Genomic DNA, 56,969 nt, shown 5'->3' on the forward strand with positions numbered 1-56,969 from the left:
GGGGCGGGCGGCCGGGCCGGTGTCGGCGGTCCCGGCCTTGGCGCGGGCGGCCGGGCCGGTGTCGGCGGACTCGTTGCTGGCGCGGGCGCTGGCTCCGGTGGCGCCAGTGCGGCGGGTGCTCGCGGCGCGGCTGGTGGCGGCATGGGCGCTGGTTCCGGTCAGCGCGGCAAAGGCAGCGAAGACCAGGAACACGAGCGGCCGAGCTGGCTCGAAGAACAAGACGACATCTGGCTCGACGACATGCCGAGGACGGCGCCGCCCGTCTTCGGCGAATAACACCAACCCGGGGGTAACGGTGTCCGAGCGATGGTTGCTGCCACCGCTGTGGTTCGACTTGTGCTGGGAAATCGGGAGATTCGACGAATACCCGTTCCCCATCGCGGTGCGCTCGCACGGCGCGACGCTCGAAGAGCGCGCTGTGCTACGCCAGCGGGCGCTGCCCGAGCTGCAAACCGTCGGCCTGCTCGCCGGTGACGGACTCGCCCCGCGCTTCGCTCGGGTGCTCGCCCAACTCGCCAAGCCAGGCCTGTGGATCGAAGGGCTCTGGATGCCCGACGACATCAACGAATCCCCGACCCGGCTGCTGGCAATAGCCACCGAGGAAGGCGCGGTGCTACTCGTCCAGGACCCGGGCGAATCCGAACTGCATGGGGGTGACCTGCGGATCTCCGTGCATCCGCGGACCTCGGTCGGCGCCGCGGCGGTCCAGGGCATGCCGCCGTCTCCGCCCGGGAAACGCCCGCGCTTGGCGGTTCCGGTCGCCGATCTCGCACCGCGCGACAACGCCGACGAAAGCTTCGAAAACGTCGACATGATGCAGTCCGCCGGTCCGAAGCGAGCCGCCCCGGCGGCCACGACGCTGCGCGCGATGACCGAGGAAAGCCATTTCCGCGACGGCCAGTTCACCGCGAACCTCCGCGACCAGTTGGGCCGCACGCACCGCTCCCAAGTGCTGAAGTGGTTCGACGCCGTCGAACCCGACGGCCGCTACGGCCTGACCCAACAACACCGCCCAGGCGTCGGCACGGAACTCGTCCTCGCCCCACTAGTGTCCTGCGCCGGAAATGCGTGAGATATATTTGTGCAGGGAGTTGAGGATCTCGTCTGCGGTCTTGGTCCAGGCGAATGATCTTGGACGCCCTCCTCCCATGTCCGCATCGCGGCCCCACTTCACATGATCTTCACGGAATCAATCATCTAGGCGCAGCAGAACTCGGCGCGGCGCTGGAAAACCGGATCGCCGAGATCCGCGCCGCCGGCTGAACACCACCCGGGTGCCCGGTGTGCAGCGAGACCGCTGGGGCGGCTGTTCTTCCTGGGGCCTCGGCTGGTCCTGATCGGCATCGCCGCAGGTCGCGGGGTGTGGTATCAGGTAGCGGTCAGGGCGCGTTGATGCCGGGATTCGCGGCGTTCGGGCCTTCCGCGGCACCGGGAGGAGGCCGTGCTCATGAGGACTCGTTTCGGGCTGGCGATCTCGTTGGTCGGCGTCGCCGTGCTGGCGGTTGCCGGACCTGCAGCCGGGGCTGCCGCGGCAGGACATTCCTGGGCCGCGGCATCCAGCGCGGCCGTGCATCCCGGGGTGCAGACCGTGACCAACTCCGCTCAGTGCACCGCCAACTTCGTGTTCCAGGGCGGGTCGAAGGTGTACATCGGGCAGGCCGCGCACTGCGCCGCGAAGGGCGATGCCACCCAGACCAACGGCTGCACCTCGGAGTCGCTGCCCATCGGCACCCACGTCCAGGTCAGCGGGGCGAGCAAGCCCGGGGTGCTCGCCTACAGCTCGTGGGTAACCATGCAGCGGATCAAGGAGAAGGACGCCAACTCCTGCGCCTACAACGACCTCGCGCTGGTCGAACTCGATCCGGCGGACGTCGGGAAGGTCAACCCGAGCATGCCGGTCTGGGGTGGCCCCAACGGCCTGAACACCTCGGGACTGCAGCAGGGCGACGTGGTCGTGACCTACGGCAATTCGAAGCTGCGGGCCGAAGCCAGCGAGCTGAACGCCAAGCAGGGCACGTCCCTGGGCGACAGCGGCGGCGGTTGGAGTCACACCATCCGCACCTCCACGCCGGGCATCCCTGGCGATTCCGGCAGTGCCGTCCTGGATGCCACGGGCCGCGCGGTGGGCGTTCTGTCCACTTTGAACATCACGACCAACATCGGGACCAACAATGCCGGCGACCTCTCCCGTGAACTTGGTTACATGCACGCCCACTCGTCGTTGCGGAACGTCTCACTGGTGACGGGCACGCAGGACTTCCGCGGCACCACGGCCATGCCATGATGCTCGACCTGCTCGCGATCCCGGCGTCCGGCGAAGACGCCAACGGCTGGCAGCGCAGCAGGACCGCGCTGCTGCGCGGGGTAACGGGCGGGCCGTGGCGTGGGGCGGCCGCCAGATCACGCTGATGGTCTCGGACGGTTGGGGCCGGGTCCTCGCGGAAACGCCGACCGGCGTCCCGGACCCGTTCACCGCGGTCGTCGCCGACGTGCCCATCGGCCCGGGTGCCACCACGCCTTGCACGCATACGGGCGACTGGTTCCCGGCTCGTTGTCTACGCCGTATACCTGGCGGGTCTACGGCGTACCCGAAAATCGCCGCCGAGGTCGTGGACATGACGGACAATTTTGCCTGGTCAGATACCTTGAGCCGGGTTGGGTGCAATAGGGCCCGAAACCGCTCACGGGCGCTGCGCTGCGCCGATCCAACGCCCTCAGGGGGTTTTGCGATCGCGATGTGGAAAAAGCCAGGTCCTTCATCTCGGGAACCCTCGGCCTCTACCCTGCGTCCTAGGCGTTGCAGGTGATCGGCGGCTGAGAGGTTGCGGACGTGTACATCGAGGAGCAAGGCGCGGGAGACGGCGACATCAAGGTCACCGTCGAGGGCGATGAGTACACCGCCGAGGCCAACTACGACTTCGATGGCGATGGCATCGACGAGACGGTCGCGGTGATGACCGACGACGGCTTCGTCGCCTACATCGACGACGACGGCGACGGCCAGGCCGACGTGATGCAGACGATCAACGCCGACGGCGTGGTGGTCGAGCAGGCCCGCTTCGACGCCGGCACCGGCCACTGGACCGGCGAGGCCCCGCAACAGCACCCCGGCGGCGCCGACCCGCATGACCAGGACCACGGCCGGTCGATGGTCATCGACACACCGCAGGGCGACATGCAGGTCGGCCCGGCCACCGAGGACACCAACCAGGACGGGATCGCCGACACCGCGGTCGTGGAGACCCAAACCGGCGGCACCATGCTGGTCACCGACGTCGACGGCGACGGATCGGCCGACCAGGTGGTGGAGATCAGCCAGACCGGCGACGTGACGATCTCGCACCACACCGGTGACGGCCAGTGGACCGTGGTCGAGCAGGGCAGGATGAGCGATGACGGGCAGTACGCCCCGAACCCCGCGATCGGCGCGACCGACGACGCGGCCTGGACCTTCGACGACACCGCCCAGCCGCACGCGGCCACCGTCGACACCGGGGCGCACGGCGAGCAGCAAGGCCATCGCGGCGGGGGCGCGGCCGGCAAGGCCGACTCCGACGACGCCTGGGTCTGACCTCTAGACCGCAAATCCTTTCCCCGCCCGATGCGCCTGCTCCAGGCCGTCGGGCGGGTTTTCTTCGCCCGCAGCACCGAACAACCGCCATTCGGACGACGCCCGCGCGTAACCCGACGTTCGCACAACCGTCCGGTTCGCCGGAAATTCTGGGACGCAGCGATCCCCAGGCGGCGAGATTTTCGTCCAGACCACCTCCAAGATCGCTTCTGAATCGATTCCCTTATCGTTCTTGTGAGAGAACGAACAACGCTGATCTCCATTCAGCGGCCATTCCGCCGTTAGCCTCGGTGCATCCCTTTTTCACTTCGCCCGGTCTTCGGGGCGGGCGAAGCTTTCCCTGCAAAGGCCGACGACCCCGTCGGCAAATCCGGGCTGTGGCGCCCAGTCAGGAGACACGACGCGATGACCGCATTGACCATCCCAGGTCTCGACCAGGCACCGACCACGCACGAGCGCCTGTTGTCGTGGGTGCGCGAAGTCGCCGAGCTGACCACCCCCGACCAGGTGGTGTGGTGCGACGGTTCGCAGCAGGAATGGCAGCGGATGACCGACCGCCTCGTCGAGGCCGGCACCTTCACCCGCCTGGCGAAGAAGCCGAACTCGTTCTACGCGGCTTCGGACCCCTCGGACGTGGCGCGTGTCGAGGAGCGGACCTACATCTGTTCCGCCGAGGAGAAGGACGCCGGGGTCACCAACAACTGGATGGACCCCAACGAGATGAAGGCGACCATGACGGAGCTCTACCGGGGCTGCATGCGTGGTCGCACGATGTACGTGATCCCGTTCTGCATGGGGCCGCTGGACGCCGAGCCGCCGAAACTGGGCGTCGAGATCACCGACTCCGAGTACGTCGTGGTGTCGATGCACATCATGACCCGGATGGGCGCGAAGGTCCTGGAGCGGCTGGGCGCCGCGGGCGACTTCGTACCCGCGCTGCACTCGGTGGGCGCGCCGCTGGAGCCGGGGCAGCAGGACGTGCCGTGGCCGTGCAACGACATCAAGTACATCACCCACTTCCCCGAGGAGCGGATGATCTGGAGCTTCGGCTCCGGCTACGGCGGCAACGCGCTGCTGGGCAAGAAGTGTTACTCGCTGCGGATCGCCTCGGCGATGGCCCGCGACGAGGGCTGGCTGGCCGAGCACATGCTGATCCTGAAGCTGATCTCGCCGGAGGAGAAGGTCTACTACGTCGCGGCCGCGTTCCCGTCGGCCTGCGGCAAGACCAACCTCGCGATGCTGCAGCCCACCATCCCGGGCTGGCGGGTCGAGACCCTCGGTGACGACATCGCGTGGATGCGATTCGGCGAGGACGGCCGGCTCTACGCGGTGAACCCGGAGGCCGGGTTCTTCGGCGTCGCGCCGGGCACCAACTGGAATACCAACCCGAACGCGATGCGCACCATCGAGCAGGGCAACTCGCTGTTCACCAACGTGGCCCTCACCGACGACGCCGACGTCTGGTGGGAGGACATGGAGGGCGAGCCGCAGCACCTCACCGACTGGAAGGGCCGCGACTGGACCCCGGACAACGGGGAGAACGCCGCGCACCCGAATTCGCGGTACTGCACGCCGATGTCGCAGTGCCCGATCCTGGCGCCGGAGTGGGACGACCCGAAGGGCGTGCCGATCTCGGCGATTCTCTTCGGCGGTCGCCGCAAGACGACCGTTCCGCTGGTGAACGAGGCGTTCGACTGGCAGCACGGCGTGTTCATGGGCGCCACGCTCTCGTCGGAGAAGACCGCCGCGGCGGCCGGCAAGGTCGGCGACGTGCGGCGCGACCCGATGGCGATGCTGCCGTTCATCGGCTACAACGTCGGCGACTACTTCCAGCACTGGGTGAACGTCGGCAAGTCCGCCGACGCCGCCAAGCTGCCGCGGATCTTCTACGTGAACTGGTTCCGCCGCGGTGAGGACAAGCGCTTCCTGTGGCCGGGCTTCGGGGAGAACTCCCGCGTGCTCAAGTGGATCGTGGACCGGCTGGAGGGCAACGCGGCCGCCGCCGACACCGCCATCGGGCGGGTGCCGACGGCCGACGAGCTGGACCTGGGCGGGCTGGACACGCCTAAGGCCGACGTCGACGAGGCGCTGAAGGTTGACGTCGAGGAGTGGAAGGCCGAACTGCCGCTCATCGAGGAGTGGTTCGACACCGTCGGCGACTCGTTGCCGAGCTCGATGCGCGATGAGCTGGTGGCCTTGAAACAGCGTCTCGGTCACTGACCGAGCGACCCCCGGACGGGTGGACTTACCGAAGCGACGTGGGAAGCTTCGCGTCCACCCGTCCGGCGCGGAGCTCCGCCAACCTGTGCGCATTCGTGCGGCGTTTCCCCAAGAGAGCTGAAGCTCTTTCGGGGAAACGCCGTTTTCATTTTCGCCCCCGGTGGATCTACGCAGCTCGAGGGAGCAGATCCAGGGATTCCAAACGATCAGCAACCCGGCGGACACTGTCTGCGTCCCAGTGATTACCGCCGAAAACGGCGCGCCGATACGAGGGGGTGTGTCATGGCTGATCTGGCCATGTTGGCGTTGTCCCTGATCGCGGTCGCTGCGGTGTTCGTTTCGCTGCGCAGGGAGGACCACGAAGTCGACGAGCAGTCGGAAGCCGGTGAGATCGACCGTATTCACCGGGACACGGTTCCGATCCGGAGGAGGCCACAACTGCGATGACTGCAAGGCGTCTCCAAAGGCCCGCGGGCGGCGAGCGGATCAGATCCACTCACCGCCCGCGAGCTTTCCGGGCAGTGCCGCGCCATCCGGGATATCAGCCGAGCGTGCCCGCCAGTCGCTCTAGCGCATCCAGCAAGGGGCGTCCAGCGCGTTGTGGTCGACAGGTGGCCCGTCGGGCGTCGGCAGCGGATTCGCCTTGAGGTCCGCGCGCAACTGATCCACAGTGGACTGGATTTGCCGCGGACCGGTTCCGAGGTGGTAGTTGGCTCCGTGCGCGGCCAGCGAGGGCAGGACGTCATCGCGCCAGCGGCGTTCGAAGGACTTCGTGGTCCGGCTGCTCGCCGACCACCTGGGCGCGGTCATGCAGCAGATCACCGCCGGATCCCTCAGTGCTTGATGGCTCCGGCGAGGCTGAAGGCGCCGCCGAGGGTTCGGGCGACGACCAGGTACAGGACGATCACTGGTGCCGTGTAGAGGATCGAGTACGCCGCCAGCTGGCCGTAGGCGATCAGGCCGCCCTGGCCGAAGAAGGTGAACACGCCCACCGATGCGGGCTGCGCGGCCGGGTCCAGCAGCAGGACGAACGGCACGAAGAAGTTGCCCCACGCCGTGATGAACGTGAAGATCGCGACCACCGCCATGCCCGGCATGATCAGCGGCAGCACGACCGAGCGCAGCGCCTGCATCGCCGACGCGCCGTCCACCCACGCCGCCTCTTCGAGGCTGATCGGAACGCCGTCCATGAAGTTCTTGGTCATCCAGATCGCGATCGGCAACGAGGTGGCGGCCAGGAACAGGGCGGTGCCGAACATCGAGTCGATCAGCTCCAGCTGCACGAACATGCTGTACACCGGCACCATCACCGCGGTCATCGGCAGCCCGGACGCGAACAACACGACGTACAGGAACGGCCGCCGGAACCGGAGCTGGTAGCGCGACAGCGGATACGCGCACAGCACCGCGGCGACCACCGCAATCAGCGCCGCGCCGCCGCTCAGCAGCAGACCGTTCCACAGTGGACGACCGCTGACCTCCCAGCTCAGCACCTGGCCGAAGTTGTCCAGGGTGAACTCGGTCGGCAGTCGTGCCGCCAGCGGCGCGTCCACGTCGAACGCGGCCGTGACCAGCCAGAGCAGCGGAGCCAGGAACACCAAGGCGATGACCGCGAGGACCAGGTTGACCACAGTGGACACCGAACGCCGCCGAGCTGAGGTCACCGAAGCCATCAGACCTCCTCCCGCAGGCTCTTCGCGTACACCACCGCGAACAGGCCGCCAATCAGCAGCAGCACCAGGGAGATCGCGGCGCCGTAACCGATCTCGTCGAACTCGAACGCCGAGTCGTACATCAGCAGCGGCAACGTCTGCGTCTCCGCGCCCGGACCACCGGCGGTCAGCACGTAGATCAGCGTGAACAGCCCAATCGTCTGCAACGTGATCAGCATCAGGTTGGTCAGCACCGAACGCCGGATGATCGGCAGCGTGACGTGCCAGAACCGGCGGAAGACCCCGGCGCCGTCGACGTCGGCGGCCTCCACCAGATCGGTGGGCACCTCGGACAGCGACGCCTGGTAGACCAGCATCGAGAACGCGGTGCCGCGCCAGACGTTACCCAGGATCACCGCCACCATCGGCGCGCTGTAGAGCCAGTCCTGCGGGTCGAGCCCCAGCCCGGCCAGCAGGTTGTTCAGCGTGCCATCGGTGTTCAGGAACGCGTAGACGGCGAACGCGGCGACGAGCTCCGGCAGCACCCACGCCGACACCACGACGATGCCGATCGCGCTGCGCAGCCAGCGCCTGCGGTGCTGGGTCAGCACGGCGATCAGCATGCCCAGGCAGTTCTGTCCGATGACCGCCGAGCCGACCGTGAAAACCACGGTCAGCCACGCCGAATGCCACAGCCCGGGTCGGTGAACAGCCGCCGGTAGTTCTCCAGCCCGACGAACTCGGGCGCGGTGGCCGCCGCACCGGTCAGGGCCGCGTTGGTGAACGAGACGTAACCGCTCCACAGAATCGGCCCGGCGACGAACAAGCCGAGCAGCAGCAGCGCGGGCGCCATCGGCACCAGCCACCGCCCGACCCGCGCCACCATCATCCTGCCCGGGTGTTCGCCGGCTGCACGATGCGCGAAACCTGTTGCGCCCACTGGTCGGCGACCTCGGCCGGCGGCTTGCCCGCCATCATGTCGAGCACCGACTGCTGGATCTGCTCGGACACCTTCGGGTACTCCGGCAGCGCGGGCCGGTAGTGCGTGGTGCCCAGCAGACCGATCCAGAACGGGTTGAGCGGGTTCGCGTCGATCACCCGCGGGTCGGCGGCGGCGTCCGCGCGGGCCGGGAGGTTGCCGCTGGCCGCCGCGTACTCCACGACGTTGTCCTTGGCCATCGCCTGCTTGATGAACTCGAACGCGTCGTCCTGCTTCCTGCTGGACGAGCTGATCGCCAGCGTCCAACCGCCGGAGAGGGTGACCGTGCCCGGTGCCTGCCCGTGCTGGGTGGGCATCGGCGTCGCCGCCATCGTCCGGTTCCAGTCCTGCCAACCGGAATCCACCCAGTTGCCGGAGGCGAAGCTGCCGTCCAACCGGATCGCGACCCTGCCCTCGCGGGTCAGGTCGTCGCGGAACACCTTGTCGTACTGCGCATCGGCGATCTGCGCCTTGCTCTGCGTCAGGTCCTCCGACAGCGCGGTGGACAGGAAGCCCAGCGCATCGACGAAGCCCTTGCTGGGCGCGATCCACTTCTGCTGCTGTTCGTCGTAGAGAGTGCCGGTACCGGTGCCGTACAACAGCATTTCGACGGTCTGCATGCTGACCGACTCGCCCTCGGCCTTGCCCAGCGCGAGGTCCAGCGCGATGGCGTCCGGACGGCGCTGCTTGGCCTGCCGGGCGGCGTCGAGGATGTCGTCCCAGGTCCGCGGCCGCCACTCGGCGGGCAGGCCGACCTCGGCGAACAGCTCGCGGTTGTACCAGAGGCCGCGGGTGTCGGTGTCCAGCGGAACGCCGTAGGTCTTGCCCTCGGCCTTCCCGGCCTGCTTGGTGGTGTCGATGTACTGGCCCCAGTCCGGCCACTGCGCGAGGCGATCGTCCAGCGGCGCCAGGTAACCGGCCGCGACGTCGGAGTTCACGTTGAAGCTGTCCTCGTAGAGCACGTCCGGTGCGGTGGACGGCGAACGCATCCGCAGCTGGAGTTTCGACAGGTACTCGCCCTCCGGCGCGACCACCGGGTCCAGCTTGACCGTCTTGCCCGGGTGCGCCTGCTCGTACTGCTGCTTGACCCGCTGCATCCACTGGTCGACCTGCAGCGTGTTGCCGTACCGGTGGTAGGCGACGCTGATCGTGTTCGGATCGTCCGCGGCGCTGCCGCCGCACGCGGCCAATGTGACCGCCAGCGTTGTGGTGATGAGCACGGACATCGCTTTTCTTCGGCGCATCGCGGTCCTCCCGCCAGCAGTGGTTGCGCCCGACCTGAGATCCGGATCACACTCTGGGCAAGATAATTCCATTCGATGGAACAAGTCAACGATCTTGCCGTCCCCGGGTGAGGAGCGCCGATGGCGAAAGCGTCCTGGCAGGGCACGAATCTTCCGCGGGTGGGCGGATTCAATCGCGCGGTGGTGCTCGACGCGATCCGCCAACAAGGTGAAGTCAGCCGCGTCGAACTCGCGCAGCGCACCGGGCTGACCGCGCAAACGATGTCCAACATCGTGCGTGCGCTGATCGACGACGGGCTGGTCACCGAGAACGGGCATGCGCCGTCCACCGGCGGCAAGCGCCGAGTGCTGCTGAAGGTGGTGCCGGACGCGTACTCGGCGGTGGGCCTGCACCTCGATCCGGAACGGATCACCGGGGTCCTGCTGGACATGGCCGGCGGGGTGCGGATGCGCAGCAGCCGCCGCGTCCCCGCCGACGCCTCGCCCGCGGCGGTCGGGGCCGCGCTGGCCCGCACCTTCCACCAGCTGGTGCGGCGTTCCGGCATCGCCGACGGCCGGGTGCTCGGCGTCGGGCTCGCGGTGCCCGGCCCGCTGGACGCGGCGAACCGCCGGGTGCTAGCGCCGCCGAACCTGGCTGGCTGGGCGGAGGTTCCGCTCGCCGACATCGTCGAGGAGCGCGCCGGGCAGCCGGTGGTGATGGACAACGACGCGACGGCGGCGGCGATCGGCGAACGGTGGGCGGGGCGGGGGGACCGCGCTGGGTCGTTCGTGTACGTCTACCTGGGTTCCGGGGTGGGCATCGGCGTGGTGCTGGACGATCAGGTGCATCGCGGGATCAGCAACAACGCCGGCGAGATCGGCCACGTGCACAGCGGCGGCGGACGCGAATGCCATTGCGGCAGAAGAGGATGCCTGGAGGCGTACTGCTCGATGCGCGCGATCGTCGCCGACTGGCGGGCTGCGAGCCGGGCGGAGCCCGACGGGGAACCGGCCGCGGCGGCGTACGAGCGGCTGTGCCGCCTCGCGGCGGAGGGCGATGCCACGGCCGGTCGGGTGCTGCGCGTGGCGGCGACCCGGTTGGGCCAGGCGTTGGCGTCGGTGGTGAGCGTGTTGGACGTCGACCGCGTGGTACTCGGCGGACCCGCGCTGCGGCATGTGGCGGAACTGGTGCGGACGCGGGTGGCGAAGGTCGTCGACGCGCAGGTGTGGGCGCCGGAGGTGCGCCCGGTGCGGGTGGAGACTGCGCTGATCGGCGAAGACGCCGGAGCGGTCGGCGCGGCCTCGCTGGTGTTGGACCACGTCTACTCGCCCCGGCTGGCCACGCTCCTCGGCTCCTGATCGGCCCCCGGGCTCAGCGGCGGACGACTAGAAATTCTTGAACATGTCGCCGTACTGGTCGTCCCAAACCGACTGCTTTTTGGTGCCCGGGTAGCAGTGGTAGCTCACGTCGTTGGAACCGCCGGTGAAGTCGCCCGACACCTGGTAGCGGACACCATCGACGCTCTGCGCCGGATTGGCGCCCTCGTAGATCGATCCGTCCGGGCGCCTGAAGCCATCGTGGCTGATTTTCTCAAGATTCTTGTACGCCGCGTCGTCCTTCTTCACGGCTTCCTGGTAGCGGTCGTTCGCAGCCTTGTACTCGGCGTAGTCCTTCTCGCCCGACCGGAGGTCGTGCCAGGCCTGATCCCGCTCCCGCTTCGCCTCGAAGCGAGCGTCGGCGGTGCCCCCGTCCTTGTATGCCTCCAACTTCTCCTGGCGTTTGAGGTCCGCGATCTCCGCGGCGTTCTTGCCGAAGTAATCCCTGTGCGCCTGATCGCCGATGTTCTCCGGGAACTTGTTGGCACCCGCGGACTTGACGTTCGTGTTGTCCATCCCGGTGATGTTCGTGGTCTGGTGCTTGTTCTGGTGGGCTTCGACGTCGACGTTGTACTTCTTGCCGTCTACCTCGTACGTCCCCACGGGCTTCTGCTTGAGCGCCCTGGTCTCCGGCTGGTCCGTGTTGCTGCCGCCCTGGTTCGAAGGGCCTTGCCCGTTGTTCCCGGTCTCCGGCGTGTTCGGTGCCCCATGCTTGCGCCCGGTCTTGTCCTTCGACCCCGCAGTGGCCTCCTGCCCCTGCTGGCCCTGCGTGTTCTTCCCGCCGCCCTTCTTAGGCTTCGGCATCAGCCCCAGCGGGTCCTTGGCGCTGTGCGGGTTGCTGACGTAGGCGACGGGGTTCGGTGCCGGGGCGAGTCCCAGCGGGTCCTGGCTGAGGTAACGACCGGTGGCCGGGTTGTAGTAGCGGTAGACGTTGTAGTTCAGACCGGTTTCGAGGTCGGCGTACTGGCCGGGGAACCGCAGCGGCGTGCTGGCTGCGGTCGGCTGCGCGGGCAGTGCCCTGCCCCACAGGCTGTTTCGGCCGTGCCAGGTGAGCATTCCGCTGGGATCGACCAGATCGGTCGTCGTCCCCACCGGGTCGGTGATGACCGAGTGGAACCGCTCCGGCGCATCCGCGCCGCGCTCGAGCTGGGCGACGGGTGCGTCATCGTCGGGATGATGCGCCCAGGTCGTCACCGTGCGGCGGCCGTTGGCATCGGTGTGCACCTGCTCGATCAGCGTCCCGCCGTCCCAGGTGAAGTCGGTCTGCTCGGCCACCGCGGACATGTCGGGAGTGAGTTGCTGCTTGGCGATCCGCCGGCCGACCGGGTCGTACCGGTACCGCCAGACGACACCCTCCGGGGTCGTCACAGCGATCAGCCGGTCGTAGGAATCCCACGCATAGCGCCAATTCCGGCCAGCGTTGTCGGCGCGGACGACCAGCCTCCCCTGCGCGTCATGCTGGAAGGCGACCGCCCCGGCGGCGATCAGGCTGTTGCCCGCATAGCGCCGTGGACCGGTCTCAGCATCGTTGAGGCCGTTCGACGCGACGACGTTGCCCGAACCGTCGTACCGGTAGCTCTCCTGCCGGTCCGGTGCGATGACTTCGACCACCCGGCCGGACGGGTCGATCTGGTAGCGAATGCTCCCGGAGAGCCCGTCGTCGGTACCGATCAGCTTGCCGTCGGGTCGGTAGCGGAACCGTCGCCGCAGCACGTGCTGGCCCGAGCGTCCCGCAACCACCTGCGAGGTGAGCCGCTGCTCGCCGTCGTACGACTGCACCAGAGTCACCGCGCCGTCGACCGAACGGTTGATCTGCTGACCGGCGGCGTCGTAGCCGAAGTTCAGCGAATGCCCGGCGAAGGACAGGCCGGTCGGCCGACCCGCGGCGTCGTAGTTCCAGGAACTGGTCACCCCGGACGGCGTCTGCCGCCGGATCACGCCATGCTGGCTGTCGTAATCGAACGTGACCGACCGGCCGTTGATGGTCTCCGCGGTGATCCGCCCCTGGTCGTCCCGCTCGAACTCGAGGACGGCGTCGTCGTTGGTCGCCCGGATCAGGTGGCCGACGGGTGAAAAGGCGTACTTGGTGACGCCCGACGGAGCCCGCCACTCGATCAGGTTGCCGAGCGCGTCGTAGACGTATTCGGTCTCCTCGCCCACACCGTTGACCGAGCGGACGAGCTGTCCCGCCAGGTCGTAGACGTAGCGCAGCACCCGGCCGTCGAAATCGTGTTCCTCGATCACCCTGCCCGCGAGGTCGTAGACGTAGCGCCAGGTCTGGCCCTGCGGATTCGTGACGGAGGTCAGCCTCCGCTCGGTGTCGTAGGTTCGCGTGGTGCGTGCCCCGGTCTGGTCGACGCTGGCCAGCTCGACCTCGAACGGGCCGTACTCGGTGGCGGTCACTCGGCCCATCTCGTCGGTCTGCGCGATCTGGTTGCCCTCGGGGTCGTAGCCCCATTGCACCCTGTTGCCCAGCGAGTCGACGCGCCAGGAACGACGGCCTTCCACGGTCCAGCCGAGCTGGATCCGCCCGCCAGCCGGCGTCGTCGTCTCCCGGGGGCGTCCGAACAGGTCCAGCAGCCGGGGGCCGGGCTCGTTGAGTTCCGGTTCGGTGGTCTCGGCACGTCCAGAACGGATGCTTTCGACGCTGAGTTGCGGTGCTACGCCCACCTTTCCGCACAACGGGTCCAACGCCTCGTCGTCGTAGGCACGGGTCCAGGCGCGTTCATCACCCTTCACCTCGATCGACTCGACGGTGCCGTCGTCGGCGAGGTTCAGCCGGACGGTGCTTCCGTCCGGGCGCGCGATCCACCTCGGCTTGCCCAGGCTGTCGTACTGGTAGTACGTGGTTCGGCCCAGCGGATCGGTCCGGTAGAGCAACCGGTCGTAGCGATCCCACGTCGACAGCGTGGTGTTGCCGAGCGCATCGGACTCCCGCACGAGCTGCTTCGCGTCGTTGAACTCGAACTCTTTGATACCGCCCAGGGAATCGGTGTACCGGGTGATCGACCCATCGTAAGCGAAGGTGGAGTCGAAGAAGCCCTTGTCGCCCACCGTCCGGACGCAGCGGCCGTGCTCGTCGTAGATGTAGCGGAACCAGAACCCGTTGCGGTCCTGCCACTCCGTCAGCCTGCCCGCGCTGTCGTACTGGAACAACAGCGCCTTGCCCGAGGAGTTGACCACCTCGCTCAGGCGTCCCCGGTCGTCATAGCCGTACCGCATCACCAGCACGTTGAGATCGTTTTCGCGGTCGACCACGCGAACGGCCGTGACCCGTTCCCGGGCGCTGTCGATCTCCACCCGGTACCCGTCGGAATGCCATGTCGATCCGCCGACCGCCGGCGTCCTCGACCGCCAGCAACGGCAGGACCCGGTCGCGCTCGCCCAGCGGACCGAAGTGAAGGATCTCCTCCTGCTGCGGCTTCTCCAGGCTGTAACCGCCGCCGTCCCGCACGCTCAACGGCCACCGCGGTCCTTCGATAGGCAGCATCTCGCAATCCGCTGGCGGCAGTGGGTAGACCAGGATCATGCCGTCCGGGGAGAAGTAGCAGACGTTCTCCGAGTCGACCTCCAACCGCTGGTCCAGCGTCGAGGTCCACGACGGACCGAACCACCGCCCCGCGCGGTACGACGAGATGTACATCCTCTTCAGCACCAGGCTCAGCGGGCCTTGGATTTCCAGGTCGATCTCGGTCATCACCACGTGACCGGTGGCCAGGTCGACCGGTTCGGAGCCGCCCGTACAGATGTCCTCCCCCGGAATCGAACGGTCCCTGGGATTGCCCGGCTTGTTGCCGGAGCCGTTCGGTTTGCTGTTCGACGGCGTCGTCGGAGAGCTGCCGCCATCGGGATCGCTCGGCTTCGTCGGCGTACCGGGCGCGCTGCTGCCCGGTCCGGCGCCGGATGGCTTGGTCTGCGCCGGACCGCCCTCGGGCGTGGGCTTCGACGTCGAACCGTCGTCGGACGACGGCTTGGTCGAGGCCGGACCGTTGTCCGGGGACGACCTCGGCCTCTGACCGTCGGCGGACGACGGCTTGGTCGGGGCCGGGCTATTCGGGCCTTCGGCCTTCCCGTCATTGGACTTGATCTTGTTCAGGGCCTTCTTGGCGTCGCCGAAGGAAGTGCCGAGCTTCTTCAGCAACGGCGACAGCGCCTTCATCGCCTTGATCAGCTTGGTGGTGATATCGGCAATCTTGGCAACGGTCTTCGCCACGGCCGCGACCACCTGCGGCACTACCCAGGCCATCGCGATGCCCAGCGTGGCGAGGACCTGCAGCGCCCAGGAGATCAGGCGGCCGACGAGTTCGGCGATGATGTCGCGGACGAGGGTTCGAACCGTCGCGACGACCTCGCCCGCGGTGCTGATCCCGCCCGAGGCCCCTTCGGCCGCTTTCTGGGCGGCCTCGATGAGCTTCGCCGTGTCCTCGCTGCGCGCCCGGTAAGCATCCGCGGCCTCGCCGGTCCAACCGGCGGTGTCGCTGTTGACCAGGTTGGCCATCTCCGTGTTGATCTCGCCCAGTTCGGTGGCGATGTTCTGCCAGGTTTCCGAGTGGGCCTTGATCTCGTCGGCGTCGCCGGTCAGGGCGTCAAGCGCGTCGGACAACGGGCCGATGTGCTCCATGAGCCAGCCGACCCCGGCGGCGAGGATCGAGCCGAAGGGGTCCATCGCCATGCTGACCGCGTCCATCGCTGTGCCCGCCACGCCAAGCACACCGGAAGCCCAGTCACCGCTTTCGATGGCCTGCTTCGTGTCGTTCACCGACTCCAGGATCGGCACACCGCTGAACGCCTGCGTCGAGTCCTGTCGCTCAGCGACCAACGGATTCGTCACTGCATCACTCCGGGGTTGGAAGAACGGGCAAGGTCAGGTGGCGTCAGTCCCGCAGCGGGTCGAAGTCGGGGCCGAAGTCGTCCTCGTCTTCGAAGCGGGGCCGCTTCGGCGGTGCCGCAGGCGGCGTCGGCCCGGCAGCCGGGGGCGCGGGCGGCGGCTTCGGGGTTTCCTCGTCGGCCGGAAGTTGCCACTTCGACGGGGTTTCCGGCTGCTCTGGCTCCTGATCCTCGGGCTGCTCGGGGAACCGCTCGCGCAGGTTGTCCAACATCATCGAGCGCGTCTGCGGGTCCTCGTCCCCGAGATGCGCGGACATCGTCTCGCCGACCCGGCTCGCGATGTCGGACTGCGCACGGTGCATCGTGGACAGGATTTGCGCGGCGAGCTCGGACGGCGCCATCGTGCGGACCTTGTCGGTGAACTCCAGGTCCGTGACGCTGCCGTCGGCGCGAACCGTCACCTTGATGCGGCCGTCCGGGCTGGCCGCGGTCAGCCGCAACTGCTCGGTCTCCGCCTGCATTTCCTGGTAGCGCCGGGCCTTGTCGGCAAAACCCTGCGCCCACTCCTGGATCCGCTGCTCGGCATCGTCGGGGTCGGCCCCGATCGCAGCGAACCCACCCCGGCTCTCGCCCGGCATCGCACAACCTCCAAAAAGCTTCTACTCCGCGATCTGCCTGCTGCCCTGGAACGGCGCCGAAGGCACCTCACCACGGCTTAACCCCATGGGTTCCGCCGCTGCCTGACGCTGCACGGGCTCAACCGGATTCGAACGACCTACGGTATGTCGCGAACGGCTCGACCTGCTCCGCCTGGCGATACGACGCCGGCTCACCCTGCTCCGCCGGGGTGTACGACGCCGCGTACGACGCCGGCTCACCCCGCTCCGCCGGGGTGTACGACGCCGGCTCACCATGCTCCATCGGGCGATAGGCCGCCGTTGCCTCCACAGGCGACGACGCGCGGCTGAACCCCGTGGTCTCACCAACCGGCTCGCGCAGCGCGACTGCCGATTCCTTCACCCGGACGGCCTCGTCGAACTGCGAGAAGTTATCCGCACCCGCCTCGTCGATTTCCTGGTACGCCTTGGACGTCTGGCGCACGTTGTCCGCCGTGACGCTGATGCCTTCCTTCGCGGCCTTCAACGCGTCCATGCCCTCCTGCTCCATCGGGTTGATGATGGGCGGTAGGAACGAGCACAGGAGTCCGTACGCTTCGTCGGACATGCTCACGGCCTCGGCAGCCGAGATCGCGGTGTCCATTCGATCGGTCAAGCCATCCAGGTGGCTGGCGTGCGCGGTCAGCTCCTCGGTGACGACCTCGAACGTCATGGCGCTTCCCCTCGGTACTTCAGTCCAGCTTGGACAGGACTTCGGCCAGTCGGCGCTCGACGCGCCGGTTGTCGGCCGGGCTGATGCTGAGCCAGGAATCCTGGCTGACCATCAGGTAACGGCCCTGGGGCGTGTCGAACCAGGTGACCAGCGTCGACGCCCGCGCCGAGCGGTGCGTGACGCCGAACTGCCCACCGGCGCAACGGGTGTTCGCCAGCTCGGCCAGCGTCGCGGCGTCCTGCGCGGACAGACCGGCCCTGGCCAGCGCTGTCTCGTCGTCGTAGTCCCCGCCGAACGGGTCGTCCTCGTCCTCTTCGAGCGCGCTGGTCAGCTGCTCCTGGCGCAGGGACAGCGACCGCAACGGTCCGGGTTCGGCGGGCGGCAGCACGCTCACGGCCGACATCGCCAACGAGGTCGGGCGGATCTCCGTCAGGTGCAGCTCGTCGGCCACCAGCTGCGCGAGCACGCCGGTGCGCCCGGCGACGGCGGCCAGGGCCTGCACCGGACCCCCGAGGTGGCCCACCACGTCGACCGAGGTGTCGTGCTCGTCGAGCAACAGCAGCAAATCCGCCAGCCGCGGGTCGAGCTGGTCGCCCGTCGCGTACCCGCGGCCGGACAGCGACCGGAACGCATCGGCGGCGAGCTCGGCGCGCTCCTCCATCGTCGCGCCGAGGCTCGGCACCTCCAGCGGGAACGGGACGCGGCCCAGCCCGAGCGCGCCGTGGACGAGGTCGAATTCGGCGGCGGATAGCACGAAGTCCGGCGCTGTTGTCGCGGTCATCGCTGGTCCTGCTGCTTCTTCCGCTTGCCCTCGCCGATCACCGGCGGCGGCAGGTCGGCGCCAGGCACCTCGACTACCGGGCCGCCCTCGACGTACTTGCTGGTGCGTTCCTTCTCCTGGTCTTCGTTCTGGCCGCGCTTGCCGCCCATCGGCCCCATCCCGGCGCCCGCCATGCCGGACTGACCGGGCATGCCTGATGCTCCGCGACCGCCGAACCCGCCGTCGGGACCGCGGCCGGTGCCCGACCCGCCGCCGGAGCCGACGCCCGACGATCCGCCCGGGCCCACACCGGAACCGCCGCCCGCACCCGGCATGCCGCCCGGTCCACCGCGAAAGCCCGAACCGCCCGAGCCGCCCGAGCCGGAACCCGTGCTGGGCAGCGCGGGCCCGCCCCCACCGCCGGGGCGGGGGATCGGCGGGATCGGCCCGCGCCACCCGCCGCGCGGATCGCCGGGTCCGGGGTTCACGCGCGGTCCGGTCGGGTAGGGGCCGTCCGGTCCCTGGAACGGCCGTGGCTGGTGCCGCCGATCGTCGCCGATCGGCGGCAGGTTGCCCGGCGGGTAGGGCCCGTTAATGCCCTGGGGGGTCGTGGTCTTGGGCTGGTAGTCCCCGGGGGGCGGAATGGCCGGCGGCCGAAACGACTGCGTCGGGCCATCAAATGATGTGGGGCCGCCCGGCGCCGGGGCCGGGAAGGACGGCGCCGGCGCATCCATCGGCCCGGTACTGCTGGGGTTCGGCGCATGGAACGGCGTCGGGTCGAGCGGCACCTTCGCGGTCAGGGGCTGGGTTGCCGAGACGTCGCCCGGCAGAGGCTCGACCGGCACCGCAGCGGTCAGGCGCTGGGTTGCCAGAACGTCGCCTGGCGCCGAGTTCGGGAGGGTCGAGTCCGGCGCTTCCGGAGCCCTGTCCACGTTCCAGGGCTTCAGCTTGGCGCGCTCGCCCAGGAGCTGCCGCGTCCGGTGCACCGGCTCGTCGTTCCCCATTGGGTTCGGCGGGGGAGTGAACTTCGGGGTGTCGCCGTCGATGTTGCGGGACTGGTCCTCCATCCAGGTCATAACCTGGACCGCCTGCTGGTGAGCGGAGTCGGATCGGTCGCGGTGGGCCTTCAAATCGACGCAGGCCTTCTTGAAGGCCTCCAAGTTGCCGGTGGTGTAGCTCACGAGCGCCACCGCGTTGAGCGTCTCGCCGCCCCCGACCGGCTCGGGCATCTCGGCCCTGGCCGTTTCCATGATCCGCCCCTGCACCGCGATCCGCTCCCCCAGCGCACCTGCCGTCGTGCCCGCGTCGTGGTTCCAGTCGGCCAGCTGCTGGATCGCCGACCGCGCCGCGTCGGCGGCCTCGCCCTGCCAGCCCGCTTCGGTGGCTCGCAGCCGCTCGCCCATGCGCGTAGCGGATTCGGCCAGATCGCGGCTCAGCCGGTTCCATTCATCGGCCAGCTGGCCGACGCGACCGGGATCGTTGCCGGCGTGCACCGCCTCGTAGAGCTCGCGGTGGCTGCGCGAGGCCCAGTTCTGCGTCTCGGTCAACGCGAAGTCGGCGTCCGGCCCAGTGGTCTCCTGAGTCATGTCCGATCTTTCCCCCTCGACTACGGATCGGTGCGCCCGGCCGAAACCCGGTCCCATCAAACGAGCTTCCGGAAGGAGTCCGACGCGTTCTCCTCGATCTCCCGGTACACGCGCATCGCGTCGACGATGGCGTCGCGGGCAGCCTCCAGGACCTCGCGGTATCTCGTGAGCACTGCGTTGAAGGAGTTCTCGTGGCCGTCGGCACGGGTCGCGAACTTCGCCGACATGGCCTCGCCGACCGGGTTCTGCCCCAACGGCGCGTGCTGGTTGAGCGAAGCGGACTTGGCCAACCAGTCGTCCACTGCGGACAACTGATCCTCCAGTGCAGCGAGGATCTCCGCACCCGCCACTGGATCCAGGCGCAAACCTTGCGCTTTCACCGCCCGGCGCAAGTGCCTGACGCCGGAGACGGACCGAGCGAGCGCAAGCTTTGCCGGTTCTTCGACGTCTTCGCTCATGAATCCCCCAGACAAGACATCACCTGGCTATGATCGCACAAACCGCCAATGCCGGACCAACGCCAGACCAACGCGCGCGTTGGCCGGTGCACTCGCCGGCGAACGACTCGATCGGGGAACAGATGTCTTCTCCGAGAACCCGACCACAACTGCAGATTCGCTTGCTGGGCCCGGTTGAATTGCTGCGGGCGGACGGGAGGACGGCGGCCATCGGTGCCGCCAAACGGCGCAATATCCTTGCCGCACTGGCAATCGAGCTCAACCGCGTCGTCTCCGTCGACCGGCTGATGGACATCGCCTGGAACGGCGATCCACCGCCCACGGCCAGAGCCTCGCTGCAAGGCCACATCGCCCAGCTGCGCAAAGACCTCGGCGACGGCGTGAAACTTGTTACCCGTTTCCCCGGCTACCTGCTGCTCGCGCCCCGCGCACTGCTCGACGTGACGCGGTTCGAGGACCTGATCACGGACGCCAGGGACGCGTCCGACGACGAGGCCGTCGACCTGCTGCGCGCCGCGCTGGCCCTGCGCCGCGGCCCGCCCCTAGCCGACGTCGAGGCAGAGGGCCTGCGCCGCGACGCCTCGGACCGGCTGGACGAGTCGGTGGTCACTGCGGTGCACGAGCTGGCCCGGCGGCTGAACCGGCTCGGTCGCGCCGCCGAGGCGATCGACCAACTCCGGGAAGCCGTCGCGATGCGGCCGCTGCGCGAGCCCCTGGTGGAGCTGCTGGCGCTGAGCCTGCATCAGGCCGGTCGACAGGCCGAGGCGCTCGACGTCTTCCGCGACACGCGGATCCGCCTCGCCGACGAGCTCGGCGTCGACCCCGGAGTCGGCCTGCAGGAGGCATTCCGCACCGTGCTCGGCGCCGACGACGAACGGCCGCAGGCTCGCGTTCCCTCGCAATTACCAAGGGAGAACCGGGGTTTCGTGGGCCGCGGCACCGAACTCGCGCAGCTGGACGCGGCGCTGGACGACGACGGCCCGATCCGGATCCTCACCGGTCCTGCGGGCGTCGGCAAGACCGCGCTCGCGCTGCGCTGGGCGCACCAGGTGGCCGCGGACTTCGAGGACGGCTGCCTGTTCGTCGACCTCCGCGGGTTCGACGATGCGGATCCGGTGGCGCCGGAGCAGGCGCTCAGCGGTTTCCTCCGCGCGCTCGGGGTGCCTGCCGCGCGGATCCCCGACGACCTCGACGAACGCGCCGCGCTATACCGCTCGGTGCTGGCGGACCGTCGGCTGCTGGTGGTCCTCGACAACGCGCGTTCGGCCGCGCAGATCCGCCCGCTGCTGCCGGGCAACTCGGGTTGCGTGGTGCTGGTGTCCAGCCGGAGCCGCTTGGACGACCTGGTGGCCACCGAAGGAGCGGTCCGGCTGTCGCTGCCGGTGCTGGACCGGGAGGCGGCGGTCGCCGTTCTGCGGCTGCTGCTCGGCGCCGAGCGGGTCGCCGCCGAACCCACCGCCGCTGCCGAGCTGGCGGAGCTGTGCGACCGGCTCCCGCTGGCGCTGCGGATCGTCGCCACCCGCGGCTCCAGCCATCCGCACTTCACGATCCGCTCGGTGGTCGACAGCTACTCCGACGAGCGCTACCGGCTGACCAGGCTTTCGCTGCCGGATTCCGGCGGGAGTATCCGCACCGCCCTGACCACCAGCTACCGACTGCTCGACGCCGCGTCGGCGCGGCTGTTCCGGCTGCTGGGCGAGCACCCTGGCGCCGAGGTCGACTACTTCGCGGCCGCCGCGCTCGCGGGCACCACGCTCCGGGACAACCAGGCCCGGCTGGAGAGCCTGGTGGCGGTCAACCTGCTGCACGTGACCGGCCCCGGCCGGTACGGGCGGCACGCCCTGGTCCGGCTGCACGCGGCGGCCCTCGCCGCGGCGGAGCCCGCAGCCGACCGAGAGGCCGCGATCACCCGGCTGCTCGACTACTACCTGCACGCCGCCGAAAGCGGCTTGCGCGCGGTCGAAGGTTCGGCGCGGCGGCCCGGGCAGCACGCCGCGCACCCGCTCGCCGAGCTGCCCGACCTGCCAACGGCGCAGGCGGCGCGGAGCTGGTTCCGGGCCGAAGAAAACAACATCCAGCACGCGCTCGCGCTGGCGACCGCGCGCGGCCGCAACGACCGGGGGTGCCGGCTCTGGCTGTACCTGGACCGCTTCCGCCGCCACCTCGGCGGGCCCGACCCCCGCGAGCTGGGTGAAGCGGTGGCGCAGGCGTTCTTCCCCGGGCACATCCGCACGAGCTCGATCGCGTAACAACAGAAGGCCCCCGCAGCTGGTGGCGGATTCCAGGGATCATTGCAACCCAAGGCTGCGGGGCCTTCTGGGTCGTGTCAGGACCGGGTGTGCTGTACGGCTTCCGCGACGGCTCGGCCGAAGGCGAGCATGCCCTTTGCGTTCGGGTGCAGCGGGGCCGCCACAGAGGTCGGGATGACGCCCTCGTAGTACTTGTCCGCCGGGGCGGCGCAGACGTCGTGGCCCACGCTGACCGGGCCGAGGTCGACGAATTCCGCGCCGTGCGCCGCCGCCCGCGAACCGAGCATGGCGCTCAGTTTGTCCACACTGGACTGAATGTAGTCCGCGTCGCGCGCCCACATCGGTTCCTTCGGGTAGCAGCCGCCCGGCCGGAGGTAGGTGCCGTAGCCGACGACCACGATCTCGGCTTTCGGGGCCCGGCGGCTGATCTGCGCGAGCGCCTCGTCGAAGCGCGGTTCGAGCGCCGCGATCCGCTCCGCCAGTTCGTCCCGGCCGCCCGCGGTGAACTCGTCCGCGCACGACGAGCCGACCGGTTCCGGCAGCAGGTTCATGCAGGAAACCGCCGCTTGCACCAGGCCGACGTCGTTGCCGCCGATGGTGACGGTCACCAGGTCGGTCCGGTCGTTGAGCGCGTCGTACTGCGGGGCCATGATGCCGTGCTGCCTGCCGGAGAAGTCCTCGATCTTCGCGCCCGAGCAGGAGACGTCGGTAAGCTTCGCGCCGATCAGCCTGGCCGCCACCCGCGGGTAGTTTTCCCTGGAGCGGAAGCAGAGCAGGTTCGGGTCGGGGTTCGGAGTGAGCGGCCCGGCGGCCGCCGAATCGCCCACGGCCACGTATTCGAACTCGTCGGCCGCGTGCGCGGTGGGCGCAAGCAGCGCCCCCGCCACGGCGAGGGCAGAACCTAGTTGGGCGAGACGACCGAGATGAGATCCCACGTGGGCCTCCTGCATGAGCTGGGCGTTGGCCAGCTTGATCTAGCACGACAAGATCCCAACGGCGCGAGAATTCACCCGATCGTCGAGCGACGCGACGTGCTCCGCCGCAATTTCAATGGAAGTCGAAGGCCCGTATTCCTTTGAGCGTTTTTCATCCTGGCCGATCCGCAGCCGCGCCACGACTGCGAGGACAGTCCGGACGCCGCGTCATGCACAAGTCCGGGATCCCGGAGCCGAGACGGCTTCTGAGGTTCCGCTACCCGCACCGCCACGAAAAACGAGTTTTGATCGATATTTCCCTAGAGTTCTCGGTGGAGGGCTCTGGTGATGCCCGCGGCGACCGTGGTCGCGAGGATCCAGCCCGAGGCGATCAGGACCACCGTGATCCACTGCGAATTGCCGTGGGCCTGCCACATCACGTCGTGGCCGAGGTTGATGATCGGCACCAGCTGGTCCACTGTGTACAGGAGGGGGCTCCACACCGGGTGGTCCTCCTCGTTGATCGGCTCCAGCTTGTGGGACTCGAACCAGGTGGTGCCCGCCGCGGTCAGCAACACCAACCAGATCAGGGCGCGCAGCGGGCGGTAGCCGTAGCTGACCGTGATCAGCTGCAGCGCGCTCCACAACCGCACCGGTAACCGGAACGCCGGGCGGGTCGCCGCCGTGATCGCCTGGTAGCGGCGCTTCTGCTTCTCGATCAGCACCTCCGCCGCGTGTTCCTCGTTGCCGTTGCCGCGAAACACCCGCGCCAGCTGGTCGTACGGCCCAGGCTGGTAGCGGCCGCCGGAGTTGGCGCGCAGCCAGTCGAGCCGCTCCCGGACCGCGGCCCGGTCGGTCGGCTCGATGGTGGTGGTGAAGTTGTCGTACGCGAAGTCCTCGACGTCGACGCCGCCGGATGCCGCCCACAGCTGCGAGTTGTCCGCGAGCAGTTCGCACTGCGCCTGCCGCAGCATGATCCGGCCCTGCGGCGCGATCTCCGGAAGCAGCGTGAGCTCCTGCACTACCAAGCCGAAGGCGTTGATCGCGTTGCGGCTCGAGCCGTCGCCGAGGCGGCAGCCGTGGAAGTTCGCCTGCCGCCCGATCTCGGCCCGCCGCAACTGCACCTCGCCTTCGGCGACGAACGGCCTGCTGCCCGCCGCGCACACCAGGTCTCGCGCGATGTTGGCCGCGCGCAAGTCCACAGAGGACTTGTAGGCCATCCGGTGGCGGTGCCACGCGGGCTTGGTCAGGTGCGCCGAGCGCAGGTCGACGTTGGCGCCGATCTGGGCGCCCTGCAGTTGGATCGAGCCGACGACGTCGGAGTCCCGGCAGTCCATGTTGCTGCCGACCACGATCCGGCTGGCCTGCAGCACATCGATGCGCGGGCCGTGCAGCTTCGCCCGGTTCAGCTGGAAGCTGCCGTGCACCCGGACGTCGATCATCCGCACCTGGCCGTGCAGGTCGACCCGCGACGCCTCCAGGTTGCCGAGGATCTCGGTGCCGTCGATGTGCACCGCGCGCAGCGGCTGCTCGACCGAGGCCTTCGCCGAGCGCGACCAGCTCAGGTCGATGTGCGCGCCGGACATCCGCAGGTCGCCGCCGACCTTCGCGCTCACCATCCGGATCGTGCCGCCGCTGCGGAAGCCCTGGTCGATCTGCACGTCACCGCGGATGTCGCCGCGGTCGACGACCAGCGTGCTGGTCGGGTCGTCGTACTGGGACTCGCCTCGGCGCGGGGGAGCGACGCCCGGCTCCAGCACCGCGTCGCGCAACCGCAGGTCGCCGGCGATGTGCGCGCTGGGCAGGAACAGGATCCCGGCGACGGTGAACGGCTGGCGGGTGAGCGGGTCGACGTCGCAGCGCAGGCTGCCGCCGATCTGGATCCCGTTCGCGTTCAGCGCGTAGTAGCCCCGGTTGCGCAGCGACCCGCCGGAGAAGTTCAGGTTGCCGCCGACCTTCGCGCCGGGGATGCGGATCTCGCCGGACGTCCGCAGCCGCAACCCGAGCAGCGCGCCGTTGACCGTCAGGCGGTCACCGTAGACGGCGCGGCCGCCGGGGTTGCGCAGCTCGCTGTCGTTGAGCAGCAGGGAACCGCCGAGCTGGGCGTCGGCGAGGTCGACGATGCCGCCGACGCTCGTGCAGTTGCGCAGCACGGTGTCGTTGCTGGTGTTGAGGTTGCGGGCGTCGATGCCGGGGAACCGGCAGTGCCAGAGCACCAGGCCGGCGATGTTGGCCTGCCGCAGGTCGGGGGCCTGCTCGAACCGGCAGCGGACGAACTCCAGCAGGTACGGCAGGTCGGTGGCGCGCAGGTCCAGGTGGCCGGTGATCACGGCGTCCTCGATCGCGATCACCTGCTGCTGGCCGCCGCTGCGCCGGGCGAAGGGCCGCCAGCCGGGCTCTTCCAAGGACTCGGCCAGGCGGCGGGCGAGGTATTCGCCGCGGATCTCCTGGTCCTGGAGGTGCCACGGGGCATGCACGTCCAGCGGCGGAGCGGCGTCCTGGGGCGCGCGATCCGCTCTGCCCTGCCGGAGCAAATCCTCGAACCGCTGCTCCGCAGTGGTGAGCGGACCGTTGTTGTCCCACGGCTTGACGACCGGCACCCTCGCCCCCGAACTTGTCCCAACGTGTCGATCACACGAAACGTAGCTGATCGACCAGCTGTGGAATTAGCCCGTTTGGAATCGATTTGATCTTCCTCGCCCGACGCGGCCACCCGCGCCGCGCAGAACGGGCCTGGAAACGGGTTCCACAGAGCTCGGACGTTCGACCTCGACACCTGGTTGCGACATCCCGGCGCAGTGCACCGGGATGGCCTAGTGCCGGTTCCACGTGAAACCCCCGGCGATCCGCCCTGGTTCGGGCGGTGCCGGGGGTTCGCAGCAGTGCGGTACGGGCGGGATCACTCCGGAGTCGGGTGGGCGTGGGTCGGGTCGAGGACGCGGGCCAGGAAGGTGCGGGTGCGCTCCTCCTTCGGCGCGCCGATGACCTCGGCGGGCGGCCCCTGCTCGACGATCCCGCCGCCGTCCATGAACAGCACCCGGTCGGCCACCTCGCGGGCGAACTGCATCTCGTGGGTGACCACGAGCATCGTCATGCCCTCGTCGGCGAGCTCCCGGATCACGCCGAGCACATCGCCGACCAGTTCCGGGTCCAGCGCCGAGGTCGGCTCGTCGAACAGCATCACCTTCGGGTTCATCGACAGCGCTCGCGCGATCGCGACCCGCTGCTGCTGACCGCCGGAGAGCTGGGCCGGCATGGCGTCGGCCTTCTCCAGGAGCCCGACGCGGGCCAGGTTCTCCCGCGCGATCTTCTCGGCCGCCACCCTGTCCCGGCCCAGCACCTTCCGCTGCGCCACGGTCAGGTTGTCCAGCACGTGCAGGTGCGAGAACAGGTTGAACTGCTGGAACACCATGCCGACGTGCCGGCGGGCGCCGTCGAGGTCGGTGTCCGGGTCGGTGAGGTCGGTGCCGCCCACCACGACCTTGCCCGCGCTCGGCTCCTCCAGCAGGTTCACGCAGCGCAGCAGGGTGGACTTGCCGGACCCGGACGGGCCGATGATGCACACCACCTCGCCGCGCTCGACCTGCAGGTCGACGCCGCGGAGCACCTCCAACGAGCCGAACGACTTGCCCAGCCCGGAGATGTCGATCATCACGTCGCTCACGCCGTGGCCCCCTTCGTCCGCACCCCGCCGTACTTGCGCTCCAGCAAGACGGAAACCCGGGAGAGCGGGATCGTGATGATCAGATAGCACAGGCCCGCCACCAGCAGCGGCGTCAGCGACGCGTACTCGTTCAGCGCCGCCCGGCCGAACTTCGCCAGCTCGTACTGGTCGCTGGCCAGGCCGAGCAGGTAGATCAGCGACGAGTCCTTGGTGAGCAGGATCAGCTCGTTGGTCAGCGGCGGCAGGATGATCCGGAACGCCTGCGGCATCACCACGGTGATCATGGTGCGGGTCGGCGACATGCCCAGCGAGCGCGCCGCCTCGATCTGGCCGCGCGGCACCGCCTGCACGCCCGCCCGGATGGTCTCGGCCATGTAGGCCGCGCCGACCAGGCCGAGCGCGAGCATCGCGGTGGAGTAGATGTCGAACCGCAGCTGGAAAGCGATCGGCACGCCGAAGCCCAGCGCGATGAACACCAGCAGCGCGGGCAGGCCGCGGAACAGCTCGATGTAGCCGGTGGCGATCCACCGGTACGGCCCGACCGGCGACATCTTCATCAACGCCAGCAGGATGCCCAGTCCCAGGCCGAAGCCGAAGCCAAGCGCGGTGTAGATGATGGTGTTCACCAGCGCCGTGGTGATCACGCCCGGGAACTGCGCGACCGCCACGTCGACGTTGAAGAACGCGCGAGCGATGGAACCCCAGTCGGCGACCACGGCCGCGACCACGATGACCACGATCAGCACGGCGTACTGGATGCCGCGGTTCAGCCGCGCCCGCTGTCGTCGGCCCAGCCCCGACTTGGGCCGCTCGGTGTCGGTTGTCATGAAGTCTCCTGATCAGTGTTCGGGGCCGGCGGTGGAGCGCCCGCCGGCCCCGCTGCTGGCGGGCCGGATCGCGGTCGGCGATCGGGCCACGCGGATCGGCAGGAGTCCGGCGCGGCCGGCCGCGGTCGCGGTCCGGCGATGCCTGCTGCGGCCTGCGGCCGATCGCTCGCCGTCACTGCGGCTTCTTGCCGAACCACTTCTCGTAGATCTTGTCGTACTCGCCGTTCTCCTTGAGCTTCTTCAGCGCCGCGTTGACCCGGTCCTTCAGCGCCGTGTTGCCGGTGGCCATGCCGATGCCGTACTGGTCGCCGGTGGTGAACTCGTTGGTGATCTCGACGTTGGGGTTGGTCTTGACGAAGTCGCCGAAGACGCTGTTGTCGTTGATCGCCGCGTCGACCTGGCCGGTCTCCACCGCGGTCACCGACAGGGGCAGGTCTTCGAACTGGACGACCTCGTAGCCGTTGGCGTCCTTGTTGTCGTTCGCGTACTTCTCGCCGGTGGTGGCGAGCTGCACGCCGAGCTTCTTGCCGCGCAGGTCCGCGAGGCTGTGGACGCCCGAGCCCTTCCTCGTCATCAGTGCCTGGGTGGCGTCGAAGTACGGGTCGGAGAAGTCGAAGTTCTCCTCGCGCGCGGGCGTGATGCTCATGGCTGCGGCCGCGACGTCGCAACGCCGGGTGTTGAGGTCCTCGCCGGACTGGATGCCCTCGAACGGGGTGTCGACGATCTCCTGCCTCAGCCCCAGGTCCTTGGCGATCGCGTCGACGAGGTCGACGTCGAAGCCGACGATCTTGCCCTGGTCGTGGAACTGGAAGGGCTTGTAGTCCATGTGCGTGCAGGTCGTGAGCACCCCGGGCTTGATCACCTCCACGCCGCCGCCGGCCGTGCCGCCCCCGCCGGTGGTGGATTCGGCACAGCCCGCCGCCGCGGCGGTGGCCAGGGCGAGAGCGGGCAGCAGAGCCAACGCTCGTAGTGTTCTGCGACGCGCCACGATGTCACTCCTAGTGGTGAGAACGCGAGTGTTCGAATGGTGCCACTCGTTCAGACGTAATCCCAATGCTGAATATTGCGAACACATCAAGTTTTCGTCCGAGGCCCAGCCGCGATCCGGCCCACGATCGGAAAACTGCCAGCCGAGCACCGGGAACGCGAAAGGAACTCCGCCGAACCTCCCCTGTTCGTGCGGGTTGTCGCCCGCGGTTGCCGAGTGGCACTCAGTTTCATGTGGTATCTGCGACTGGTCAACAGGGAGCCACCGACCAGCTCCGGAGGACGTTCGCGTGCCCGTCCAGACGATCACTGCTCGTACACGGAACGTGATCCAGACGGGTGGATTTGTCGACAAGTCGCTAATACGCCATCCGGCGGTGGAGCGGATATTCGCTGGTTAGGAGACTTCGACGGGGTGCCGAGCCCGCGGCGCCGCGAGCCCCGAGGAGGTCCCGATGAAGCTTCCCGGCCTGCGACGATCAGCCGCGATGTGGGTGGCAGCCGCACTCACCGTGCTCGCTGCCGTCGCCGTACCGGTCGCCCAGGCGCAGGCCCCAGCGGCCAAGCCCTTCGACGTGCTCCAGCTCAACCTCTGCAACAGCGGCTTCGCCGACTGCTACTCGGCGGGCAAGGCGGTCAACTCCGCTATCGCGCTGATCCAGCAGCGCCAGCCGGACGTGGTGACGCTAAACGAGATCTGCGCGCAGGACATCACCCGCATGACGCGCGAGACCGGCTACCTGTGGGAGTTCACGCCGGTCGGCGACAAGTCCACCGGCGGCCCGTACACCTGCAAGGACTGGCGCGGCGACTACGGGATCGCGATCCTGACGCACCCCGACCTCGGGGCCGCCGGCGAACCGGTCGAGCGGCAGTACGCCGCCCAGGACGGCAGCAACGAGCAGCGGGTGCTGCTCTGCGTCCCGTACTCGAAGGTCTCCGCGTGCACCACGCACCTGTCTGCGGCCGACGGCCGGATCGCGGCCGAGCAGTGCCGGGAGCTGTCCGGCGTCGCGGCCGCCCTCGGCGCCGAATCGGTGATCGGCGGTGACCTAAACCTGGTCTCCGGCGGCAACCCGGACGTGCAGGGCTGCGTGCCCGACGGCTGGTACCGCAAGGACGACGGCAGCGTGCAGCACGTGCTGGCGATGGACGTGTTCCGGTTCGAGAACGCCGAGACGATCCCGGTCGACGGCACCGACCACCCCGGCCTGCTCGTCAAGACCACCCGCTGAAACGCGGGAGCGCTGGTCAGCCAGGCGGCGGTGGCGGAGCCCCGCAGTGGATGATCGGTTGCGGGTTGTAGACCGTGTGCTGGGTCTCGGTGCGCACCTTCCCGGTGGACAGGTCCTTGGTGGTCCGGGTGTCGTTCACCGAGAAGCCCGGCGTGCCTTTGCTCGGGCTGCACGGCTCGCCCGGCGGCACGACCTTCTCCTGCGGCTCCGTGGGATTGGTCCGTTCGCCGGTCTGCGAGGTCACGTCGAACTGCTTGGTGCCCCACAGCGTCACCGTGATCGACGACGACGTCCAGCGGGTGGTGATCATGATGCCGCTCTTGGCGACGTTCTTGAACTTGACGTCGATGATGCTCGCGCCGGTGGGGCCCTGGAACACGGTGGCCTCGCGGCCCGCCGGATAGCGGCTGATGTAGTAGCTGTGCGCCTTGTGCTCGACGTTCTGCATGCCCGCGAAGTACGAGGCGTTGTAGAGCGTCGTGATGCCGCCGCCGACGGCCCGGCCCGGCCGGCCGTTCTCGATGATCCCGGACTCGACGTAGCCCTGCGCGATCCCGCGCGGCCCGGTGTGCCCGTTGAGGCTGAAGGTCTCGCCCGGCTTGATGATCGCGCCGTTGACCTGCTCGGCGACCCGCCGGATGTTCACACCCGATGCGGCCTCGAACCCGTTGGTGGTGAACTCGCCGACCACCTCGCGGATGCCCATCTGGTTGGCCTGGTCGGTGGTGAACTTGGCCGGCTCGTGCACGTAGATCGCCTGCACGGTTCGGTCCTGCGGGCGGCGGAGCACCTCGTCGATCCGCTCGAAGCTCTTGTTCCAGTCGACGCCGATGCCGTCGACGGACGGCCGGACCACGGGGGCGCCGCCCGCCATGACGATCTCGGCGTCCTTGCTGCGCTTGATCGTGTCCGCCAGCTGCGGCTCGACGCCGCCGATCGCGGTTGGCAGGTCCACGCTGGACTTCAGCCCACCCGCGCCGTCCGGTTCGAACCGCAGCGCGGCGCCGATCGTCTCCGGCGAGAGGACCGCGTTCTTGCCCTCACCGCGCACCGTCACCGGCGCGGCCACCGCCGGCTGCGCGACCTCGGTCAGCGCCCGCTGCACGCCTTCGCGGGTCGTGCTCACGGGCTGCTCGGTGTACGGCAGCCGCACGGCGCCATCCTCGGCCCAGTGGGCGAGCACCTCGTCGGTGGCCGCCTGCATGTCGATGGCCTGGCCGGTGACCGGGTCGACCGCGACCGGCTTGGCGTCCTCGAACCGGATGATGCCCTCGGTGGGCGCCCGGTCCAGCTGCGGCCGGATCTGCTCCAGTGCCTGCACCAGCTGCTCGCGGTCGCCGTGGCTGACCGGGGCAACGTCGTGCGTGGTGAACAGCGAGGCGATCCGGGTGAACGGGTTCAGCGGCTGGCTGCCCGCCTGCTGATCCATCTGCAACCCGGCCTGCTCCGGGTTGATCGTGGTGGCGCGGTCGCCGACCCGCAGCTCGACGGGCTCGTTCACGCCGGGGCCGAGCTTCTCGCGCAGCTGCGTCTCGGCGGCGGCCTCGTCCAGGCCGCCGATGTCGACGCCAGCCACCACTGTGCCACGCGGCACGGTGCCGCTGGTCAAAGCCAGGTCGCCGACGTAGAGCAGCGTCAACGCGCCGACTGCGGCACCGGCGGCGACACCGGCCCGGATCAGGCTGCGCCGCTTCTTGTCGGGCTCAGTGGGCTGCGAGGCGGACGGCAGGGCGCCGCTCCAGCCGCTGGGTTCGGCGGGAACCCGCGGGATCGCTTGGGTATCGCCGATGGGTAAGGCGGGGAAGTCCGCGGGCAGCGCCGCGATCTGGGCGGTGCGCTCGGCGTCGGACTCCGGTTCCGGCTTCGGGAGTTCGGGCTTATGGCCGTTGGCCGGCAGGTTGGGCCGAGTGCCCGCTTCCAGGTCGGCCTGCACCAGGGGGATCCGCGTGGTCTGCTCGACGCTGCTCTCCGGCTGGGCTCCGCCGGTGGAGCGCTCGAGCTCGGTGCGGAACCGCTCGGTAGACGGCTCCGCACCGCTTGGCTGATCGTGGTTCTCCGGCACCGCTTCCCCTTCTCGTGTCGGTCCTGCGGTGGGGCACGTGGAACTGTCAGCGGCCGGTGGGGCACCGACCCAGGGGCGACCACCCTCGCACGCACAGCGAAACGACCGGTAAGCCGGGCCCGCTGCCGCCTCGGGCGCCGATCTACAGGTACAGCCCGGTGCCCTGTTCGGTGCGTTCGCTGGCCACGGCGTGCAGGTCCCGCTCCCGCATCACCAGGTACGCCTGGCCCTGGACCTCGAACTCGAACTGCTCGTCTGGGTTGAACAGCACCTGGTCGCCGACCTTCACCGTGCGCACGTGACTGCCCACACCGAAGACCTCGCCCCACAGCAGCCGCTTGGCAACCTGGGCGGTCGCCGGAATCACGATGCCGCCGCTGCTGCGGCGTTCCCCGGATTCCGGAGAGATGCGCACCATGACCCGGTCGTGCAGCATCTGGATTTCGAGCTTGGCATCGGTCACCCGAAAAGTTTACTTGCCGCCACCGGGCGACCAACCGGCCAGGGCCCGGTCCGTTGCACGACTTTCCCCGGCCACACCACGGCGAATCCCCCCAGTGGGTACCGCCGGTCTCCGCTGCTCAGGACCCGTGAGCACTTTCGGGGGCCGTCACGCCCGACCCGACTCACGGGCATCTACCAGCGGAAACACCAAGGCCCTGCCGAGTACGAGGCGTACTCGGCAGGGCCTGTCAACACCCGGTGCGGTGATCTTGGCGGGACGCTCACGCCTCGGTGTCGAGGCCGCCCATCACCAGGGGCAGCCGCTTCGGCCCGGCGGCGGTGATCTTGATCGGCACGCCCCAGTCCTGCCTGGTCAGACGGCAGGCCGGGTGCTCAACCGCCGGGTCGTCATCGCAGCTGGCGGCCTGCGCCACCACGTGCAGCACGCCCTGCTCGATGCCATCGGCCAGCACCAGGCGGCGGGTCAGGTCGGTGCCCACGCCAGCGCCTTCGACCAGCAGCTCAGCCGGCGACGAGGTGATCTCCAGCCGCGTCGACGGCCCGTAGCGCTCGTCCAGCCTGGTGCCCGGCGGCGGCGTGAACACCACCGCGAGCTCGACCCCGCCGCTGCCGATCTCCGTGGCGGGCCGCTTGACCTGCTGCGACGCCCCCTCGACGAGGCGGGCCGCGACGCCGGGCGGCACCGGCCGCTCGAGGCGGTGCGCGGCGGAGGCGACCACCACCAGCTCACCGTCCACCACGGTCGCACCAGACGGCTCCGCGACATCGGTGGCCAGCGTGGAAACCTCGCCGGTCGCCGGCTCGTAGCGCCGGACGGCGCCGTTGTAGGTGTCGCAAACCGCGACCGAACCGTCGGGCAGCACCGCGACGCCGAGCGGGTGCTGGAACAACGCCTTGTCGGCGGTGCCGTCGGCGTGGCCGAAGTCGAACAGCCCGGTGCCGACGGCGGTCCGCACCGCGAAGCCCCGGTCGGCGGCCTCGACCCAGCGCAGCGCCGACGTCTCGGAGTCGGCCAGCCAGAGCCGGTCACCGCCGTCGGCTAGCCCGGACGTCTGGGCGAAGAATGCCTCGTCCGCCGCGCCGTCGCGCAGGCCCTCGACCGTCGTCCCGGCGAACCGCCGGACCCCGCCGGTGACCGGGTCGAACAGGCCGAGCGTGTGGTTGCCCGCCATCGCGATCACGACACCGCCGGCCGGTTCCCACCAGGCGAGGTCCCAGGGGCTGGTCAGCGGCGTCTCCAGCGCGGGCCCGCTGTCCGAGCCGTCGCGCCACTGCTCGCCGGTCCCGGCCAGCGTGGTGACCTGGCCGTCCACGAGCCGCACACCGCGCAGCAGGTGGTTGACGGTGTCGGCGACCACCACGTCGTAGCCGACCTGCTCGGCGACGCGCTGCGGCAGCAGCGCGAGACCGGCGGGCTCGGCGAACTCGGCGGCAACGCCGTCGGCGCGACCGCGCTGACCGGTGCCGATGCGGCGCACGACCGTCTCGCCGTCGGCGGCGAACTCCACCAGCGAGTGGTTCGCGGAGTCGGAGACGAGCAGGTTGCCGCCGGGCAGGGCGATGACCTTGCCGGGGAAGCGGAGCGTCGTCGCGGGTGCCTCCGGCGGCACGTACGGGCCGTCGCCGCGGTGCAGCGTGCCCTTGGCCGCGTGCTCGGCGACAACCTCGGTGATCACGCTGCGCAGCGCCTCGACGTGCCCCTCACCTGCGGCGACGTGCGCGACGTAGCCCTCCGGGTCGACCACGACAAGCGTCGGCCAGGCCTTGACGGCGTAGTTCTGCCAGGTGATCAGCTCCGGGTCGTCGAGCACGGGGTGGTGCACGGCGTAGCGCTCGACGGCGGCGATCAGCGCATCGGGATCGGCCTCGTGCTCGAACTTCGGCGAGTGCACGCCGACGATGACGACCTCATCGGCGAGCTCGGCCTCCAGAGGCCGGAGTTCGTCGAGCACGTGCAAGCAGTTGATGCAGCAGAAGGTCCAGAAGTCGAGGACGAGCACCTTGCCGCGGAAGTCGGCGAGCCGGAGCTCCTTGCCACCGGTGTTCAACCACTGGCGGCCCACCAGTTCGGGGGCGCGCACACGGGCACGGCGTTTCTGCTGCTGAGCACTCACGCCCGGAGTCAACAACACCACCTGCGAGAACTGTTCCAACTGGGTGGCGTTCCGAGTCGCTTCTCACTTCCCGGGACGGCTGCGATCTCCGCGCGCGAGGTCGTCCCGTTCCACTAGATGGCCCCCGGTCCCGAGCACTTCGGAGCAGAACCGGCGCGCCTGCTCGACTTCGGCGGGTGTGCAGTCCAAGAGAATCTTGAGCTCGACATCGCGCTTCCGCGGATCAGCGGTCAGCAGAACACTGATCACACCCGCGCCGCGAGCAGTACCGACGAAGACGTCGACTTCGGCGCCGTCGCTGGAACGCGAGTTGTCGAGGTGGCCGTAGTCCAGGGGGTAGACCACGTCCGGAAAGCGCGGATGGGCATGGCCGCGCCAGCGGTCGATCGTCACCGTGGACGTGGCAACCAGGTCATCAAGGTTTGCGAAGAAGTCAGCCACTGTGGGAACGCTGTTCGTGCGCGCCGAAGCGGCTCCGGTGAGCGGCAACCCCGGTCCGGCACTGCCGAAGGGCATGGCTCAAGTCGCGGTGCTGCTACCGCGGCCGTGGTGCGGGTGATCACCGGCTGGCTCGGTCTCGGACGTAGTAGGCGGTCGCCGCCAGGGTGGGGACCAGGGCTCCGATCAGGACGATGGCAATTTGCACCCGAGACTCCTTTCGCGGATCGACGGATCATCGGCGCACCCGGGAATAACGCCCGGGCCGTCGGGTTATCAAGTGCGGATGGGCGAAGTGCCCGATGCCGGCAGGCGCGCCGGAATTGGAAAGCCCCGCGATGCTGCCAGGTCGGGGGTCCGACAGCACCGCGGGGTCATCCTGCATATCGACGCCCGGCGGCTACTCGTTACACACACATCCACGTGTGTCTTAGGTCACCTCCAAGTCGACCTGAACCAGCGACCCCATCGATATCTATATGCACGTCTAGCAACAGCGCTAGACAGCACTAGATGCTTGTAGAGGCCGGGGCGACCACTCGGGGAGATCTCCGGTAGAACGCCGGATGAGCTGGGCTTATCGATGCAGCAGCTGATCACTTCTCGGAAAGGCGTGCCATGCCCAGCCGCCGGTCGCGGTCCGCAACCGGTTCTTCCGGGCTATTCCTGTGTGAGCAGGTAGCGGCCGAAGTGCGGGACGGTGAACGCGATCAGGCCGCGTTCGCCCGAGTACACCAGGCCCTTCTTGATCAGGCTGTCGCGCGCCGGGGACAACGAGGACGGGCGGCGCTCCAGGTACTCCGCGATGGACGCCGTCGGCGCGGGCTCGTCGCGACCCTCGACGAGCTCCGCCATCGCGCGCAGGTACTCGCGCTCGGCGGGCGTGGCCCGCTCGTAGCGGGAGCCGAAGAAGCCGACCGCGAGTTCCGTCTCCGCCTCCGGTGCCGCCAGCCGCACATCCTCGTCGCTGATCTGCGCGCGCACCGCCGCGTCCCAGGTCGCCTTGCCGTAGGCCTGCACGAAGTACGGGTAGCCGCCGGAGATCGTGAACAGGGCGTCCAGGGCTGCCGGGGAGATCTCGGCCTCCTCGCGCTCGATGGGGGCGACGACGGCGTGGTCGGCGTCCGAGCGGGCCAGCCGGTCGATCCGCACGTAGCGGAAGAGCCGCTCGGAGTAGGACTTGCTCGCCGACAGCACGGCAGGCAGGTGCGGCAGCCCCGCGCCGACGACCACCAGCGGCGCGCCGGACTGGGAGAGCTCGTGGCAGGCGGCGCACAACGCCGAGACGTCGGCGGGCTGCACGTCCTGCATCTCGTCGATCAACAGCGCGACCCCGGTGCCGACGTCCGCGGCCAGCTCGGCGACCTCGGTGAACAGCTCGACCAGGTCGATCTCGATGTCCCCGGAGTCGGCCCGGCCCTGGGCGGCGGGCACGTCGATGCCCGGTTGCCAGCGGTCCCGGAGCTTGGCCCCGTCCGGATTGGCCTTCAGCGCGAACGCCTTCAGGACGGCGAGCACTTCTTCGACGCGGTCCGGGGCGCGGTGCCGGACCGCGAGGTCGCGGATCGCGCGGTGCAGCGCAGCGGACAGCGGGCGGCGCAATCCGGCCTCGGGGCGGGCCTCCACCTTGCCCGCGCCCCAGCCGCGCCGGACCGCCATCGACCGCAGCTCGCCCAGCAGCACCGTCTTGCCGACGCCGCGCAACCCCGTGAGCACGAGACTGCGTTCCGGACGGCTGCGCGCGACACGTTCGAGCACGACTTCGAAGGCGTCGACCTCGCGATCCCGACCGGCCAGTTCGGGGGGCCGCTGTCCGGCGCCGGGGGCGAAGGGGTTGCGGACCGGGTCCATTCCTCGGACTGTATCCAGTCGTCTAGCGCTGATTCGATATTCGGCGAGAAACCGCGATGGGTGTGTTCCCGGCAACTCGGTGCGTATTCGCTCGTCTAGGAAAATCGCTATACCGATCGATACTCCGGAATCGAGCCGGTTGGGGATCTGCGATCTTCGGCCGGTACTGGTGCGGCGGCCGCTTCGGGCACCGAGGATCTGGCCATGCATGGCGACGGAGTCCTGGCGAAAGCCGCTGTCCGAGGCCACCGCTATCCCTTCAGGACGCGGTGCCGGTTGCGAGGGTGGACAAAGCAACTGCGCCGCTTAAGCCCGCCCACCACGCTCCAGACGACCAGAACAGCCCCTCACGCGACCCGACCGCACTCACAACACCTGAGCTGCTGGAACGGGACTCTTGCGGGTCTGCCGCCGGTCAGCGTTCGAGGATGGCCGTCATGCCCTGACCGCCCGCCGCGCAGATGGAGATCAGGCCCCGGCCGGAGCCCTTCTCCGCGAGCAGCTTCGCCAGGGTCGCGACGATGCGGCCGCCCGTCGCCGCGAAGGGATGGCCCGCCGCCAGGGACGAGCCGTTGACGTTGAGCTTCGCCGGGTCGATCTCGCCCACCGGCTCGTCGCGGCCGAGCCGGTCCTTGCAGAACTCGGGGTCCTGCCAGGCCTTCAGGGTCGCCAGCACCTGCGAGGCGAACGCCTCGTGCACCTCGTAGAAGTCGAAGTCGCCCAGCCCCAGACCGACCCGGTCGAGCAGCTTCGGCACCGCGTAGGCCGGGGCCATCAGCAGGCCTTCGTCGCCGCTGACGTGGTCGACCGCGCCGGACACCACCTCGCCGAGGTAGGCCAGCACCGGCAGCCGCCGCTGCGCGGCCCACTCCTCGCTGGCCAGCAGCACGGTGGACGCGCCGTCGGTCAGCGGCGTCGAGTTTCCGGCCGTCATGGTCGCGCCCTCGCCGCGGCCGAACACCGGCTTCAGCTTGGCGAGCTTCTCCACCGAGCTGTCCGCCCGCAGGTTCTGGTCCCGCGCCTGGCCCAGGTACGAGGTGATCAGGTCGTCGAAGAAGCCGCGGTCGTAGGCGGCGGCGAGCCGCTGGTGGCTGCGCGCGGCCAGCTCATCCTGCTCCTCGCGGCCGATCTCCCAGGCCAGCGCGGTCTTCGCCGCATGCTCGCCCATCGACAGCCCGGTGCGGGGTTCGGCGTTGCGAGGGATCTCCGGCACGAGGTGCCGGGGCCGGACCCCGGTCAGCGTCTTCAGCCGCGCGGCCGCGGACTTGGCGTGGTTGGCCCGCAGCAGGACGCGGCGCAGGTCGTCGTTGACCGCGATCGGCGCGTCGCTGGCCGAGTCGACGCCGCCGGCGATGCCGACGTCGAGCTGGCCGAGGGTGATCTTGTTCGCCAGCGACACGACGCCGACGCTCTCCAGCCCCGTCGCGCAGGCCATCTGCACGTCGTGGGCGGGGGTACGGGGGTCGAGCCGGGAGCCCAGAACGGTCTCGCGCGCCAGGTTGAAGTCGCGGCTGTGTTTGAGCACCGCACCGGCGACGAACTCGCCGAGCCGTTCGCCCTGCAGCCCGAACCGCGCGATCAACCCGTCGAGGGCCGCGGTGAGCATGTCCTGGTTGGACGCGCGGGCGTAGGGGCCGCCGGACCGACCGAACGGAATCCGGTTGCCGCCGATGATCGCTACTCGCCGAACGGTGGCCATGACCTGACTCCCTAGTTGATGCGGTGTCTCTGGCACCTTAACCTACCCGTGGGTAGGTTAGACGTCGAGCGAACTTCGCACCCCAGACCCGCGGGAGTGTCCAATGGCCGACCGGTACCAGCAGTTCACCCTGTCCCCGATCGGGCGGCAGGTCGTCAAGCGGCTCGGCCTGCCCCAGCCGACGCCGCTGCGGCGCCACCGCCCCGGCGATCCCACGGTGAACGGCCCTGTACTGGTCGGCGCCGCCCCCGGCGGTCGGCTCGGTGACGCGGTCGCGGCCACCCTCAAGGACGTCCGGGCCCAGGTCCACCGCGCGCCCGTGGAGCGCGAGCGCTGTTCGGCGCTGATCTTCGACGCGACCGGCATCGGCAGCAGCGAGCAGCTGCGCGAGCTGTACGAGTTCTTCGGCCCGACGATCCGGCAGACCGATCGCTGCGGCCGGGTGATCGTGCTCGGCACCCCGCCCGAGGCCCACCAGGACCCACGCGCGCACACGGCGCAACGCGCACTTGAGGGCTTCGTACGCACCGCGGGCAAGGAACTCAAGCGCGGCGCGACCGCGCAACTGGTCTACGTCGCCGAAGGCGCCGAGAACGCGCTCGGCTCCACGCTGCGGTTCCTGCTCTCCGCGAAGTCCGCGTACGTGTCCGGTCAGGTGGTCCGGGTCGGCCCGGCCGAAGTCCCCGAGCTCGACTGGGAAAGCCCGCTGCGCGGCAAGATCGCGCTGGTCACCGGCGCATCACGGGGCATCGGCGAAGCCATCGCGGAGACCCTCGCCCGCGACGGCGCCCACGTGGTCTGCCTCGACGTGCCCGCGCAGGGCGGCGACCTCGCCGAGGTCGCCAACCGCATCGGCGGTTCGACGCTGCAGCTGGACATCACCACCGAAAACGCCGGCGACCGGATCGCCGAACACTTCGCGCAGCGCCACGACGGCCTCGACGTCGTCGTGCACAACGCCGGGATCACCCGCGACAAGACGATCGGCCGGATGACGCCGCAGCAGTGGGACGCGGTGCTCGCGGTGAACCTGACCGCGCAGGAGCGGATCAACGAGCGCCTGCTCGCCGTGGACTCCCCGCTGCGCCCCGGTGGGCGGATCATCGGCGTCGCCTCGATCAGCGGCATCGCGGGCAACGTCGGGCAGGCCAACTACGCGGCGTCCAAGGCCGGGGTGATCGGGCACGTGCAGGCCACCGCCGGGGCCGCCGCACGTCGCGGGGCCACCATCAACGCGGTCGCGCCCGGCTTCATCGAGACCAAGATGACCGCGGCCATCCCGCTGTTCGTGCGCGAGGCCGGGCGGCGGATGAACAGCATGTCCCAGGGCGGCCTGCCGGTGGACGTCGCGGAGACCATCGCCTGGTTCGCCAACCCCGCGTCGGCCGGGGTGAACGGCAACGTCGTCCGGGTCTGCGGGCAGAGCCTGCTGGGCGCCTGACCAGTTGCGATCCCCGACGGAACGGATCCCGCGATGCCGGAACTGAGCACTGCGCCGAAGCTTTCCTCGCTGTACCTCAAGGCCGTCGCCACCGGACCGAGCCGGCGCGGCGACCGGCTGCCGGACACCGAGTACCTGCGGCGCGACATCGAGATCGACCGCGACCAGCTCGCCGAGTACAACCATGTGTGCGGGTTCGGGCTGCGCGACGAACTGCCGATCACCTACCCGCACGTGCTGTCCTTCCCGCTTTCGGTGCAGCTGATGACGGACCCGGGTTTCCCGTACCCGCTGGTCGGGCTGGTGCACGTGGCCAACAGGATCCGGCAGGAGCGCCCGCTGCTGGCGACCGAGCCGCTGACGCAGCGGGTCGGCGTGGCCGACCTCCGCCCGCACCCGAAAGGCCGGCAGTTCGACGTGATCACCGAGACCGCCGCAGGCGGCGAGGTGGTGTGGCGGGAGATCAGCACCTACCTGCGCCGCGGCGCAGCCGCCGGCGAGCAGCGCGGAGAGGCGTCGGAGCCGCCGGGGCTCGGCGCGGCCTGGGAGCCGACGGCGACCTGGCGGGTGCCCGGCGGCACCGGGCGGCGGTACGCGGCCGTTTCCGGTGACCGCAACCCGATCCACCTGCACCCGTTGGCGGCAAAGGCGTTCGGCTTCCCTCGGGCGATTGCACACGGCATGTGGTCGAAGGCCCGCTGCCTGGCGGCGTTCGCCGAGCGGCTGCCGGACGCGTACGAGGTGGACGTCGAGTTCCGCACACCGCTACTGCTGCCGTCCACAGTGGACTTCACGATGCGCCGGCAGGACTCCGGCTGGGGATTCGCCCTGCATGCCCGCTCCGGCAAGCCCCACCTGCTGGGCTCCGTGCGCTGACCCTAGGTCACCGCAATTTCAATGGAAATTGCGCCCCTTCGGCGTGTCGTCCCCCGACACGCCGAATGCGGTGGACAACTTCCAAGTTCTCAATCGAAGCCAGGGCACTGGTTTCCATTGAGCGTCCTTCGTCGTGGCCGATCCGCAGCCGCGACGCTGAAAGCCCCACCGGGCTGCCGCAAGCGGCGTAGGCAGCCTTGGCCTGCCGTCGCAACCGACGCCGCTGAGGTTCCGCCACCCGCACCGCAACGCAAAAGGCGACTGGAAAACGCGCAATGGAAATTGCGGACGGTCACTGGTCCGGTGTCCAGGAGCGGCCTTCGACGAGATCGCTGAAGCCCATCCAGACCATGTTCATCAGGCGCATCGCCATCCCGTCGGCGGTGTGCTCGGGGTGCTGGAACCACCACTCGACGAGCGACTCGCAGGCCCCGACCAGGGCCACCGCGAACGGCTCGGTCTGCTCGGGCTGCATCGGCTGCGCCGATTCCTCGGTCGCCTGCGCCAGCAGCGCGGCGATCACGCTCGTCGCCCGCTGCCGCCACTCCACCAGCTCCGAGACGGAAGGCTCGCCCTGGTTGACCTGCCGGTGCAGCACCGCCCAGCCCGCCTGGTTGCGGCTGACGTACTCGAAGAACACCCGCAGGCCGCGCCACAGCTGTTCGGCCGGACTCAACCCGGCTTCCACCGCCACGCTGATCGCGTCGATCAGCCGGTTGGCCTCACGCCGGATGCAGGCGACGAAGAGCTCGTCCTTGGCGCCCAGGTAGGCGTAGAGCATCGGCTTGGAGATGCCGGCGACCTCGGCGATCTCATCCATCGAGGCGGTGTGGAAGCCGCGCGTGGCGAACACCTCGACCGCGGCGTCCAGGATCTGCCGCTCGCGAACCGCCCGCGGCAGGCGCCGCGACCGGGGGCGGCCGTTGTCCTGACGATCGACCATCTCACCTCTTACGCTGGCCTTTTCGGCCAGGCTAGATCAGATCAGATCGATTGCGCCCACTTGCCTTCGAACCTACTCGAACGTAGACTTACTCACGAGTAGGTAATGGAGGTTGCATTGATGGCCCAACCCGAGATCGACCCGATCACGACCCTCGGCGAGGTCGACCCCAAGAAGGTCGGCAAGGACGAGTTCGTCGCGCTATTCGAAGCCGCCGCCGAGATCGCCAGCAGCGGCGCCCCGGTGGACCTGAGCGCGCTGCGACCGGACCAGTTCGCGCGGCTGATCTCACGCGCCTCCGACAAGCAGCTCGAAGCCGTGGTGGCCCGCCCCGAACTCCGCGAACGCATCCTCGACGAGGTGTTCCGGCGGATGGGCGAGCACTACAAGTCCGAGAAAGCGAACTCGACCGAGGCCGTGGTGCGGTGGCGCATCGGCAGCGACGAGGACCTGCTGCGCTACGAGTGCGTGCTCGCCGACGGCAAGTGCACCGTCAGCAAGGACTCGCAGCACGAGCCCACGGTGACGATCACGACTCCTCCTGCCGAATTCCTGAAGCTGGCCTCCGGCAACGCCTCGGCGCCCATGCTGTTCATGAAGGGAAAGTTGAAGGTCGCCGGGGACCTCGGCTTCGCCGCAGGACTGGCGAAGCTCTTCCAAATCCCCAAGGCCTGAGTGCTTGTCCCCGAACCGGTTTCGCGGGACGGCGCGCTTCAACGATGACCACTGACAGGACGGCGATGACTTTTTCCCTGGAACTGAGCGATGAACAGCAGGAGCTGCGCGACTGGGTACACGGCTTCGCCGAGCAGACCATCCGCCCCGCCGCGCGCGAATGGGACGAGCGCGAGGAAACCCCCTGGCCGATCATCCAGGAGGCGGCGAAGATCGGGCTCTACAGCTTCGAAACGCTCGCCACGTTCTGGGCCGACGACACCGGTCTGTCGCTACCGATCGCCAACGAGGAGCTGTTCTGGGGCGATGGCGGCATCGGCATGGCGATCTTCGGCACCACCCTCGCCGTCGCCGGGATCTTCGCCGCAGGCACGCCCGACCAGGTGGCCGAGTGGGTGCCGCAGTGCTACGGCGACGCGGACGACCCGAAGGTCGCGGCGTTCTGCTCGTCGGAGCCCGGCGCCGGTTCCGACGTCGCGGCGATGCGCACCCGCGCGGTGTACGACGAGGCCACCGACGAGTGGGTGCTCAACGGCCAGAAGGCGTGGGCGACCAACGGCGGCATCGCGAACGTGCACGTCGTGCAGGCGGTCGTCGACCCCGTGCTGGGGTCCCGCGGCCAGGCCGCGTTCGTGGTGCCGCCGGGCACCAAGGGCCTGGAGTCGCCGAGCAAGATCCGCAAGCACGGGCTGCGCGCCTCGCACACCGCCGACGTGTTCCTGGACGACGCGCGGGTGCCCGGCACCTGCCTGCTGGGCGGCAAGGAGAAGCTGGACGAGCGGCTGGCCCGCGCCCGCGAGGGCGGCAAGTCCAGCGCGCAGGCGGCGATGAAAACCTTCGAGCTGTCCCGCCCGACCGTCGGCGCGCAGGCCGTCGGCATCGCGCGGGCGGCCTACGAGACCGCCCTGGAGTACGCGCAGCAACGGGAGACCTTCGGGCGGCCGATCATCGAGAACCAGTCGATCGCGTTTACCCTGGCCGACATGCGGATGGAGATCGACGCCGCTCGGCTGCTGGTGTGGCGGGCGGCGTGGCTGGGCCGCAACGGCGGCTTCACCGCGGGCGAGGGCTCGATGTCGAAGCTAAAGGCGGGCCGGGTGGCGACCTGGGCAACCGAGCGGGCGATCCAGATCCTCGGCGGCAACGGCTACACCCGGGAGTTCCCGGTGGAACGGATGCACCGGGACGCCAAGATCTACGACATCTTCGAAGGCACCGAGCAGATCCAGCAGCTGGTGGTGGCCAGGGCCATTTCAGGCCGCCACATCGCCTAACCCGAACACCTCTGTTCCGTCTATGTTCCGTCCGAGGCGCCCGAAACGGCCCTCGGGCGGAACATCCGCGCGTCGATCGCCCGCCGAGCTCGCTCGTGCGAGGACAGCAGCATGTGCGCGTAGGTCCGCAACGTGAAGCCCGGATCGTGGTGACCGAGGTATTCGCCTAATTCCTTGATGTTCACGCAATCTGCGAGCGTCACGCTCGCGTAGAAGTGCCGCAGCGCGTGCATGCCGGACTCCCGATCGGTGGCGTACCGCTTCCGGCCGCGCTTGCCTTTGACCGGCTTCGGAATGACACCCACTGCGGACAGGGCTGGTTTCCACACGAGTTCGTTGTAGCCGCGGGCTCGGATGTGCAGTTCATCGGTCCAGCGGAACAGCAGGTTGACCGTGCGCAGCTTGCCCTCTGGCTTCTCCCACGGCAGGGAGTAGGGCCGCGGCGGGTGCCCTGGCTGTGTGCACGCGGACGGTCTGTGCCGCCTATATGGGTAGGGAAACGGTGCGTTCCCGGTCGTTCTTCGGCAGCGCGAACACATAGTGCGCGCCGAGCTTCTTGACCTGCCGACGGACCCAGAGCACCTGCTCGTCGGTGTCGAAGTCTTCGAGACCGAGGCCGAACAATTCGCCTTGCCGTAGGCCGCGAATGCGACGAGGGAATCGGCCACGGCTGGACCGACCACCCGTCCACGTGGCTCAACCCCCAATTGCGCGTGCTCGCCTGCCCCCTAGGGCATGACCACCGACTGGCGCGCCGAAATCGAAGCCCTACGCGCCGAGCAGCCGACATGGACCGTCGACGTGCAGCCATCCGGCTGGTATGGGTACGGCACCCACCAAGTCACCATCTGACGCCCCGCAGCTGAACTCACCAATATGCGCCCCCGGTCCTCAAACCGAGGGCGCGTTTCCGTTCACCCCTATACGTCCGCAATATCGTGCCCCAGTTCACCCGAATGGACGGCAACCAAACCCGCCCATTCGGCGATACATGGATCGCTGGTCCAACCAAGCCACAACAGAAAAACGGAGTATCCATGACAACGCAGCAGCCCATTTACCAGCCAGCATCCCCGCCCAAGCGCGGCGCCGGGCTGGCCATCACTGGGCTCGTGCTCGGCCTCTGCGCCCTGCTGTTCAGCCTGATTCCGCTCATCGGCGTCATCGCGTGGGTACTCGCCCCGCTCGGCCTGATCTTCGGGATCATCGGGCTGCGCTCCCACAAGGGCATGGCGATCACCGGTATCGCCACCAGCGCCGTCGCCCTGATCATCTGCGTCGCATGGCTCGGCTCGTTCGCGTCGTCGGTGTCGGAACTCCCTAAGCCGCCCACGGTTCCGGCCGGAGAGGCCGCACCAACAGGCGTTCCTGGCGTGGCCGACGGAAACGCCCTCGCCGACGTCAAGGTCACTTCGTGCAAGGTCGACTCCAACCCGTACTTCCCGAGCGTCAAGGCGCAGGTGGAGATCGTCAACAGCAGCAAGGACCTGGCGTCCTACACCGCCACCATCGCCGCGGACGCCGCCGACGGCTCCCGACTCGGCGAAGGCCCGGTGTACTCGTCGAAGCTCCAGCCCGGCCAGAAAACCACGCAAGAATCCGTGATCATGCTCAACGGCAAGCAGTCTGGCAACGTGACGTGCTCGGTGGTGTCGGCGAACCAACTGCCGTTCTGACGCCCCTAGACCACGCACCGTGTGAAGGCGCCCCTTCGGTACCCGCCGAAGCGGCGCCGTCACGTATCACGACCGATCCGTCAGCCCCCCGAGCTACATTTGTTACCTCCAGACGGCTTATTACGGTAACAACCACACAGAGAAAGACATGGATCACGTGACGCCGATGTCACGGGGTGATGATCCGTTTGACCCGCAGAATGTGCGTCCGGCGCATCGGTATCGGCCGTCCGACGTGCGGGCGACGTTGCAACGCGATCCGTAGGGCTGGGGGGCGTCGTCCGCGTGCTGGTGAGCCGGTGGTGGTGTGTCCGCCGCATCAAGCGGTGACGCACCGGTGAGCCTGTGGGTGCAGGTCGCGGCGGACCTGGAATCGCAGATGGACGCCGGGGACCTGTCGCCGGGTAGCCCTCTCCCGAGCAACGTGGAGCTTGCACAGCTGTGCGGGGTGGCGCGGGTGACTGTGCAGCGGGCAGTGCTTGAACTGCGAAAACAGGGTCGACTGATCGTGGTGACGGGGCGCGACACGTTCGTAACGCAGCAGAACGGCCGCCAAGATCACCCCTGACGGCCGTTCCAGTCACCGATCATTCTGAGCGGCCGCCGCCCACTCGCCGAGGTGCCGCTGTTCATCGGCGGGCCTACTCCTTCGAGAACATGGAGACGCAGAACCTCCAGGTCCGGTGGGGCACCCACAGCCAGATCCTCGGTCAGCTCCGCTAAGTCCACCGCGGGGTGTCGCGGGCCGGGGGAGGGTTCCGGCCCGCGACACCGGGGATCACTGCAAGTCGGCCGTCGTGCGGCGCCCCACGGATCCGCGAACGCGGCGGCGACGGCAGCCCGCCCGACGCCGTTTCCCGTGATCGTGTTCCCCTTCGAAGGGGCTCGATGCCCCGACGCTTCGATGGTCAGCGCCACCTCACGCCCGATGCCGCCCCGGATAGTCCGATCAGGCGGGTCAATCCCGGTGGCGGCAGCCGTCGCAGGCCGTGGCCGCGGACCTCGCAACGGGACTCGATCGGAGGGTTCTGGCCAAGCGAACCGTGGTACCGGCCCACTCGCGTGTACGCCGATCTCGGCACGCCGTGCCCGCCGCCCAGCCGCCGGGAGGATCCCGAATTCACCCTCCGCCGGACCGCCCGGGATGCACGGTTGACCATGTATTGCCCGGATTCGCGGAGTGGCACTCGCCACTGTGCAGAATTGCACAAACCTCGCTCGGGTTCGTGTTCGAAGGTGCACGATTTCGTGGGTCCCGGCATCAACCACGACTCGGCAGGTGCACCATTGGCGTTGGTCCGAACGAATGAACGTCGTCGGCGGCGAAGTCATCGTCCGCTCCGGTGCGCGTCACACCCACGTGGGAGGGGTGCCCAGCGGTGCCCGGCACCGCGCCGGGCGAGCGCCGCGGGGAGGGATCGGAACGGGACGTGGTGGGCGACGATGCCGCGCGCGGCGGCCCGGCCACAGCTTCGAGAGTGAACGGGAGGGCGAAGCGGTGAAGAAGACCACCCCTGACCTGGAGACACCGATCTTCCGGGAACTGAACAAGGAGCTCGGCGAGCTGCCTGAGCTCGACATCCACGACTTCGACCAGCACGCTTTCGACTTCCTCCGCGAGTACGACGAGCAGAAGTCGGCGGCGGCGGACGAACCCGCGGAGGCGGCCGAGCCGGTCGCGGCATCGGCGGGCAGCGGTTCCCGGCGCCGCGGGCGGCGGCGCAAGGGAGACTGATCTGACGTGCGCTGTCGGTGACGCCTGCCACGATGGCGCGCATGACGACGTGGCAGGAATTCGCTGAACAGGCCCCCGAACTGGCGAAGACCGCCCGGGCGCAGCTGGAGGCTGCCAAGCACCACGTGCTGGCCACCCTGCGCCGGGACGGTTCGCCGCGGGTCAGCTGCACGGAGGTCGGCTGGCGCGGCCCGGACCTGACCCTGGGTTCGATGCCGGGCTCCAGGAAGGCCCTGGACCTGCGCCGGGATCCTCGGTTCGCGCTGCATGCCAACCCCGGCGACGGCTTGATGGCGAGCCCGGACGTGAAGATCGCCGGCCAGGCGGTCGAGGTCACCGGTGATGAGCAGCACGCTTGGGTCGAAGAGGTCAGCCCGCCGAGCGAGGACTCGCACCTCTTCCGCCTCGAAGTCACCGAGGTGACGACGACGGGTGTCTCCGATGACCAGACCCACCTGGTCATCCAGCACTGGACGCCCGCCGAAGGCGCCCGCACCTTCAAACGCCGGTGAACGACCAAAGGGCACCTCCGACCGACTTGGCCGGTCGGAGGTGCCCTTTGGCTCGGTCAGCTCGGTCAGTACGTGATGGCCATGCTGGGGTCCGCCAGGAGGGCCCCGACGTCCGCCAGGAACTGGGAACCCTGCTGGCCGTCCACGACCCGGTGGTCGAAGCTCAGCGCCAGCTGGCACACCTTGCGGGGCACCACCTGGCCGTCCACCACCCACGGCATGTCGCGGATCGCGCCGAGCGCGAGGATCGCCGACTCGCCCGGGTTGAGGATCGGCGTCCCGGTGTCGACGCCGAACACGCCGACGTTCGTGATCGTGATCGTGCCGCCCACCATCTCCGCCGGGGTCGTCTTGCCCTCCCGCGCGGTCGTTGCGAGCCGCTCCAGCGCCTCCGCCAGTTCCTTCAGGGACAGCTGGTCGGCGTCGCGGACCTTGGGCACCACCAGGCCGCGCGGCGTGGCCGCCGCGATGCCCAGGTGCACGTAGTCCTTGTAGACGATGTCGCCAGCCGCCTCGTCCCAGGTGGCGTTCACGTCCGGGGTGCGGCGGGCGGCGAGGCACACGGCCTTCGCCGCGAATGCCAACGGCGTGATCTTGACCCCGCGGAACTCCGGGTGCGACTTCAGGCGCTCCCGCAGCTCCATCATCGGCGTGACGTCGATGGTGAGGAACTCGGTGACGTGCGGCGCGGTGAACGCGCTGTCCACCACGGCCTGCGCGGTCGCCTTGCGGACGCCCCTGATCGGTACCCGCCGCTCCCGCCCGGCCGGTGCTGCGGTGGTTGGCACGGCCGCGCCACCCGCGGCGGACTGCACGTCCGCGCGGGTGATCACGCCGCCGGACCCGGACCCGGCCAGCGCGAGCAGGTCCACCCCGAGGTCCTTGGCCAGCTTGCGCACCGGCGGCTTCGCCAGCGGCACGTAGCCGCCCTGCTGCGACACCCCGGGAGCTGCCGCGACCGGTTCGGGAGCCGGTGCCGGAACCTCCACGACCTGCGCCGCAACGGGCTGCGTCCCGGCCCGGCCCTTGCGCGGGCGGCGCTTCGCGCTAGCCGTTCGCGGTCCGTAGCCGACCAGCGTGGCGATGCGGCCGTTGGACTCCTCGCCGATCTTGCCGGACTCCGCGGCCGGGGCCGATTCGCCGGCCGATCCTTCGAGGTCGATCGCGATGATCGGCGACCCGACCTCGACTGTCTGGCCCGGCTCGACGAGCAGCTCGCGGACCGTGCCGGCCCACGGGCAGGGCAGCTCGACGGACGCCTTGGCCGTCTCGATCTCGACGATCACCTGGTTGACGGTGACGGTGTCACCGGGCCGGACGCGCCAGCCGAGGATTTCCGCTTCGGTCAGCCCCTCACCGACGTCGGGTAGCGGGAAGTGCTTCAGTGCCATCGAACGACTCCCTCAGAGCCTGTTGGCGAACTTTGTTGGTTTTGTCTTCGAAGCGCCGAAGGCGCTTGGCCCACCCTCACAACCGGCACCGCCGCGGGTTCTCAGACGTCGTTAGTGGACACCCGCGCAAATCGGGGATCCCGCAGATCAGACGGAGTCTGAGGTTCCGCCACCGGCACCGCCGCTCAAAACGAGTTCGGAGACCAGGCTCTCAGTACGCCAGCGAGCGGTCGACCGCGTCCAACACCCGGTCGAGGTCGGGCAGGTAGCCCTCCTCCAGCTTGCTGGGCGGGTAGGGCGTGTCGAAGCCCGTCACGCGCAGCACCGGCGCTTCCAGCGAGTAGAAGCACTCCTGCTGCACCCGGGTGGCGATCTCCGAGGTGACGGAAGCCTCTGCGGGCGCCTCGCTGACCAGCACCAACCGACCGGTGCGGCGCACCGAGTCGAACACCGGGTCCAGGTCCAGCGGGGACAGCGTGCGCAGGTCGATGACCTCCAGCTCCAGGCCGTCCTCGGCGGCGGCGGTCGCCGCGTCGAGGCAGGTGCGCACCATCGGCCCGTACGCGGCGACGGTCACCGCCGAACCCGCGCGCACCACGCGCGAGCTGAACAGCGGGACCGGCGGCGTGCTCGGGTCGAGCTCGGCCTTCTCGTAGTAGCGGCGCTTCGGCTCGAAGAACAGCACCGGATCGTCGCACTCGATGGCCTGCTGCAGCATCCAGTAGGCGTCCACCGGGTTCGAACAGGAGACCACCTTCAGGCCGCCGATGTGCGCGAACAGCGATTCCGGCGACTCCGAGTGGTGTTCCACGGCGCCGATGCCGCCGCCGAAGGGCACCCGCACCACGACCGGCATCTTCAGCTTGCCCTGGCTGCGGAAGTGCAGCTTGGCCAGCTGGGAGACGATCTGGTCGAAGCCGGGGAAGATGAACCCGTCGAACTGGATCTCGCACACCGGCCGGTAGCCGCGGATGGCCAGCCCGATCGCGGTGCCGATGATGCCGGACTCCGCCAGCGGGGTGTCCAGCACGCGGTGCTCGCCGAAGTCCTTCTGCAGGCCGTCGGTGATCCGGAAGACGCCGCCAAGCTTGCCGACGTCCTCGCCCATCACCAGGACCTTCGGGTCGCGTTCCAGCGACGCGCGCAGGCCCATGTTCAGCGCCTTGGCGATCGTGACGGTCTGGGCGCCGGCCGTTGCGGTCGGGCGCTCCAATGCGGGCGCGGCCATCAGCGCACACCTCCTGCCTTCGCCTCGTCGGCGAAACCGGCCAGGTACTGGAGGTAATCCTCGCGCTGGGCGGCCAACTGCCGGGTGTCCTCCACATAAACCTCGGTGAACATTCGCTCCGGTGGTGGTTCGGGAATGTTGAAGCAGTAGTCGCGCAGCCGGGCGGCGAGCTCGTCGGCCTCGGCGTCGATGCCGTCGAAGAAGCCCTGGTCGGCGATCTGCTCGCGGACCAGGTGCACCCGCAGCCGTTCGATCGGGTCCTTGAGCTTCCAGGCCTCCTGCTCGTCGGCCAGCCGGTAGCGGGTCGGGTCGTCGGAGGTGGTGTGCGCGTCCATCCGGTAGGTGAACGCCTCGATCAGCACCGGCCCGTTGCCCTGGCGGCACTCGTCCAGCGCCCACTTGGTGACCGCGAGGCTGGCCAGCACGTCGTTGCCGTCCACCCGGATACCGGGGAAGCCGTACCCGCTGGCGCGGCGGTAGAGCGGCACGCGGGTCTGGCGTTCCAGCGGCTCGGAGATCGCCCACTGGTTGTTCTGGCAGAAGAACACCACCGGGGCGTCGTAGACCGCCGACCAAACCATAGCCTCGTGCACGTCGCCCTGGCTGGTGGCGCCGTCGCCGAAGAAGACCACGGTGGCCTCGCCGTTCGGGTCGCCGACCTTGCCGTCGAAGCGTTGGCCCATCGCGTAGCCGGTGGCGTTCAGGCACTGGTTGCCGATGACGATCGTGTAGAGGTGGAACCGCATGCTGTTCGGGTCCCAGCTGCCGTGGTCGGTACCGCGGAAGATGCCCAGCACCTCGGTCGGGTCGATGCCGCGACACCAGGCGACGCCGTGCTCCCGGTAGCTGGGGAAAGCCATGTCCTGCGGCTGCATCGCCCGGCCGGCGCCGATCTGGGCGGCTTCCTGGCCGAGCAGCGGAACCCAGATGCCCAGCTGGCCCTGCCGCTGCAGGGCGTTGCCCTCCCGATCGGCGCGGCGGACCAGCACCATGTCCCGGTACAGGTCGCGCAGCTGCGCGTCGGAAACGTCGATGTCGAAGTCGGGGTGTGTTACCCGCTGGCCTTCCGGGGTGAGTAGCTGAACCAGGTCAGCTCCACCTTCGCTCGTGGCGCGCAAACCGGCGATCACCTGCTCCCGTGTGGGTTTCGCTGCGATAGCGGCAGGGGGGCCGGCGGCACCTTCGGCTTCGGGTCGCGTCCATTGCTCGGGGGACATGCGTGATCTCCTCGTGTCGCGCCGGTCCATCCGCTTGTGGCGGTGTGGCCCGACAGCCCCGACCGAAGCGCCGGTGACCTGGTGGGTCACCCGATTGCTCTAGCCGGAGCGGTTGGATCGCTCCCCGCCATCCTGGCACGAAACCGGCCGATTCCGTGAGCCCTGCCACAGGGATTCGGCGCGGCCGCGGCCCGGCCGGCGTCTTCCCACGAGATCACCGTAGTTCGCCCCCGATCAGGCGAAAATCGCAGGTCATCGAAGTAATGGAGATCCGACTAATGCTTTGTGGACCATCGCGGTACCGATATTGCGACGGCAGTCCTCCCGCCGTGATCGTCTCGTTTGCACCATTGCACCCTTTCGCCGGATCGGTCGCCGAAGTCGACGAGCGGGTGGGCCGAGTTCTCCGCAGCCGCCCGCCCGGAAATGGGACAGACTGGACTCGTGGCCGAGTTCGCCAACCCGCTTGCGCTGCCCGACGAGTTGGCCCTGCTGATGTGCAAGGACAACGGGACGTACTTCGTCAGCGCAAACCCGAACACGGCGACCGCCGCCGCCGAGATCGGCGAGCTGGCCCTGCGGGACCGCGTCGAGCTGGCGGGCACGGCGGTGCGCCTGGTCGACACCGCTTCGAGCGGGCTGCCGTGGATGGACCGGTTGCTCGCGGACCTCCAGCAGCGGGCGGGGCGGGCGAACCGCCCGGCCGAGCTGAGCGGGTGGTTGCAGGGCCGCACCGGCGCGTTCGCGACGCATCGGATGGTGCTGGTCGAGCACGGGTTGCTGCGGCGCGAGCACCGGAAGTTCCTGGGCCTGCTGCCCGACGACCGCTACTACCCGGAACGTGCCGTTCGCGGGGCGCTGCTTACCGAGTTGCGCGAGGTCGCTGTCGACGAACGGCCGGTGGACGGGCGGTTGGCGCTGCTCAGCGCGCTGGTCTACCGCAGTGGGCTGCTCTACCTGCTCGGTTTCGACCGGGCCCAGCGGGCGCGGCTGAAGACCATCGCCGAGGCCGAGGACCTAGGCAACACCGTCGGCACCGCGGTCACTGCGGCGGTGGTGGCCATCACGGCGGTTCCGGCGGTGATCGTGGTTGCGGGCGGATGAAGCGCTCCTCCCCGCCAGCTCCGGATAAGGTCGACGTCTTCGACCGCTGGACGGCCAGGACGGCTTCTCATGACTGAGCCCCCACGACACCGAGGACCTGGTGCGCCTGGTACGCCAGGAGCAGGGCTGGACACCCGTTCAGCTCGCCCAGGCCGCCGAGGTGCCGGAGACCAAGGTCGCCCGCTTGAAGCTCATGAGATCGTGCCCGTGGAGCCGCTGGCGATGCGCTTCCTCGCGGCGATGGGTCGCGTCTGACCTGCACTTGGCGGATTCAGCCACGTGAAGCCGGTTTCGCTGGGAGAATGGGTGCATGACCGCGCTGACCCTGCCCGAAGAGTTCGTACTGCTGCTCCAGAAGGACAACGGCTCGCACTACTCGACGTCCGATCACACCGGGGCGGCGGAGCTCGGCGAGCTCGTGCTGCGGCACCGGGTCGAGTTCGCCGGCAAGAAGGTGCAGGTCGTCGATGCCAGTCCGAGCGGCATCGGCTGGCTCGACGAGTGCATTGCGTTCCTGGTGCGGAAGGCCGGCGCGGCGAACAAGCCGGTGGCCGCGACGAGCTTCATCCAGCACCGGCGCAGCGTGCGCAAGGTGCACTGCGCCGCGCTGGCGGAGCGGGGTTTGATGCGCTGCGAGCAGAAGTCGGTGCTGTTCATCCCGTACAACAAGTACTTCCCGGACCCCGGGGCGCGGCAGGCGTTGATCGAGGAGATCCGCAAGGTCGCCCGCGACGAGGTCGAACTCGACAACCGGCAGGCGCTGCTCGCGGCGATGGTGCACGCGACCGGCCTAGTCCGATCGCTCGGCCTGGAGCGGGCCGAACGCAAGCGGTTGAAGGAGATCAGCAAGGGCGAGCAGCTCGGCAAGGCCGTTGAAGCCGTGGTCGCCGCCGCGACCGCTGCGATCGCCGCCAGCGCTGCGGCCGCGACCACCGCCGCCACGACGGCCGGCAGCTGAGGACTCGATCGTGGAACTGATCCTGCCCGAGGAACTGATGTTGATCGGCCGCACCGCTGCCGGACACGAGCACGGCTCCTCGACCAGACTCGCCGTCGCCGCAGGTGTGATCGGCGAGCTGGCCCTGCAACGCCGCATCATGATCGACGGCAGCTACGCCTTCGTCACCGATCCGACCGCGACGCGGCACCCGCTCCTGGACAAGCTGTTCGGCGAGCTGGTGCAGCGGCGCACGGCGATCCGGCTGACCAGTTTCTTGAGGGAGCAGGCTCGCCTGTACGAGATGTGGCTGAACCAGCTCATCGCTGGCGGGCTCCTCCGGCCCGAAGCGGCCAGCGGGTCGTTCGCCAGCACGCGCTACGTACCGGACCCGAAGGTCCGCAATTCGGTGCTCTCGCGACTTTGGTACCTGCTGACCGTCGCGCTCGCCGGGATCGTGCACGGCAGCGACCTCGGCGACGACCTGATCCCGTTCCCGGCGGACCGGGCGACGCTGGCGGTCTTCGGACAGCGGGATCCGGTCGGGCAGGCGATCGGGGCGGTCCACGTCGAAGACCGGTCCGCCGCGGCAGGCATGCCCTTCATGGTCCTTTCTGTGCCCGCTACCCCAGCGGGCTGCACGCCTCTCGGGGGCTGCTGAGAGGTCCCGGCCATCCACGACGACCAGGTCGGAACGGGCATAGGATCGCGGCGTGGATCGTGCAGCCCTAGCGAAGAACGTTGACCAGGCGTGGGACGAATCTGTTCTGCCGAGCCTCTCCGAGCTGGTGAAGATCCCGGCGATCTCGCCCGCCTTCGACGCCGGGTGGGCCGCCGCCGGGCACCTCGACGCCGCCATCGAGCACCTGCGGACGTGGATCGCGGCGCGGGACATCGCCGGCGCGAACATCAAGGTCGTGCGGCTGCCGGAACGCACCCCGCTGCTGGTGGTGGACATCCCGGCCACCGAGGGCGCCCCGGACGAGACGGTGCTGCTCTACGGCCACCTCGACAAGCAGCCGCCGCTGGGCGGCTGGTCCGAAGGGCTCGGGCCGTGGACCCCGGTGATCCGCGACGGCCGGCTGTACGGGCGCGGCGCCGCCGATGACGGCTACGCCGGGTACGCGGCGATCACCGCGATCGAGGCGGTCCGAGCGCACGGCGGCGCGCACGCGCGCTGCGTGGTGCTGCTGGAGACCGGCGAGGAGTCCGGCAGCCCCGACCTACCCGCCTACCTCTCGCTCCTGTCCGACCGGCTCGGCAACGTGTCGCTGGTGGTGTGCCTGGACTCCGGCGCGGGCGACTACGAGCGGCTCTGGCTGACGAACTCGCTGCGCGGCATGGTGTCGCTGGAGGTCAAGGTGCAGGTGCTCGAGAGCGGCCTGCACTCCGGCATCGCCAGCGGCATCGCGCCCAGCTCGTTCCGGGTGCTGCGGCAGCTGCTCGATCGGCTGGAGGACTCCGCGACCGGCGAGATCCTGGTGCCCGAGCTGAATGTGCAGATCCCGGAGAACCGGGTCGCCGAGGCGCGGGCGGCGATCGAGGCCGTGCCCGGCCTGGTGCGCAACGTCGTGCCGTGGCCGGAGGGTTTGCGGCCGGTCGACGAGGACGAGGTCGAGCTCGCCCTGAACAGCACCTGGCGGCCGACGCTGTCCGTGATCGGCGCCGACGGACTGCCCAAGCCCGCGGACGCGGGCAACGTGCTGCGGCCCTTCACGACGTTGGTGCTGAGCTTCCGGCTGCCGCCGACGGCCGACCCGGAGGCGGCGCTGCGCGCGGTTGAGCAGCGGCTGACCACCGACGTGCCGTACGGCGCGAAGGTGACCTTCGGGGCCTCCGAGGCTGGGCTGGGCTGGAACGCGCCCGACCCCGCGCCGTGGCTGACGGAGGCGCTGGACCAGGCCAGTAACGAGGTGTTCGGTGCCGACTGGCGGACGATAGGGCTCGGCGGCTCGATCCCGTTCATGGGCCTGCTGCACAACGCCTACCCGGACGCGCAGTTCCTCGTGACCGGGGCGCTCGGGCCGGACAGCAACGCGCACGTGCCGGACGAGTCGCTGCACCTCGCGTTCGCGGCCAAGGTCACCTCGGCCGTGGCCTACGTCCTCGACGCCCACTCCCGCCGCTGACCACCGCAGTTTCAATTGAAACTGGACATCCGATTTCAATTGAAACTGGACCATTCCGGCGTGTCGGATCACGACACACCGCATGTTGTGGACAACTCGTGTGATGGAGGCTGGGGTGGCCGTTCGAGAGCTTTCGGGGGTTACCAAGCGCCACGGGGCCCGGCCGGTGCTCCGGGGCGTTGATCTTGCCGTGCAGGACGGTGAGTCCGTCGGGATCCTGGGCTCCAACGGGTCCGGGAAGTCCACGCTGCTGCGGATCCTCGCCGGCGTTTCCCGGCCGTCCGGCGGAACCGTCACCGGGCGGCCGCGCACCGGGTACGTGCCGGACCGGTTTCCCGCCCGGCAGCGGATGAGCGCCCGCGCCTACCTTCGCCACCTCGGCCGGATCGGCGGATTGTCCACTGCGGAAGCTTCGGCTCGGGCCGACCGGTGGCTCGACCGGTTCGCGCTCGCCGGTGGCCCGGGTACGCCGCTGCGCGAGCTCTCGAAGGGCAACGCGCAAAAGGTCGGGCTCGCGCAGGCGCTGCTGTGCGAGCCGGAGCTCCTGGTGCTGGACGAACCGTGGTCCGGCCTGGACCCCGATGCCCGCACCGTGCTCACCGAGGTGATTCACGAGGTCTCGGCGGCCGGCGCTGCCGTCGTGTTCACCGATCACCGGCCGGAAATGGTCCACGCGGTCGCCACGCGCTCGCACCGGCTCGCCGACGGGCAGCTCGAACTCCTCGAGGCCGAGGTCGAGACCTGCCGAATCGTGCTGTGCGGCGGCGAAGCCGTGGACTGGGCCGCCCGGCCCGGCGTGCAGGCAGTCCGATTAAGACGGTCGGAGCACGAACTGGTGGTGGCCGTGTCCGAGCGGGAATCCTTGCTGCTTGAGGCGATCCAGCAGGGCTGCGCGGTGCGCGCGGTGGATTCGCGGGTGCGGGCGGGCAGCCGATGATCCCGCTGGTCCGCTACCAGCTGGCCGTGCTGGGCCACTCGCAGCGCTACCTGCCGCCGGTGCTGCTCTACGTCGGGCTGCTCGCGATCCTCTACAGCAACAACGACGGCCCCGCGCTGCCCGGTTTCGCGGTTACCGCGGCCGGGCTGCTGATCGTGGCCGGTTGGTTGACGATCGCGCTCGTCGACGTGGAGGACGCCGTGCAACGCACGATCACCCAAACCCACGTCGGCTCGACGACCCGGATGCTGCTCGGCACGGTGCTCGCAGTGCTGCTGTGCTCGGTCGGGCTCGCGTTGCTCACCGTCGCCTGGGCTGAGGTCTCGTTCGGGCTCGGCTATTCGCCGGGTGAACTCGGCGTCGGGCTGCTGGCGCACGTCGTGTGCGCGTCGTTCGGCGTCGCCGTC

The 56,969-nt window shown here is 69.3% G+C and carries 52 protein-coding genes (1 of these 52 only partly in view); 22 read left to right on the plus strand and 30 right to left on the minus strand.

Annotated elements, in window-relative coordinates; genetic code table 11:
- Positions 1-219, minus strand: a 219-nt coding sequence (locus SSPN_RS60685) for a hypothetical protein (RefSeq protein WP_010313001.1), incomplete at its 3' end; no start/stop codon positions are given.
- 76 nt (positions 220-295) lie between these two features.
- Here SSPN_RS60685 and SSPN_RS0131795 point away from each other — a divergent pair.
- The 5 genes from SSPN_RS0131795 (at position 296) to SSPN_RS57930 (ending at position 6,238) form a co-directional block, all read left to right on the plus strand.
- Positions 296-1,072, plus strand: coding sequence for an ESX secretion-associated protein EspG (locus tag SSPN_RS0131795; RefSeq protein WP_010313002.1), 777 nt, complete (start codon positions 296-298; stop codon positions 1,070-1,072).
- Positions 1,073-1,447: 375 nt separating this feature from the next.
- On the plus strand, positions 1,448-2,284 hold the full coding sequence (locus SSPN_RS0131800) for a trypsin-like peptidase domain-containing protein (protein WP_010313003.1): 837 nt from the start codon (positions 1,448-1,450) through the stop codon (positions 2,282-2,284).
- Between the two features lie 546 nt (positions 2,285-2,830).
- Positions 2,831-3,571, plus strand: a complete 741-nt coding sequence (locus tag SSPN_RS0131810) for a DUF6802 family protein (RefSeq protein ID WP_010313005.1) — start codon at positions 2,831-2,833, stop codon at positions 3,569-3,571.
- A 405-nt stretch (positions 3,572-3,976) separates the two neighbouring features.
- A complete protein-coding gene (locus SSPN_RS0131815) occupies positions 3,977-5,791 on the plus strand; it encodes a phosphoenolpyruvate carboxykinase (GTP) (RefSeq protein WP_010313006.1) in 1,815 nt (604 codons plus the stop codon).
- Positions 5,792-6,073: 282 nt separating this feature from the next.
- The gene (locus SSPN_RS57930) at positions 6,074-6,238 is read left to right on the plus strand and encodes a hypothetical protein (protein ID WP_010313007.1); all 165 of its coding nucleotides are present in this window, start codon (positions 6,074-6,076) and stop codon (positions 6,236-6,238) included.
- A gap of 120 nt (positions 6,239-6,358) precedes the next feature.
- On the opposite strand, the gene SSPN_RS0131825 is transcribed toward SSPN_RS57930, so the two are convergent.
- The 5 genes from SSPN_RS0131825 to SSPN_RS0131840 are packed head-to-tail and all read right to left on the minus strand — an operon-like array spanning position 6,359 to position 9,666.
- On the minus strand, positions 6,359-6,601 hold the full coding sequence (locus tag SSPN_RS0131825; RefSeq protein WP_010313008.1) for a hypothetical protein: 243 nt from the start codon (positions 6,599-6,601) through the stop codon (positions 6,359-6,361).
- A 23-nt stretch (positions 6,602-6,624) separates the two neighbouring features.
- Positions 6,625-7,464 (minus strand): carbohydrate ABC transporter permease, encoded by an 840-nt coding sequence (locus SSPN_RS0131830; RefSeq protein ID WP_010313009.1) that lies wholly within the window; start codon positions 7,462-7,464, stop codon positions 6,625-6,627.
- The gene (locus SSPN_RS46845) at positions 7,464-8,114 is read right to left on the minus strand and encodes a carbohydrate ABC transporter permease (RefSeq protein ID WP_237710857.1); all 651 of its coding nucleotides are present in this window, start codon (positions 8,112-8,114) and stop codon (positions 7,464-7,466) included. Before SSPN_RS46845 ends, SSPN_RS0131830 begins: the two co-directional genes overlap by 1 nt.
- A 2-nt stretch (positions 8,115-8,116) precedes the next feature.
- Positions 8,117-8,332, minus strand: a complete 216-nt coding sequence (locus SSPN_RS60690) for a hypothetical protein (protein ID WP_237710858.1) — start codon at positions 8,330-8,332, stop codon at positions 8,117-8,119.
- Positions 8,329-9,666, minus strand: a complete 1,338-nt coding sequence (locus SSPN_RS0131840; RefSeq protein WP_237710859.1) for an extracellular solute-binding protein — start codon at positions 9,664-9,666, stop codon at positions 8,329-8,331. Before SSPN_RS0131840 ends, SSPN_RS60690 begins: the two co-directional genes overlap by 4 nt.
- Before the next feature lie 120 nt (positions 9,667-9,786).
- Between SSPN_RS0131840 and SSPN_RS0131845 the strand changes: the two genes are divergently transcribed.
- Positions 9,787-11,004, plus strand: coding sequence for an ROK family transcriptional regulator (locus SSPN_RS0131845; RefSeq protein ID WP_010313019.1), 1,218 nt, complete (start codon positions 9,787-9,789; stop codon positions 11,002-11,004).
- A 27-nt stretch (positions 11,005-11,031) separates the two neighbouring features.
- Here the strand turns inward: SSPN_RS0131845 and SSPN_RS49505 are convergent, their stop codons facing one another.
- The 7 genes from SSPN_RS49505 to SSPN_RS46860 all read right to left on the minus strand — a co-directional run bounded on the left by SSPN_RS49505 (position 11,032) and on the right by SSPN_RS46860 (position 19,982).
- Positions 11,032-14,322, minus strand: coding sequence for an RHS repeat-associated core domain-containing protein (locus SSPN_RS49505; protein ID WP_049887697.1), 3,291 nt, complete (start codon positions 14,320-14,322; stop codon positions 11,032-11,034).
- Positions 14,228-15,853, minus strand: a complete 1,626-nt coding sequence (locus SSPN_RS60695) for a DUF6531 domain-containing protein (protein ID WP_049887698.1) — start codon at positions 15,851-15,853, stop codon at positions 14,228-14,230. The genes SSPN_RS49505 and SSPN_RS60695 overlap by 95 nt, the downstream gene beginning before the upstream one ends.
- 43 nt (positions 15,854-15,896) lie before the next feature.
- The gene (locus SSPN_RS0131855) at positions 15,897-16,487 is read right to left on the minus strand and encodes a YbaB/EbfC family nucleoid-associated protein (protein ID WP_010313021.1); all 591 of its coding nucleotides are present in this window, start codon (positions 16,485-16,487) and stop codon (positions 15,897-15,899) included.
- A 118-nt stretch (positions 16,488-16,605) separates the two neighbouring features.
- The gene (locus SSPN_RS58785) at positions 16,606-17,178 is read right to left on the minus strand and encodes a type VII secretion target (RefSeq protein WP_010313023.1); all 573 of its coding nucleotides are present in this window, start codon (positions 17,176-17,178) and stop codon (positions 16,606-16,608) included.
- Between the two features lie 19 nt (positions 17,179-17,197).
- On the minus strand, positions 17,198-17,959 hold the full coding sequence (locus tag SSPN_RS0131865) for an ESX secretion-associated protein EspG (protein ID WP_010313025.1): 762 nt from the start codon (positions 17,957-17,959) through the stop codon (positions 17,198-17,200).
- A complete protein-coding gene (locus SSPN_RS0131870) occupies positions 17,956-19,524 on the minus strand; it encodes a WXG100 family type VII secretion target (protein ID WP_010313027.1) in 1,569 nt (522 codons plus the stop codon). The genes SSPN_RS0131865 and SSPN_RS0131870 overlap by 4 nt, the downstream gene beginning before the upstream one ends.
- A 56-nt stretch (positions 19,525-19,580) precedes the next feature.
- Complete coding sequence (locus SSPN_RS46860; RefSeq protein ID WP_010313030.1) at positions 19,581-19,982, minus strand: hypothetical protein; 402 nt, start codon at positions 19,980-19,982, stop codon at positions 19,581-19,583.
- Between the two features lie 161 nt (positions 19,983-20,143).
- Here SSPN_RS46860 and SSPN_RS0131880 point away from each other — a divergent pair, with 161 nt between their 5' ends.
- On the plus strand, positions 20,144-22,231 hold the full coding sequence (locus SSPN_RS0131880; RefSeq protein WP_237710860.1) for an AfsR/SARP family transcriptional regulator: 2,088 nt from the start codon (positions 20,144-20,146) through the stop codon (positions 22,229-22,231).
- Between the two features lie 77 nt (positions 22,232-22,308).
- Here SSPN_RS0131880 and SSPN_RS0131885 read toward each other — a convergent pair whose 3' ends face one another.
- From SSPN_RS0131885 to SSPN_RS0131905, 5 genes are all read right to left on the minus strand, one after another.
- Positions 22,309-23,166 (minus strand): SGNH/GDSL hydrolase family protein, encoded by an 858-nt coding sequence (locus tag SSPN_RS0131885; protein ID WP_237710861.1) that lies wholly within the window; start codon positions 23,164-23,166, stop codon positions 22,309-22,311.
- Between the two features lie 299 nt (positions 23,167-23,465).
- Positions 23,466-25,745, minus strand: a complete 2,280-nt coding sequence (locus SSPN_RS0131890; RefSeq protein WP_010313037.1) for a translocation/assembly module TamB domain-containing protein — start codon at positions 25,743-25,745, stop codon at positions 23,466-23,468.
- Between the two features lie 299 nt (positions 25,746-26,044).
- Positions 26,045-26,797, minus strand: a complete 753-nt coding sequence (locus SSPN_RS0131895; protein WP_170121630.1) for an amino acid ABC transporter ATP-binding protein — start codon at positions 26,795-26,797, stop codon at positions 26,045-26,047.
- A gap of 8 nt (positions 26,798-26,805) precedes the next feature.
- On the minus strand, positions 26,806-27,636 hold the full coding sequence (locus SSPN_RS0131900) for an amino acid ABC transporter permease (RefSeq protein ID WP_010313041.1): 831 nt from the start codon (positions 27,634-27,636) through the stop codon (positions 26,806-26,808).
- 172 nt (positions 27,637-27,808) lie between these two features.
- On the minus strand, positions 27,809-28,624 hold the full coding sequence (locus SSPN_RS0131905) for an ABC transporter substrate-binding protein (protein ID WP_029535928.1): 816 nt from the start codon (positions 28,622-28,624) through the stop codon (positions 27,809-27,811).
- 454 nt (positions 28,625-29,078) lie between these two features.
- Between SSPN_RS0131905 and SSPN_RS0131910 the strand changes: the two genes are divergently transcribed.
- Positions 29,079-29,858 (plus strand): endonuclease/exonuclease/phosphatase family protein, encoded by a 780-nt coding sequence (locus SSPN_RS0131910; protein ID WP_010313050.1) that lies wholly within the window; start codon positions 29,079-29,081, stop codon positions 29,856-29,858.
- A gap of 16 nt (positions 29,859-29,874) precedes the next feature.
- Here SSPN_RS0131910 and SSPN_RS0131915 read toward each other — a convergent pair whose 3' ends face one another.
- The 6 genes from SSPN_RS0131915 to SSPN_RS0131950 all read right to left on the minus strand — a co-directional run bounded on the left by SSPN_RS0131915 (position 29,875) and on the right by SSPN_RS0131950 (position 38,487).
- Positions 29,875-31,920, minus strand: a complete 2,046-nt coding sequence (locus SSPN_RS0131915; RefSeq protein ID WP_010313052.1) for a VanW family protein — start codon at positions 31,918-31,920, stop codon at positions 29,875-29,877.
- 142 nt (positions 31,921-32,062) lie between these two features.
- Positions 32,063-32,383, minus strand: coding sequence for a GroES family chaperonin (locus tag SSPN_RS0131920; protein ID WP_010313054.1), 321 nt, complete (start codon positions 32,381-32,383; stop codon positions 32,063-32,065).
- Between the two features lie 262 nt (positions 32,384-32,645).
- Entirely contained in the window at positions 32,646-34,499 is a 1,854-nt protein-coding gene (locus tag SSPN_RS0131925; protein ID WP_029535929.1) for an NHL domain-containing thioredoxin family protein, read from the minus strand.
- Between the two features lie 63 nt (positions 34,500-34,562).
- Positions 34,563-34,940 (minus strand): inorganic pyrophosphatase, encoded by a 378-nt coding sequence (locus SSPN_RS0131930; protein ID WP_010313058.1) that lies wholly within the window; start codon positions 34,938-34,940, stop codon positions 34,563-34,565.
- A 657-nt stretch (positions 34,941-35,597) separates the two neighbouring features.
- On the minus strand, positions 35,598-36,788 hold the full coding sequence (locus tag SSPN_RS0131945; RefSeq protein ID WP_010313060.1) for an ATP-binding protein: 1,191 nt from the start codon (positions 36,786-36,788) through the stop codon (positions 35,598-35,600).
- A gap of 415 nt (positions 36,789-37,203) precedes the next feature.
- A complete protein-coding gene (locus tag SSPN_RS0131950; protein WP_010313061.1) occupies positions 37,204-38,487 on the minus strand; it encodes an acetyl-CoA C-acetyltransferase in 1,284 nt (427 codons plus the stop codon).
- Positions 38,488-38,590: 103 nt separating this feature from the next.
- Here SSPN_RS0131950 and SSPN_RS0131955 point away from each other — a divergent pair, with 103 nt between their 5' ends.
- Together SSPN_RS0131955 and SSPN_RS0131960 are read left to right on the plus strand one after the other, a co-directional pair.
- Positions 38,591-39,928 carry a 3-oxoacyl-ACP reductase gene (locus SSPN_RS0131955; protein ID WP_010313063.1) on the plus strand — a complete coding sequence of 446 codons (1,338 nt, stop codon included), beginning with the start codon at positions 38,591-38,593 and terminating at the stop codon, positions 39,926-39,928.
- A gap of 33 nt (positions 39,929-39,961) precedes the next feature.
- Positions 39,962-40,804, plus strand: a complete 843-nt coding sequence (locus tag SSPN_RS0131960; RefSeq protein ID WP_010313065.1) for a MaoC/PaaZ C-terminal domain-containing protein — start codon at positions 39,962-39,964, stop codon at positions 40,802-40,804.
- 292 nt (positions 40,805-41,096) lie between these two features.
- On the opposite strand, the gene SSPN_RS0131965 is transcribed toward SSPN_RS0131960, so the two are convergent.
- Positions 41,097-41,747: a TetR/AcrR family transcriptional regulator gene (locus tag SSPN_RS0131965; RefSeq protein ID WP_010313067.1), complete on the minus strand. Its 651-nt coding sequence runs from the start codon at positions 41,745-41,747 to the stop codon at positions 41,097-41,099.
- Between the two features lie 120 nt (positions 41,748-41,867).
- Here SSPN_RS0131965 and SSPN_RS0131970 point away from each other — a divergent pair, with 120 nt between their 5' ends.
- Both SSPN_RS0131970 and SSPN_RS0131975 read left to right on the plus strand, forming a co-directional pair.
- Positions 41,868-42,422 (plus strand): SCP2 sterol-binding domain-containing protein, encoded by a 555-nt coding sequence (locus SSPN_RS0131970; protein ID WP_101377162.1) that lies wholly within the window; start codon positions 41,868-41,870, stop codon positions 42,420-42,422.
- 65 nt (positions 42,423-42,487) lie between these two features.
- The gene (locus SSPN_RS0131975; protein ID WP_010313070.1) at positions 42,488-43,696 is read left to right on the plus strand and encodes an acyl-CoA dehydrogenase family protein; all 1,209 of its coding nucleotides are present in this window, start codon (positions 42,488-42,490) and stop codon (positions 43,694-43,696) included.
- Positions 43,697-43,716: 20 nt separating this feature from the next.
- Here SSPN_RS0131975 and SSPN_RS60700 read toward each other — a convergent pair whose 3' ends face one another.
- Both SSPN_RS60700 and SSPN_RS57195 read right to left on the minus strand, forming a co-directional pair.
- Positions 43,717-44,025: a site-specific integrase gene (locus SSPN_RS60700; protein ID WP_143539435.1), complete on the minus strand. Its 309-nt coding sequence runs from the start codon at positions 44,023-44,025 to the stop codon at positions 43,717-43,719.
- Positions 44,026-44,179: 154 nt separating this feature from the next.
- Positions 44,180-44,320 carry a hypothetical protein gene (locus SSPN_RS57195; protein WP_010313079.1) on the minus strand — a complete coding sequence of 47 codons (141 nt, stop codon included), beginning with the start codon at positions 44,318-44,320 and terminating at the stop codon, positions 44,180-44,182.
- A gap of 413 nt (positions 44,321-44,733) precedes the next feature.
- Between SSPN_RS57195 and SSPN_RS49515 the strand changes: the two genes are divergently transcribed.
- The 4 genes from SSPN_RS49515 (at position 44,734) to SSPN_RS0132010 (ending at position 47,619) form a co-directional block, all read left to right on the plus strand.
- Positions 44,734-45,372 carry a DUF4190 domain-containing protein gene (locus SSPN_RS49515; RefSeq protein WP_010313081.1) on the plus strand — a complete coding sequence of 213 codons (639 nt, stop codon included), beginning with the start codon at positions 44,734-44,736 and terminating at the stop codon, positions 45,370-45,372.
- A gap of 307 nt (positions 45,373-45,679) precedes the next feature.
- Positions 45,680-45,940 carry a GntR family transcriptional regulator gene (locus SSPN_RS0132000; RefSeq protein WP_029535930.1) on the plus strand — a complete coding sequence of 87 codons (261 nt, stop codon included), beginning with the start codon at positions 45,680-45,682 and terminating at the stop codon, positions 45,938-45,940.
- A gap of 930 nt (positions 45,941-46,870) precedes the next feature.
- The gene (locus SSPN_RS0132005; RefSeq protein ID WP_010313083.1) at positions 46,871-47,107 is read left to right on the plus strand and encodes a hypothetical protein; all 237 of its coding nucleotides are present in this window, start codon (positions 46,871-46,873) and stop codon (positions 47,105-47,107) included.
- Between the two features lie 41 nt (positions 47,108-47,148).
- Positions 47,149-47,619, plus strand: a complete 471-nt coding sequence (locus tag SSPN_RS0132010) for a pyridoxamine 5'-phosphate oxidase family protein (RefSeq protein WP_010313084.1) — start codon at positions 47,149-47,151, stop codon at positions 47,617-47,619.
- A 65-nt stretch (positions 47,620-47,684) separates the two neighbouring features.
- Here the strand turns inward: SSPN_RS0132010 and SSPN_RS0132015 are convergent, their stop codons facing one another.
- The 3 genes from SSPN_RS0132015 to pdhA all read right to left on the minus strand — a co-directional run bounded on the left by SSPN_RS0132015 (position 47,685) and on the right by pdhA (position 51,455).
- Entirely contained in the window at positions 47,685-49,010 is a 1,326-nt protein-coding gene (locus tag SSPN_RS0132015; RefSeq protein WP_010313086.1) for a dihydrolipoamide acetyltransferase family protein, read from the minus strand.
- A 211-nt stretch (positions 49,011-49,221) separates the two neighbouring features.
- Positions 49,222-50,238: an alpha-ketoacid dehydrogenase subunit beta gene (locus SSPN_RS0132020; RefSeq protein WP_010313088.1), complete on the minus strand. Its 1,017-nt coding sequence runs from the start codon at positions 50,236-50,238 to the stop codon at positions 49,222-49,224.
- On the minus strand, positions 50,238-51,455 hold the full coding sequence (gene pdhA, locus SSPN_RS0132025; RefSeq protein WP_010313090.1) for a pyruvate dehydrogenase (acetyl-transferring) E1 component subunit alpha: 1,218 nt from the start codon (positions 51,453-51,455) through the stop codon (positions 50,238-50,240). Before pdhA ends, SSPN_RS0132020 begins: the two co-directional genes overlap by 1 nt.
- Before the next feature lie 444 nt (positions 51,456-51,899).
- Between pdhA and SSPN_RS46870 the strand changes: the two genes are divergently transcribed.
- From SSPN_RS46870 to SSPN_RS0132060, 6 genes are all read left to right on the plus strand, one after another.
- Positions 51,900-52,559: a GOLPH3/VPS74 family protein gene (locus SSPN_RS46870; protein ID WP_010313092.1), complete on the plus strand. Its 660-nt coding sequence runs from the start codon at positions 51,900-51,902 to the stop codon at positions 52,557-52,559.
- A 310-nt stretch (positions 52,560-52,869) separates the two neighbouring features.
- A complete protein-coding gene (locus tag SSPN_RS0132040) occupies positions 52,870-53,517 on the plus strand; it encodes a GOLPH3/VPS74 family protein (protein WP_010313094.1) in 648 nt (215 codons plus the stop codon).
- A gap of 10 nt (positions 53,518-53,527) precedes the next feature.
- Complete coding sequence (locus SSPN_RS0132045; protein ID WP_010313097.1) at positions 53,528-54,157, plus strand: GOLPH3/VPS74 family protein; 630 nt, start codon at positions 53,528-53,530, stop codon at positions 54,155-54,157.
- A gap of 52 nt (positions 54,158-54,209) precedes the next feature.
- Positions 54,210-55,625, plus strand: a complete 1,416-nt coding sequence (locus tag SSPN_RS0132050; protein WP_010313099.1) for a M20/M25/M40 family metallo-hydrolase — start codon at positions 54,210-54,212, stop codon at positions 55,623-55,625.
- Between the two features lie 103 nt (positions 55,626-55,728).
- Entirely contained in the window at positions 55,729-56,562 is an 834-nt protein-coding gene (locus SSPN_RS0132055; protein ID WP_029535931.1) for an ABC transporter ATP-binding protein, read from the plus strand.
- On the plus strand, positions 56,559-56,969 hold the 5' portion of the coding sequence (locus SSPN_RS0132060; protein WP_010313104.1) for a hypothetical protein. It continues 237 nt past the right edge of the window; the window shows 411 of its 648 coding nt (coding positions 1-411); the start codon lies at positions 56,559-56,561; its stop codon lies beyond the right edge, outside the window. Before SSPN_RS0132055 ends, SSPN_RS0132060 begins: the two co-directional genes overlap by 4 nt.

It is taken from the genome of Saccharopolyspora spinosa NRRL 18395, assembly GCF_000194155.1.
Taxonomy (GTDB): domain Bacteria; phylum Actinomycetota; class Actinomycetes; order Mycobacteriales; family Pseudonocardiaceae; genus Saccharopolyspora; species Saccharopolyspora spinosa.

What these genes read in the sequence shown, in the direction of transcription:
- SSPN_RS0131870 (WP_010313027.1), bottom strand. Translation starts at nt 19,524, where the DNA reads ATGACTCAGGAGACCACTGGGCCGGACGCCGACTTCGCGTTGACCGAG.
- pdhA (WP_010313090.1), bottom strand. Translation starts at nt 51,455, where the DNA reads ATGTCCCCCGAGCAATGGACGCGACCCGAAGCCGAAGGTGCCGCCGGC.
- SSPN_RS0131855 (WP_010313021.1), bottom strand. Translation starts at nt 16,487, where the DNA reads ATGCCGGGCGAGAGCCGGGGTGGGTTCGCTGCGATCGGGGCCGACCCC.
- SSPN_RS0131945 (WP_010313060.1), bottom strand. Translation starts at nt 36,788, where the DNA reads ATGGACCCGGTCCGCAACCCCTTCGCCCCCGGCGCCGGACAGCGGCCC.
- SSPN_RS0131815 (WP_010313006.1), top strand. Translation starts at nt 3,977, where the DNA reads ATGACCGCATTGACCATCCCAGGTCTCGACCAGGCACCGACCACGCAC.
- SSPN_RS0132010 (WP_010313084.1), top strand. Translation starts at nt 47,149, where the DNA reads ATGACGACGTGGCAGGAATTCGCTGAACAGGCCCCCGAACTGGCGAAG.
- SSPN_RS0131950 (WP_010313061.1), bottom strand. Translation starts at nt 38,487, where the DNA reads ATGGCCACCGTTCGGCGAGTAGCGATCATCGGCGGCAACCGGATTCCG.
- SSPN_RS0132020 (WP_010313088.1), bottom strand. Translation starts at nt 50,238, where the DNA reads ATGGCCGCGCCCGCATTGGAGCGCCCGACCGCAACGGCCGGCGCCCAG.
- SSPN_RS46860 (WP_010313030.1), bottom strand. Translation starts at nt 19,982, where the DNA reads ATGAGCGAAGACGTCGAAGAACCGGCAAAGCTTGCGCTCGCTCGGTCC.
- SSPN_RS0132055 (WP_029535931.1), top strand. Translation starts at nt 55,729, where the DNA reads ATGGAGGCTGGGGTGGCCGTTCGAGAGCTTTCGGGGGTTACCAAGCGC.
- SSPN_RS0131865 (WP_010313025.1), bottom strand. Translation starts at nt 17,959, where the DNA reads ATGACCGCGACAACAGCGCCGGACTTCGTGCTATCCGCCGCCGAATTC.
- SSPN_RS58785 (WP_010313023.1), bottom strand. Translation starts at nt 17,178, where the DNA reads ATGACGTTCGAGGTCGTCACCGAGGAGCTGACCGCGCACGCCAGCCAC.
- SSPN_RS0131840 (WP_237710859.1), bottom strand. Translation starts at nt 9,666, where the DNA reads ATGCGCCGAAGAAAAGCGATGTCCGTGCTCATCACCACAACGCTGGCG.
- SSPN_RS60690 (WP_237710858.1), bottom strand. Translation starts at nt 8,332, where the DNA reads ATGATGGTGGCGCGGGTCGGGCGGTGGCTGGTGCCGATGGCGCCCGCG.
- SSPN_RS0132040 (WP_010313094.1), top strand. Translation starts at nt 52,870, where the DNA reads ATGACCGCGCTGACCCTGCCCGAAGAGTTCGTACTGCTGCTCCAGAAG.
- SSPN_RS0131800 (WP_010313003.1), top strand. Translation starts at nt 1,448, where the DNA reads ATGAGGACTCGTTTCGGGCTGGCGATCTCGTTGGTCGGCGTCGCCGTG.
- SSPN_RS0131965 (WP_010313067.1), bottom strand. Translation starts at nt 41,747, where the DNA reads ATGGTCGATCGTCAGGACAACGGCCGCCCCCGGTCGCGGCGCCTGCCG.
- SSPN_RS0131900 (WP_010313041.1), bottom strand. Translation starts at nt 27,636, where the DNA reads ATGACAACCGACACCGAGCGGCCCAAGTCGGGGCTGGGCCGACGACAG.
- SSPN_RS0131970 (WP_101377162.1), top strand. Translation starts at nt 41,868, where the DNA reads ATGGCCCAACCCGAGATCGACCCGATCACGACCCTCGGCGAGGTCGAC.
- SSPN_RS0131845 (WP_010313019.1), top strand. Translation starts at nt 9,787, where the DNA reads ATGGCGAAAGCGTCCTGGCAGGGCACGAATCTTCCGCGGGTGGGCGGA.
- SSPN_RS0131830 (WP_010313009.1), bottom strand. Translation starts at nt 7,464, where the DNA reads ATGGCTTCGGTGACCTCAGCTCGGCGGCGTTCGGTGTCCACTGTGGTC.
- SSPN_RS0131895 (WP_170121630.1), bottom strand. Translation starts at nt 26,797, where the DNA reads ATGATCGACATCTCCGGGCTGGGCAAGTCGTTCGGCTCGTTGGAGGTG.
- SSPN_RS49515 (WP_010313081.1), top strand. Translation starts at nt 44,734, where the DNA reads ATGACAACGCAGCAGCCCATTTACCAGCCAGCATCCCCGCCCAAGCGC.
- SSPN_RS0131960 (WP_010313065.1), top strand. Translation starts at nt 39,962, where the DNA reads ATGCCGGAACTGAGCACTGCGCCGAAGCTTTCCTCGCTGTACCTCAAG.
- SSPN_RS0132015 (WP_010313086.1), bottom strand. Translation starts at nt 49,010, where the DNA reads ATGGCACTGAAGCACTTCCCGCTACCCGACGTCGGTGAGGGGCTGACC.
- SSPN_RS57930 (WP_010313007.1), top strand. Translation starts at nt 6,074, where the DNA reads ATGGCTGATCTGGCCATGTTGGCGTTGTCCCTGATCGCGGTCGCTGCG.
- SSPN_RS0131825 (WP_010313008.1), bottom strand. Translation starts at nt 6,601, where the DNA reads ATGACCGCGCCCAGGTGGTCGGCGAGCAGCCGGACCACGAAGTCCTTC.
- SSPN_RS0131910 (WP_010313050.1), top strand. Translation starts at nt 29,079, where the DNA reads ATGAAGCTTCCCGGCCTGCGACGATCAGCCGCGATGTGGGTGGCAGCC.
- SSPN_RS0131975 (WP_010313070.1), top strand. Translation starts at nt 42,488, where the DNA reads ATGACTTTTTCCCTGGAACTGAGCGATGAACAGCAGGAGCTGCGCGAC.
- SSPN_RS0131955 (WP_010313063.1), top strand. Translation starts at nt 38,591, where the DNA reads ATGGCCGACCGGTACCAGCAGTTCACCCTGTCCCCGATCGGGCGGCAG.